This window comes from Massilia sp. GER05 (genome assembly GCF_052056005.1).
Lineage (GTDB): Bacteria > Pseudomonadota > Gammaproteobacteria > Burkholderiales > Burkholderiaceae_D > Telluria > Telluria orientalis.
Genome location: NZ_CP178858.1, coordinates 6125162 through 6182832 on the forward strand (window position 1 = coordinate 6125162; position 57671 = coordinate 6182832).

Here is a 57671-nt window from a genome sequence, read left to right on the forward strand (position 1 = left end):
CGTCATCCTGAAATGGCTGCAGGATAACTACAAGTGCGAAATCGTCACCTTCACCGCCGACCTGGGCCAGGGTGAAGAGCTGGAACCGGCGCGCGCCAAGGCGCTGAAGTTCGGCATCAAGCCGGAAAACATCTACATCGACGACGTGCGCGAAGAATTCGTGCGCGACTTCGTGTTCCCGATGTTCCGCGCCAACACCGTCTACGAAGGCGAATACCTGCTGGGCACGTCGATCGCGCGTCCGCTGATCGCCAAGCGCCTGATCGAGATCGCCAACGAAACCGGCGCCGACGCCGTGTCGCACGGCGCGACCGGCAAGGGCAACGACCAGGTGCGCTTCGAGCTGGGCGCGTACGCGCTGAAGCCGGACGTCAAGATCATCGCCCCGTGGCGCGAGTGGGACCTGCTGTCGCGTGAAAAACTGCTGAAGTATGCGGAAGACGCCGGCATCGAGATCGACATGAAGCACAAGAACGGCGGCGCGCCGTACTCGATGGACGCCAACCTGCTGCACATCTCGTTCGAAGGCCGCCACCTGGAAAACCCGAGCGCGGAAGCCGAGGAATCGATGTGGCGCTGGACCGTGTCGCCGGAAGCGGCACCGGACCAGGCCGAATACCTGGACATCGAATTCCAGAACGGCGACATCGTGGCCCTGAACGGCAAGCAGCTGACCCCGGCCGCCGTGCTGACGGAACTGAACCGCCTGGGCGGCAAGCACGGCATCGGCCGCCTGGACCTGGTGGAAAACCGCTACGTCGGCATGAAGTCGCGCGGCTGCTACGAAACCCCGGGCGGCACGATCATGCTGAAGGCGCACCGCGCCATCGAATCGATCACGCTGGACCGCGAAGTGGCGCACCTGAAGGACGACCTGATGCCGCGCTACGCCTCGCTGATCTATAACGGCTACTGGTGGGCACCGGAACGCGTCGCGCTGCAGACGCTGATCGACCACACGCAAAAGAGCGTGAACGGCTGGGTGCGCGTCAAGCTGTACAAAGGCAACGTGATCGTCGTCGCGCGCGATTCGAAGACGGATTCGCTGTTCGACCAGACCATCGCCACGTTCGACGAAGACGGCGGCGCGTACAATCAGGCCGACGCCGGCGGCTTCATCAAGCTGAACGCGCTGCGCATGCGGATCGCGGCGAACGCGCGCAAGAAGCGCGGCCAATAAGTTTTGAAGGTCGCGTAAAAGCCGCCGGTCTGCGAGGACCGGCGGCTTTTTCATTTACGTACCCTCAAGACCGTCGCCCCTGCGAAGGCAGGGGCCCAAGTTGCACGCGTTTCGGCAGCGCGTAAAAATTGGGTCCCCGCCTCCGCGGGGACGACGGCTGGGTAATAAAAAAAGCCGCCCTTCTGCTTGCGCGGAAGGACGGCAAAGGGAGGCGCACCGCTTGACCCCCGCCCCACCCCGCATTGCCCCCACGGCTGCGGCGTACGGCGGAAGCGGCCAGCGCCGGCTCACAACTCAGAAATGGAAGTTGGCGGTCAAGCTCGCCCAGCGCGGCGCGCCCGGCGTGTAGCGGTAGCCGCTCTTGTTGATCGAGGCGACGTATTCCTTGTCAAACAGGTTGTAGACGTTCAGGCGCAGGTCCAGCCAGCGGTTGACCTGGTAGTCCGCGACGGCATCCGCCACCCAGTAGCTGTCCGCGTACGCCGGCGTGCCGACCGCGCCGTCCGTCCCGCGCAGCAGCTTGCCCTGGTAGCGCACGCCGCCGCCGAGCGTCAGGCCGTGCGGCAGTTTATACGTCGTCCAGCTCGTGAAGGCCTGCTTCGGCGTGTACGACAGCGCGTTGGCGCCGCTCGCCGTGACGAGCTTGCCCGCCTCGATGCTCGTGTCCATGTACGTGTAGCCCGCGTTGATCGACCAGGCGCGCGTGATCTCACCCGTCACGGCCAGCTCGACGCCCTGCACGCGTTTTTTACCGGTCTGGTAGTACTTCAGGTCGACGGGATCCTGCTCGACCTCGTTCTTCACGTCCGTGCGGTACAGCGCCGCGTTCAGCCCGAGGCGGCGGTCGAACACTTCCCACTTGGCGCCCAGCTCCGTCGTCGTGCTGACCTGCGGGTCATAGATCGGGTTCGCCGCGCTATTCGCATTGCCCGAGAGCGCCAGGTTCGAGCCCGGCGGATTCTTCGAGCTGGCCCACAGCGCGTACACGCTGCTGTTCGCCGTCGGCTTGTACAGCGCGGACACCTTGCCGCTCACGAGGTTGTCCGACAGTTCGATATGCGTCGGCACGGGCGTGCCCACGGGGAGCGCCGGGGCCGACGTGGCCGTCGACAGCGCGATGGCGTCATACGTCGTGTCGAAGTGGTCCAGACGGGCGGACGCGTTGAAGATCCATTGGTCGCCCAGCTTGATCGTATCGAGCAGATAGCCGGATTCCGTCGCGGATTCCCCCCGCGTGCGGGCGCCGCTCGGCTGCAGGTTCAGGCCCGGGATCGGCAGCGCCGGGTCGGGGTGGTACAGGTTCGCCTGCGCCAGCGTGCCGCCGCCCACGTAGCTGCGGTTCGACTGCTTCTCGCTCGACAGGTCCAGGCCCGCGACGAGCGTGTGGCGCAAGGTGCCCGTGTCGAAATCGGCCGTCAGCGTCGTCTGGTTGGCGAGCACCGTGTTTTCCTGGTCCTTGACCGTGCGGATCGTGCGCGCCAGCGACCACGTGGACGGGTCGGCGGCGCCCGGCGCGATGACGTTCGCGGCCGAACCCGTGAAGGCGCTCAGCAGGTAGAACTGCTTCGTCTTGCCGTAGCGGCTCGTGTTCTTCAGGCGCATGCCATTGCGGAACTCGTGCTCGATGATGGCCGTCGCCATGTCGGCCGTCACCTTGTCGTAGTCGGACAGCGCGCCGTAGAAATTCTGCGGATCGACGGGCGCGGCGCCGGTGAGGAAAGGCCGCGTCGCGTCCGGGCTCCGGTAGCCGGGCAGGCCGATCGTCGGCACGCCGCCGTCCGGGCGGTTGTCCTGTTTCACGTGCAGGTAGTCGAGGTAGACGTGGGTCGGACCGTGCAGGCCGAACGCGAGCGACGGCGCGATGGCCCAGCGCTTGTCGCGCACTTCGTCGCGTGCCGGATTGCCGGCGCGCTGGTCGAGGACGTTCAGGCGGAACGCGATGCCGGACTCGCGGTCGATGACGCGGTTGATGTCGGCGGTGCCGCGCACGCGGTCGGCGCTGCCCACCGTGAGGCTGACGTCGCCGGTGTTCTTCAGCGTCGGCTGCTTCGTGTTCAGGTTGATGGAACCGGTGGGGGCGCCACGGCCCGTGTCGGTGCCGGCCGGGCCTTTCAGCACGTCGATCTGCTCGATGTTGAAGACGTCGCGCGAGATCGAGCCGATATCGCGGATGCCGTCGACGAACAGGCTGCCGGACGTATCGAAGCCGCGCATGTAGACCGCGTCGCCCGTGTTCGTGCTGCCGTTCTCGCCGAGGAAGAACGTGCCCACGCCGGGCGTGTTGCGCAACGCCTCCGTCAGCGTGGTCGCGCCCTGCTGCTCGAACAGCGCCTTCTTGATGACGATGACGGTCTGCGGGGTGTCCACCAGCTTTTCCGTGTACTTGGCCGATTGTGCATGCTCGGCCTTGTAGTCGTTCTCGCGCGCCCCGTTGACGTGGACGCGGTGCGGGCGGCCGGCGCCGGCGTCCGCATCGGCGGCGGCGTCGAGATCGGGCGCCGCGTGGCCGGCGAGCGGCAGCACGAGCATGGCCAGCGCGGCGCCCGCGCGGCGCGGCGTGGAAGGAGACAGATGCTTACGGCTGGTGATCGAGGTTCTCATCGTGGTCGTTGAATGTTGTTTTTGAATGTTTGTCGGAACGCCACGAACTGTATCAAGTTTCAACGCATAAGTAAACGCGAATCATTCTCATTTGTGTTAACAATACAGGTTTCACTCTTTTCAGCCGGACGCCGGCGCGCTACCATCGCGTCTTCGTTTTCCGCCTACGAAGCGCGCATGAGCGACACCCGCGAAAACCCCTGCCTGTCGTGCGGCGCCTGCTGCATGACCTACCGCGTCTCTTTCTACTGGGCCGACGCGGACGCGCGCGGCCTGCCGCCCGCGCTCACGGAACAGGTGAACGCGCATTTCTCGTGCATGGCCGGTACGAATGCGAAAGCGCCCCGGTGCGCCGCCCTGCGGGGCGGGCCCGACGGCAGGTACGCGTGCAGCGTGTACGAACAGCGGCCCGAGCCCTGCCGCGAAGTCCAGATCGGCGACGCCAAATGCCTGCAGGCACGCGCGCGCCACGCCCTGCCCGCCCTGGCCTGAACGGGCAATCCCCGGATTGGTGCACGCGGAGCCCTTGCCTCCGGGCAGAAATGTTACATTCACCATGTCTTCACGCCATTTGGAGCGCGCATGTTTCACAACTTGAGCATCAGGAACAAACTGGTCGCCGGCTTCGGCGCGATCGTCGCGATCATCCTGAGCCTGCTCATCCTCGCCTATGACAATTTCGCACGGCTGTCCGATGCCAATCTGTGGAACCGCCACACCCTCGAGGTGCTGCGCGAACTCGACACCATCGCGACGTCGGTGCTGCAGATCCAGTCGTCCACACGCGGCTACCTGTTGACGGGCAACGAGAACCTGGTGACGCCGATCCGCAACGAATACGCGACGGCGCGCGCGCACGTGAAGCGCGCGCAGGCGATCACCACCGACAACGCCCAGCAGCAGGACCGCCTGCGCCGCCTGGACAAGCTGCTCGTCACGTGGATGGACCAGGTGGTCACCCCGCAGATCGAACGGCGCCGGACCACCGGCGCGGCCGTGACGGCGCAGACCGAGGCCGGGGTACTGGCCGGCACGGGTTCCGTGGCCAGCGTGCGCGAGGTGCTGGACGACGTCGAAGCCGAGGAAAACCGCCTGCTGGTCCAGCGCCAGAAGGACACCGACGAACTACGCCAGACCATGAAGACGCTGCTGACCGGGGGCGCCGTCATCTGCGTGGTGCTGGCGGTCCTCATTTCGACGCTGCTCGTGCGCGCCGTCTCGCGGCCGCTGCACAGCCTGATGAGTGCTGCCGGCCAGATCGCCGGCGGCGTGCACGGCGCCCGCGCCGAGGTGCTGTCGCGCGACGACCTGGGCCAGGTGGCACTGGAATTCAACCGCATGGCCCAGGCCATCGAAGACAGCCAGGCGAAAGAACTGGCGGCGACGAACGAACTGCGCGCCAAGGTCGACATGCTGCTGGACGTCGTCTCGCGCGCCGCCCGCGGCGACCTGACCGGCACCGTCACGATCGCCGGCAGCGACGCGATCGGCCGCCTGGGCGAAGGCCTGGGCACGATGCTGGGCAGCCTGCGCACCCTGGTCAGCAACGTGCAGCGCGCGGGCATCCAGGTGACCACGTCGGCCACGCAGATCGCCGCGTCCGCGCGCCAGCAGGAGGCGACCGGGATCGAGCAGGCGCAGACGAGCGTCGAGGTGCTGTCGACCACGCGCGAGATCTCGGCCAACACGTCGCAGCTGCTGCGCACGATGGAAGAAGCGGGCGAAGTCGCCGATTACACGACGGCCGCCACCGCGGAGGCGCAGGACAACCTGAAGCGCATGGACCAGTCGATGCAGCAGATGGTCGCGGCCACCGACGCCATCACCGCCAAGCTCGCGACCCTGTCGGAAAAGGCCAGCAACATCAACAGCGTGCTGACCACGATCACCAAGGTCGCGGACCAGACCAACATCCTGTCGCTGAACGCCGCGATCGAGGCCGAGAAGGCCGGCGAGGCGGGCCGCGGCTTCGCTGTCGTCGCCGCCGAGATCCGGCGCCTGGCCGACCAGACGTCCGTGTCCACGTGGGACATCGAGCAGATGCTGAAGGAGATGCTGTCCGCCGTGTCGGCCAGCGTCATGGGCATGGACAAGTTTACCGAGGACATCCGCCGCAGCGTGGGCGAGGCGCGCCACGTGGCCGAGCAGCTGTCCGGCATGACGGAGCAGGTGCGCAAGCTGGCGCCCCGCTTCGACCTCGTGCTGCAGGGGATGCAGTCGCAGGCCGTGGGCGCGTCGCAGATCACGGCGACGATGACGCAGCTGTCCGACGCCAGCCAGCAGACCGTCGACTCGCTGAAAGCCACGAGCGAGGCCGTGCACCAGCTGCAGTACGCCGCCACCGACCTGCAGCAGTCCGTCGCCACGTTCTCCGTGAATACCGCATGAAGGCGATGGTGTTCCACATCGGCCGCGAACGCTACGCCTTGCCGCTGGCGAGCGTGCTGCGCGTGCTGCCGGCGGCGCGCCTGAAGGCGCTGCCGGGCGCGCCGCATTTCGTGCCCGGCCTGCTGGACCTGCACGGCGCGGCGATCCCCGTGATCGACCTCTCGCGCCTGGCCGGCACGCCGCCGGACGCCGTGCGCTACGACACCCGCATCCTGCTCGTCGAGATCATTGCTGCCGGGCGCCGGCGCCGCCTGGGTTTGAAGGCCGAGCGCGTGATCGGCGTGGCGGCCCTCGACGGCGAACTGGCCGACGCGGGCGTCGCGAGCGCGCCGTGGCTCGGCCAGGTCGCGCCCGGCGCCGACGGCATGCTGCAGCTGCTCGCCCCGGACCGCCTGCTCGCGCCCGAGGTCGAGGCCCTGCTGTTCGGAGCAGGCACGTGAATCTCACGCTGCGCCTGCGTGCCGCCACGGGTCTCGACCTGGGCGTCGCCGCGGTCGAACGGGCCGTGCGCGAGCGCATGCGCGCCACGGGTGCCGGCATCGACTACGATCCGCAGCCGGGCACGCCCGAATTCGACGCGCTCGTCGACCTCGTCGTCGTGCCGGAGTCCTGGATCCTGCGCGACCCCGCCGTGTTCGAGACCGCGCTGCGCTTCGTGCAGACGCGCCTCCTGACGCGGCCCGGGCGGCAGGTCCGCGTGCTGTCGCTGCCCTGCGCCGGCGGCGAGGAACCGTATTCGCTCGCGATGCTGCTGGCGCACGCCGGCATCGAACCCGAACACTGCCGCATCGACGCGTTCGACCTGTCGCGCGCCGCGATCGCCCGCGCCCGCGCCGGCAGGTACACCCGCAACGCGTTCCGCGGCGACGACCAGGGCCTGCGCGCGCGCTTCTTCACGGAGGACGGCGACGAGCACGTGATCGGCGCGGCGCCGCGCGCCTACGTCGCGTTCGTCCAGGCGAACCTGTTCGACGTCGACCCGGCCGTCACGGGCACCTACGACCTCGTGTTCTGCCGCAACCTGCTGATCTACTTCGACCTGGCCACGCAGGAGCGGGCGGCCGCGCGCCTCGCCGCGCTGCTGGCCGACGACGGCCTGCTGCTGGCCGGTTATGCCGAAGCGCCCGCGCTGTGCCGCGCCGGCTTCGCGCCGCGCACGCCGCACGACACGTTCGCATTGCGCAAGCATGGCCGGCGCGCGGCCGACGTCCTGCGCGCGCCGCCCCGCCCCGCCGCGCGCCCGGCACCGCGTCCGCCCGCGCCCCCGCGCGACCTGCTGGCCGAAGCGAAGGCCCACGCCGACGCCGGCCGGCTGGCGCATGCGGAAGACGCGTGCCGCGCGCTGCTCGCCGTGCGCGCGGACGATGCCGAAGCGTGGTTCCTGCTCGGACTCACGGCCGAATGCACGGGCCGGCCGCAGGGTGCGCAAGACTGCTGGCGGCGCTGCGTCTACCTCGATCCCGACCATTACGAAGCGTTGTGCGGGCTGGCGCTGCTCGCCGAACAGCGCGGCGACCTCGCCCAGGGTGGGAGCCTGCGCGCGCGCGCCGCGCGCGTGCATGCGCGGCGCGGGAGGCAGCACGCATGAAGCACCTGCCGGTCCGCGCGTGGGACGAGGTGGCCTGCTGGCGCGGCATCGGCGTCGCGGGCGACCTCAGCTGCCCCGAGCTGGCAACCCATGTCCATTGCCGCAACTGCCCCGTGTACGCGGGCGCCGCCCAGCACAACCTGCAGCGTCCCGTCGACGCCGACTACCGCGATGCCTGGGCGCGCGAGCTGGCCCGTCCCGAACCGCCGCCGGCGCGCACGGACGCCGCCGCGCTGGCATTCCGCGTCGGCCGCGAGTGGCTGGCCGTGGCCATGGCCCTCGCCGTCGAAGTCGCCCCGCCGGCGCCGGCGCACCGCCTGCCGCACCGCGGCCGCGGCGCCCTGCTCGGCATCGTCAACGTCGGCGGCCGCCTGCTGCCGGCCGTGTCGCTCGCGCGCCTGCTGAACGTGGACACGGACGACGTCCCGCCGCCGCCGGGCCGCCACGCGTTCGCGCGCCTGCTCGTGCTGGCCCTCGGCCCCCACCGCTACGCGCTGCCGGTCGACGAAGTCCACGGCGTGATGCGCCACGCGCAGGACGCCATGCGCCCGCCCGCCGCCAACGTGGGCCGCGCGCCGCCCGGCCTCGTCGCCGGCGTGTTCGCCGCCGGCGCCATCGAAGCGGGCCTGCTCGACACGGCGCGTTTGCGCGCCGAGCTGGAGGCACAGCTGCGATGAGCACGAAGGACGAGACCATGAGTGAAGACCTGAGCGGCTACTCGATGCTGGACCTGTTCCGCATGGAGACGCGCGAGCAGATGCGCGTGCTGACGGAAGGCCTGCTGCTGCTCGAACAGGGCGCGGTCGACACGGCCCGGCTGGAATCGATGATGCGCGCGGCGCATTCGGTCAAGGGCGCGGCCGCCATCGTCGGCCTGGAGCCGGCCGTGCGCCTCGCGCATGCGCTGGAAGACGTGCTGGTCGCGGCGCAGGAAGGCAAGGTCCAGCTCGACGCGAGCGGCGTGGACGTGCTGCTGGGCGCCGTCGACGTGCTGCAGCAGCTGGCGGAAGCCGATGGCGCCAACGCCCCGCGCGGCAACCGTATCGCGGCCACGGTCGCGGCCCTGGGCGCCCTGCACGGCCAGGGCAAGGCGGCGCCCGCCGCCGCCCCGCCGCCGGCGCCGGTACCCGCGCCAGTGGCCCCGCCCTCCCCGCAAGCGGGCAGCGACGAGCTGCTCACGCTGGCCGGCCAGGCACGCCTGCACGCGGGCCAGCTGCGGCCGTGGATCGCCGGGCTGCAGCGCTACAAGCGCCACCAGCGCGCCGTCTATGAGGCGCTGGGCGAACTGCAGGACGCGATCCGCGCGACGGGCGACGCGCGCCTGGCCGAACTGGCGCAGCGCGTGGCCGACCGCGCCGCGCCGCTGCGCGACACCCTGCACCGCACGATCGAGGGCGCCGAGCACTACGAACGGCAGGCGCTGACCGTCTCCACGCGCCTCGCCGACGAGGTACTGGCGCTGCGCATGTGTCCTTTCGCGGAAGGCGTGCACGCGCTGCCGCGCATGGTGCGCGACCTGGCGCGGGGCCTCGGCAAGGACGTGCGCGTGGAGATCGCGGGCGCGGACACGCTCGTCGACCGCGCCGTGCTGGCGCGCATGGAAGGACCGCTGCACCAGCTGCTGCGCAACGCGGTCGACCACGGCATGGAGCTGCCGGCGGAGCGCACCGCCGCCGGCAAGCCCGCCCACGGGACGATCCGCCTGGAAGCGCGCCACCGCGGCGGCATGCTGGCGCTGGCCGTCGCGGACGACGGCCGCGGCGTCGATCCGGAGCGCATCCGCGCGGCCGCCATGCGCCGCCAGGTGGCGGCGCCCGCGTTCGCGGCCGAGCTGTCCCAGGCGGAGCTGATGGAATTCCTGTTCCTGCCCGGCTTTTCGCTGAAGGAGAGCGCGAATGAACTGTCCGGGCGCGGCGTGGGCCTGGACGTCGTGCGCGACGCCGTGCAAGGCCTGAACGGCACCGTGCGCGCGGAATCGGCGCCGGGCGCGGGCTTTACCACCGTGATCACCTTGCCGCTCACGCAATCGATCGTGCGCGCCCTCGTCGTCGACGTCGCCGGCGAGGCTTACGCGCTGCCCATCGCGCGCATCGAAGGCGTGCGCCGTGTGCCGGCCGGCGCCGTGCGTACCCTGCACGGCCGCCAGTACGTCGACGCGCCGGACGGCAGCGGGCAGCTGGGCCTCGTCGCCGCCAGCCAGTTGCTGGAGCTGGGCGAAGCCGTGGCGGGAGCCGACCTCGTGCTGGTCGCGATCGGGACGGGGCGCGAGCGCTACGGCCTCGTCGTGGATGCAGTGCGCGGGGAACAGAGCCTGACCGTGCAGCCGCTCGAGCCGACGTTCGGCAAGCTGCGCGACATCGCGGCCGCCGCCCTGCTCGACGACGGCACGCCGGTGCTGATCCTCGACGTGCCCGACGTGCTGCACTCGATCGCGCGCCTGCTGGACGACGGCGCCGCGCTGCGCCTGGGAATCGCCGCGGAAGAGTCCCCGGCCGGCCGCGCCCGAAGGGTGCTCGTGGTGGACGATTCGCTCACGGTGCGCGAGATGCAGCGCAAGCTGCTGGCCGCGCGCGGCTACCACGTGGACGTGGCGCTGGATGGCCTGGACGGCTGGAACCAGTTGCGCGGGACCGACTACGACCTCGTGATCACGGACATCGACATGCCGCGCCTGGACGGCATCGGCCTCACGGAACGCATCCGGCGCGACCCGCGCCTGGCGCGCCTGCCGGTGATGATCGTGTCGTACAAGGACCGTCCAGAAGATCGCGCGCGCGGCCTGGAGGCCGGTGCCGATTATTACCTGGCCAAGGGCGCGTTCCACGACGCCACGTTGCTGGATGCCGTGCGCGACCTGGTCGGCGGCGCCCACGGAGACAGGACGCCATGAGGATAGGCATCGCCAACGACAGTGCCACCGCTTCCGAAGCGCTGCGCCGCGCGCTGGCGATCGGCGGCGAGCACCAGGTCGCGTGGGTGGCGCGCACGGGCGCCGACGCCGTGCGCCTGTGCCGCGACCTGCCGCCCGACCTCGTGCTGATGGACCTCGCCATGCCGGTGCTGGATGGCGTCGAGGCCACCCGCCGCATCATGCGCGAGGCGCCGTGCGCGATCCTCGTCGTCACGGCCGCGCCCCAGGACAACGTGGGCCAGGTGTTCCGCGCGCTGGGCGCCGGCGCCCTGGACGTGACGGCGACGCCCGTGCTGCTCGGCCGCCCCGGCGGCGAGGCGGCCCTGCTCGCGAAGATCCGCACCATGGCGAAGCTGATCGCGGGGGCGCCGGTGCCCATCGGCAGCGCGCCCGCCCCGGCGCCGGCCGCGCCCTCCGGCTCACCGGTGGCGCGCCTGGTCGCCATCGGCGCCTCCACCGGCGGGCCGATCGCGCTGGCGCGGCTGCTGGCACGGTGGCGCCCGCCGGTGGACACGGCCGTCGTCGTCGTGCAGCACATCGATCCCGCCTTCGCCGGCCAGCTGGCGCGCTGGCTGGGCGAGCAGGCCGGCGTGCCCGTGCGCGCCATCGCGGGTGGCGAGCCGGTCGAAGGCGGCATCGCGCAGGTGGCGGCCAGCGACGACCACCTGCGCCTCACGCCCGAACGCCGCCTCGTCTACGATGCCCATCCGCGCGACGAGGTCTACCGGCCGTCGGTCGATGTATTCTTCCACTCGGTGGCGCGGTACTGGAGCCGGAACGCCACCGGCGTCCTGCTCACGGGCATGGGTCGCGACGGCGCCGCGGGCCTGCTCGCCATGCGCCAGGCCGGCCAGGCGACGATCGCGCAGGACGAAGCCAGCTGCGCCGTGTATGGCATGCCGCGCGCGGCGGCCGAACTGGGCGCCGCGGAGAAAATTTTGCCGCTCAACAATATCCCTACCGCATTAGGGTAAAATGATGACCGACATTCATTTCAGTCCCGCCAACGATTCCCGATGTCCGCAGTCAGCCACTTCCAGGGCCGCGAACGAGACGACGCCGACTACAAGGTGCGCGTCCTGCTCGTCGACGACCAACTCATCATGATCGAAGCCGTCCGCCGCATGCTGGCGCGCCACGACGACATCGAATTCCGGTTCGTCACCGACGCGCGCGCGGCGCATGCGGCCGCGCTGCGGCACCGGCCGACCGTGATCCTGCAGGACCTCGTCATGCAGGGCGCCGACGGCTTCCAGCTGATCCAGGCGTACCAGGAGGACGAGGCGCTGCGCGACATTCCCGTGGTCGTGCTGTCCACGCGCGACGAAGCGAAGCTGAAGGCGCACGCGTTTGCCATCGGCGCGCACGACTACCTCGTCAAGCTGCCCGACGAGCTGGAACTGGTGGCCCGCATCCGCCACCATTCCGCCGGCTACATCAGCGGCCTGCAGCGCGACGCCGCCTACCGGTCCCTGAGCGCGAGCCAGGAGAACCTGGCACGCGTCAACGAGGAACTGCGCCGCCTGGCCGCGCTGGACGGCCTCACGGGCATCGCCAACCGCCGCCGTTTCGACGAAGCCGTCCACGTCGAATGGCAGCGCGGACGGCGCCAGCAATTGCCGCTGGCGCTGCTGCTGTGCGACGTCGATCATTTCAAGCTGTACAACGACCACCTGGGCCATCCGGCCGGCGACCTGTGCCTCAAGAAGGTGGCCGCCGTGCTGACCGGCCAGTTGAAGCGCCCGGCCGACCTGGCGGCGCGCTATGGCGGCGAGGAATTCGCGCTGCTGCTGCCGGACACCGACGTCGCCGGCGCCCTGCGCGTGGGCGAGGCATGCCGCGCGGGACTCCAACAGCTGGCGCTGCCGCATCCGGGGGCGCCGTGCGGGTATGTCACGATGTCGATGGGCGTGGCCTGCATCGTGCCGGGCGAGGCCGACGGCCCGGACGACTTCATCGCGCGGGCCGATGCCGCGCTGTACGACGCCAAGCGCAGCGGCCGCAACCGGGTGTCCGCGGCCGGGTGAGCCTTACACCAGCACGGGTTCCGGCTCGAGCCGCACGCCGAAGCGCGCCTCGACGTCGGCCTGGATCGCGCGTGCCAGCGCCATGATCTCGTGCCCCGTCGCGCCGCCATTGTTGACCAGCACGAGCGCCTGCTTCGGATAGACGCCCGCGCGTCCCAGGTTTTTCCCCTTCCAGCCGCAACGGTCGATCAGCCAGCCCGCGGCCAGCTTTTCGCTGCCGTCCGGCTGGGCGTGGTGCACGAGGTCCGGCCACGTGGCCAGCAGGCGCGCGCAGTGCTCGCGCGGCACGACCGGATTCTTGAAGAAGCTGCCCGCGTTGCCGATCTCGGCCGGATCGGGCAGCTTGCGGCGCCGGATCGCGATCACGGCATCCGCCACCGCGCGCGCGGTCGGCGCGGCGGTGTCCCCCACCGCCTGCGCCAGTTCCGCATAACGCAGGTTCGGCGTCCACGCGCGCGGCAGTGCGAACGTCACGTCCAGCACGACGAGCGTGCTGCCTTCCGCGTGCTTGAACACGCTGTCGCGGTAGCCGAAGCGGCAGGCGGCGGCGTCCATGGTGCGGATCGAACCGTCCGCGAAGTCGAACACGGTCAGCGAGTGAAAACAGTCCTTGACCTCGGCACCGTACGCGCCGATGTTCTGGATCGGCGACGCGCCGACCGTGCCCGGGATCAGCGCCATGTTCTCCAGGCCGCCCAGGCCCTGCGCGATCGTCCATTCCACGAACGCATGCCAGTTCTCGCCCGCTTGCGCACGCACGAGGATGGCGTCGGCCGTCGCGCCGACGATCTCCCTGCCCTCCAGCCCCATGTGCAGCACGAGGGCATCGACCTCGTCGCGCGCGATCAGGAGGTTGCTGCCGCCGCCGAGCACGAGGCGCGGCAGCGCGGCCAGTTGCGCATCGGCGGCAACGGCCTGCAGGTGGGCCGGATCGGTCACGCGCAGGTAGCGCCGGGCGCGCGCGGGAATGCGGAACGTGTTGAAAGGAGCGAGGGAAACGTCGGTGGACAGGGGCAGGTCGGCTGGCATGGCTGGGGCGGGTAGTGTTTGGCGCATTATAGTGGTTACAATATCGCCATTCATTACTGTGCAAGGAAAAAACAAGATGCCATCGTTTGATGTGGTCTGCGAAGCAGACATGGTCGAAGTCAAGAACGCCGTCGAGCAATCCAACAAGGAAATCGGCACCCGCTTCGACTTCAAGGGCAGCTCGGCCAAGGTCGAGCAGAAGGAACGCGAGATCACTGTGTTCGGCGATTCCGACTTCCAGCTCGGCCAGGTGCGCGACGTGCTGTTGAACAAGATGACCAAGCGTAAGGTCGACGTGCGCTTCCTCGACGAAGGCAAGGTCGAGAAGATCGGCGGCGACAAGGTCAAGCAGGTCCTCAAGGTGCGCAACGGCATCGAGACGGAAGACGCGAAGAAGATCACCAAACTCATCAAGGAAAGCAAGATGAAGGTGCAGGCCTCGATCCAGGGTGAAACCGTGCGCGTCACCGGCAAGGATCGCGATACGCTGCAGGAAGCGATCGCGCTGCTGCGCAAGGACGTGAAGGATCTGCCGCTGGAATTCAACAACTTCCGCGACTGATCGCCCTCCGCCGGCACCGCACGATCGTGCGGGAAATGGTGCTCTCCGCCCGTCCGCGCGTGGGGTAAAATGCGGGCGAGCGAGCACGCCAGTCGGCGGCGTTACCTATAACAACGAGTTGAATAGCAATGAAACGTGTTGATGATTTCCGCCTGCGTTTGGGCAACAAGGAATATGTGCCCATCATGATCGGCGGAATGGGCGTGGACATTTCCACGTCGGAGCTGGCCCTGGAAGCGGCCCGTCTGGGCGGTATCGGCCACATTTCCGATGCGATGGTGCCGGACGTGTCGGACCGCAAGTTCGACACCAGCTTCGTCAAGGAAAAGACCAAGCTGTACAAGTTCAACATCAACAACATGGACAAGTCCGTCGTCCAGTTCGACCTCGACCGCCTGGCCGAGGCGACGCGCCTGCACGTGGGCGCGACCATGGCGGCGAAGAAAGGCGATGGCCTGATCTTCGTGAACTGCATGGAAAAGCTGACGATGAACGCGCCGAAGGAAACCCTGCGCACCCGCCTGTCGGCCGCGCTGGACGCGGGCATCGACGGCATCACGATGTCGGCCGGCCTGCACCTGGGCTCGTTCGAACTCATCAAGGACCATCCGCGCTTCCGCGACGCCAAGCTGGGCATCATCGTCTCGTCCGTCCGCGCCCTGCAACTGTTCCTGCGCAAGGTGTCGCGCCTGAACCGCCTGCCCGACTACGTGATCGTGGAAGGCCCGCTGGCCGGCGGCCACCTGGGCTTCGGCATGGAAGACTGGAAAGACTACGACCTGCACACGATCATGGACGAGATCCATGCGTACCTGGCCGCCGAAAAACTCGATATCCCGCTGATCGCCGCCGGCGGCATCTTCACGGGCAGCGACGCCGTGTCGTTCCTCGAAAAGGGCGCGGGCGGCGTGCAGGTGGCGACCCGCTTCACTGTCACCCGCGAATGCGGCCTGCCGGATTCCGTCAAGCAGGAATATTTCCGCGCCAGCGAAGAAGACATCATCGTCAACGGCGTCTCGCCGACGGGTTATCCGATGCGCATGCTGAAGCAGACGCCGGCGATCGGCTCGGGCATCCGTCCCGGCTGCGAATCGTATGGCTACCTGCTGGACGCGACGGGCAACTGCGCCTACATCAATTCGTACAACCGCGAGGTGCAGGCGAATCCGGGCCAGAAGAACATCCAGGTGTTCGACAAGACGTGCCTGTGCACCCACATGCGCAACTTCAATTGCTGGACCTGCGGCTCGACGACGTACCGCCTGAAGGACACGACGCACAAGCTGTCGGACGGCACCTACCAGATCCTGTCCGCCGAGCACGTGTTCAAGGATTACCTGTTCAGCGTGGACAACCAGGTCGCGCTGCCGCCGCGCCAGGAAGCGGCCGCCTGACCGCTACCATCATCGACGAAAGGCGTGCTGCGGCACGCCTTTTCTTTTGGCGGAACGGAAGTACGGCCAGGCGGTCCAACGGGTTCCATCGACACCGGGAGCCGGCATGCACGAATCCGAACCGCCCAGCCGGTGCGTCTTTCTCACCGACGAGACCGGCACCATCGAGGCCTGGAACGACGGCTCCGCCGCGGTGTTCGGTGTGGCGGCCGGGCAGGTTCTCGGCCGCCCTGTCACCACGTTGTTCACGCCGCCGGGACGCGATGCCTGGAGCGTCGGCTGGCGCGCCCTCACCGGCCATCCCGAAGGGGCAGAAGTCCACGTCGAGCTCATGTGCGCGCGGGGACGCGTATTCGAAGGCACGCTGACGCTGGCGCCGCTGGTCGACGGCGAAAGCCACTTGCGAGGGTGCGCCGTCGCCGTCGCCACGGGCCGCATGCGGGGCGGCACGGAAGCCGAACGGGTCGCACGCACGCCGCTGTCCGACATCGTGGATACCTTCCCCGGCACCTTTTACGTGCTCAACCGTGACGGCCGCTTCGTTCTCTGGAACCACAACCTGGAAAAGGTCACGGAGATGACGCCGGACGAACTGGGCGCCACGCGCGCCCTCGACCTCATCGAACTGCCCCAGCGCGCGCCGCTGGCCAACGGCATCCGCGCCGCGTTCGACGACGGCGGCGAACTGAAGCTGGAGATCGACTTCGTGTCGCGCAGCGGCCGCGAGACGCCCGTGCTGCTGAACGGAACGAAGATCCGCTGCAACGGCGGCGAATATCTGTTCGGGACGGGCGTCGACCTGGCCGAACGACGCGCGCACGAACAGCAACTGCGCCTGCGCGAACGTGCCCTGCACGCGGCCAGCAACGGCATCCTGATCACCCGGCTGGACCACGGCCAGAGCTTCATCGAATACGTGAACCCGGCCTTCGAACGCATCACCGGTTACGCGGCGGACGAAATCATCGGCACGGACCCGCGCTTCATGGCGGCACCCGGCATGGACCTGGCGGAGCGGGCCCAGCTGCGCGACGCGATCGCGGCGCGCACGGGCGCCAAGGTCGTGCTGCGCAACCTGCGCAAGAACGGCGAGCTGTTCTGGAACGACCTCTCCATCACGCCCGTGCAGGACGAGCATGGCGAAGTCACGCACTACATCGGTGTGCTCACCGACGTCACCGCGACCATGCTGCGCACGGCGCACCTGGAGCACGAGGTCAACCACGATCCGCTGACGGGCCTCGCCAACCGCAACCTGCTATGGGACCGGCTGGAGCAGGCGCTGCATCTCGCGCAGCGCCACAAGTCGCTCGTGGCCACGGTGCTGATCGACCTCGACAACTTCAAGACCATCAACGATACGTTCGGCCACGAGGCGGGCGACGTCGTGCTGAAGGTCGTCGCGCGCCGCCTGCAGGCGTCCGTGCGCGACAGCGACACGGTGGCGCGCATGTCCGGCGACGAGTTCGTGCTGATCCTCGCCAACCAGCCGTCGCTGCGTTTCACCCTGCGCATGGTCGAACGGCTGCGCCAGAGCTTCGCGATTCCCGTCGCCTTCAACAACCGCGAGATCCCCGTCGGCGCCAGCGTGGGCGTGTCGCTGTACCCGCACGACGGCGTCACGGCGGCGGAGCTCGTGCGCGCGGCCGACCTCGCGATGTACCACGGCAAGGGCAGCGGCCGCAACGACGTCCATTTCTTCTCGGCCGACATGAAGTCGACCACGGAAGCGAAGCACCGCATCGAATTGGCGCTGCGCGACGCGCTCGACCACGACGACCTGTTCCTGCTGTACCAGCCCCGCGTGGCCGTCGCGACCCGGCGCGTCGCGGGCTTCGAGGCGCTGCTGCGCTGGCGCCACCCGGACCAGGGCGTGCTGTCCCCTGCCTGCTTCCTCGCCGAGGCCGAGGAAAGCGGCGTGATCGTGCCCATCGGCCAGCGCGTGCTCGACCAGGCCTGCGCCTTCGCGGCCCGGTTGCGTGCGGCCGGGTACGTGAACGTGCCCGTGACCGTCAACGTCTCGCACCGCGAATACAGCCAGCCGGGATTTCTCGCCGGCCTGTCCGACCGGCTGACGCGCCACCGCCTGCCGCCGCGCAGCCTGCAGCTCGACCTGCGCATCGAGGCGCTGATCCGCAATCCGGCACTGGGCCAGGAACTGGCGGAACAACTCCATACGATGGGGGTCGACCTGTCCGTCGACGGGTTTGGGGCGGGCCTGTGCGACCTCGGCTATCTGCAGCAGCTGGCGGCCACCCAGGTCAAGCTGGCGCACACGACGGTCCAGACGCTGGACGACGGCGGCCGGGCCGTGGCCAAGAGCCTGATCGACATCGGGCACAACCTGAACATGGAAGTGGTGGCCGAGGCCGTGGAAACACGGCCCCAGCTGGATTTCCTCACCTCGCATGGCTGCGACCACATCCAGGGCATCTGGATCAGCGAGCCCCTCGCGGCGGAGGCGGCACAGCGCATGCTGGAAGAGCAGCAGCCCGCATAAGCGCAAAGGTGGGCACGGGGTGCCCACCACGCACACCGGTGGCCTAACCTTCGCTGGTAATCCGCCCGACCAGCGCGCCGAGCACGTCTTCCGCCATGTCGTTGGCCACCTGGCACGTCCCCGCATTCTCGTGCCCGCCACCACCGTACTCGAGCATCAACGCGCCGATATTCGTCTTCGACGTACGGTTGAGAATCGATTTGCCCGTCGCGAACACCGTATTCTGGTTCTTCAGGCCCCACAGCACGTGGATCGAGATATTCGTCTCGGGGAAGAGCGCATAGATGATGAACCGGTTGCCCGCATAGATCACGGGTTCCTCGCGCAGGTCGAGCACGACGAGGTTGCCGTGGACGTGCGCGCAGCGCCGGATCTGCTCCTTGCACAGCTCGCTGTGCTCGAAGTACAGCCGGGTACGCTCCTGCACGTCCGGCAGCTGCATGATCTGGGCGATCGTGTGGTTGCGGCAGTAATCGATCAGGTCCATCATCAGCTGGTAGTTCGAGATGCGGAAGTCGTGGAAGCGGCCCAGCCCCGTACGCGCATCCTTCAGGAAATTCAGCAGGTTCCAGCCCTGCGGATCGAGCACTTCCTCGCGCGTGAAGCGCGCGGCGTCGGCCTTGTCGACGGCATCCATCATGTCGCGCCAGGCGGCCGGGAACGCCCGCGTGGCGCCGTAGTGGTCGTAGACGACTCTTGCGGCCGAGGGCGCCTTCGGGTCGATGACGTGGTTGTCGCGCCGGCCCGTGTTGCGGAGCGTTTCCGATAAGTGATGGTCGAATGCAAGGTGCGCGCCGGCAACGTACGGCAGATTCGTCGTGATATCGCGCGCACTGATCGCGATCTTGCCATCCTGCATGTCCTTCGGGTGGACGAACAGGATCTCGTCGATCAGGTCCAGGTGCTTGAGGAGGACGGCGCAGACGAGGCCGTCGAAATCGCTGCGGGTAACGAGGCGGTAACGCTTGGGAACGGCAGACATCGGCAAACCCCTTTCATGTCGAGAACGAAGCATGGGCTGGCGCAGCCAGGACGTCGGTCATCATACCGCGCAAGATTGCTAATTAACAGTTTTTCTATACGTCATCACGGCGTCATCAACCTGTGCATTCCAGGGCCCGAAACGTGCAGGCTGTCGCAAAGCGATGGCCGGCGCTCATGCCAGCGGTTACACTCGCCGCACCTTCTGAAAAAGATAAGTTTCATGCAAACACGGCGTTCTACCCAGCAAACTTTCTCGAATACCCTGTCGGCACTGTACCGGGCCTTCGACGCGGTCGCGACGTGGGTGACGCAACTGTCGTGGTGGAAGTTCTTCCTGTTCGCCGCGCTGATGCTGGTCTCCGGCAAGATTCTGCAGGACGAATTGTTCTCCAGCAGCGAAGAAGAGATCACGCGCACGGAACACAGCGCACGCCGGCCCGAACCGACCGTCACGATCGACGACAGCGGCATCCACATCAATCCGGGCAAGAACAGCCGGCGCGGCACGATCACGATCAATCCGGAAATCGAGGCGGCCAAGGCGGAAGCGGCAGCCAAGGCCGCGGAAGCGGCACACGCGGCGGCCGAGGGCAAGGCCGACGAGGCGCAGGCGAAGGCCGACGCCGCGGAACAGGCGGCCGACGAGGCGCAACACGCGGCCGACCCCGCCGCACCCGCCGCACCCGCCGAGCCCGCGCCGCCGGCACCGCCCGCCCCGCCCAAGGCGCCGGTCACGAAGACCCTGCGCGGCGCCAACGGCGAAGAGGTCCACATCGACCTGCCGCCGCAAATCGGCGAAGAGTTGTCCAACGCCATCGAAGCGGCCGTCGACGACGCGGCCGAAGCAAAGGCACGCAGCTATCACAAGCAGGCGTCGACGTGGTTCACGAGCTTCGTCTGGCTGCTGATCCTCGCCCTGTTCGGCACGAAGGCGCTGGTGGGCGGCAAGAAGCGCGCGGAGGCCGAGATGCAGTCGGCCACGGCCGCCGCCGAGCGCGAGTCGATGCAGCGCCAGCTGTCAGAAGCGAAGATGCAGGCCATGCAGGCCCAAGTGGAGCCGCACTTCCTGTTCAATACGCTCGCTTCCGTCGAGCACCTGATCGAGACCAATCCGCCGCGCGCATCCGCCATGCAGCGGACACTCATCCAGTACCTGCGCGCCGTGCTGCCGCAGATGCGCGACAACAACCTCGTCACGAACCTGGGCCGCGAAGTCGACATGGTCAAGTCCTACCTCGACCTGCTCAAGATGCGTATGGAAGAACGCCTGACGGTCGAACTGAGCGTGCCGGACGGCCTGCGCAGCGCGGCGTTTCCCCCGATGATGCTGCAATCGATGGTCGAGAATGCGATCAAGCACGGCCTCGAATGCAAGCCCGAGGGCGGCCACCTGGCCGTCAGGGCGGAAGTGGTCGACAGCAAGCTGCGCGTGACGGTCGCGGACGACGGCGTCGGCTTCGGCGTCATGCCCAGCAAGGGCACCGGCCTCGGGCTGTCGAACATCCGCGAGCGTTTGAAATTGCTGCACGGCGAGGCGGGCCAGCTGCACATCGCGGCCAACAGCCCGACCGGGGTCATCGCCACCATCGAGGTCCCGTACCAGCTTGCACCGAAGTAAGCATTTCGGGTATTGCCTGTACCGACGATTCGTTGAATAATCGACACTCCTTCACTGCCTGCCCCCGACCATGCCTACCGCTATCATTGCCGACGACGAAAGACTGATGCGCGACCTGCTGCGCACCCGATTGTCCCAGGTGTGGCCGGATCTCGAGATCATCGGCGAAGCGAAGAACGGCGACGAGGCCGTGCAGCTCGTCGACGACCTGAAGCCCGACCTGACCTTCCTCGACATCCGCATGCCGGGCAAGACGGGCATGGAAGCGGCGCGCGACATCGGCGACGCCAGCCAGGTCGTGTTCGTCACCGCATACGACCAGTACGCCGTGGAAGCGTTCGAGCGGGGCGCCATCGACTACGTGCTGAAACCGCCCGAGCCCGAGCGCCTCAAGATCACCGTCGAGCGCCTGAAGGAACGCCTGGCGACGCCCGCGCAGGCGGCCACCGCGTCCGTCAACGTCAGCGACACGGTGACCGCGATGCTGTCCCAGCTCGCCGAAAAGATCGCGGCGCCGAAGCCGAAATACCTGCAATGGATCCAGGCCAGCATCGGCCAGGACCTGCGCATGATCCCGGTCGAGGAAATCCTGTTTTTCCGTTCCGACGAAAAATATACCTGCGTTCAAACGGAGAAATTCGAAGCACTGATCCGCAAGCCGGTGCGCGACCTGGCCGAAGAACTCGATCCGTCGCTGTTCTGGCAGATCCACCGCGCCACGCTCGTGAACGTCAACGCCATCGAAGGCGTGACGCGCGACATCCGTGGCCGCCACTTGGTGCTGATCAAGGGCCGCTCGGAAAAACTGGAAGTCAGCCGCAGCTTCCTGCACCTCTTCAAGCAGATGTAAGTCAAGCCAGCAGTTTGCACGGCGGGTAAGGTAGATGCCAGACCCGCACAGCGGGTTGTTTTCTATCAAGCAAGTTGAATGAAACGCCCGCGCCGCCCCCGCGCTTCCGGCAGGACCGCAACCTGGCTTCTGGCCGGGTTCGCGGCCGGCTATTGGCTGGGCCGGCGCTTCCGACAGGAGCTTGAAACCGTGCAGGCCAGCCGCCAGATCGTCAACCACGTCAGCGAAGCCATCATTTCCGCCGACCAGTCGAACACCATCGTCATGGCCAATCCGGCCGCGGCAGCCCTGTTCGGCACGAGCGTCGAGCAGATGGTGGGGAGTCCGCTGGGACGCTACATCGAGTCGCCGAATGCGGACGTCGACGAACCCGTGGACTATTTCCGCCCCGGCAGCGGCCGCGCAGGCCGCCGCGCCACCGACTACACGGTCATGGGCCTGCGCGGGGATGGTGAACGCTTCCCCATCGAGGGTTCCATTTCACGCACCAACGGCAACGCACCGTTCTACACGGTCGTCATGCGCGACGTCAGCGACCGCCGCCGCGTGCAGGAAAAACTCACGCGCTCGCACGACCAGCTGCGCCAGCTGTCCGCCGCGCTGCAGACCATCCGCGAGGAAGAGCGCACCCACATCGCGCGCGAACTGCACGACGACCTCGGCCAGCTGCTCGCATCGCTGCGCATGGACCTCACCCTGCTGCAACACGCCGACGGCACGCCCAGCGAAAGCCTGCGGCTGATGCGCGGCATGGAAGACAATCTGCTGACCGCGATCACGTCGCTGCGCCGCATCGCCACCAACCTGCGTCCGCGCGCGCTCGACGAAGGCGGCCTGTATTTCGCGCTGCAGGGCCTGCGCGACGATTTCATCGAACGCTACGCGATCCCCACCACCCTGCTGGCCGACGAGGCCGAGCTGCGCCTGGACGACACGGCCAGCACGGCCATCTTCCGCATCGTGCAGGAAGCGCTGACGAACATCGCCCGCCATGCGCAGGCCACCCGCGTCATGATGAATCTGTTCCGGCTGAACAGCGACCTGCTCATCACGATCCGCGACGATGGCCGCGGGATCCGTCCGGAAGACATGGAAAAGGCGGAATCCCTGGGCCTGATCGGCATGCGCGAACGGGTCTGGGCGATGAAGGGCGAGATCTCGATCGGCGCCGACGAGCCGCACGGCACCCGTATCGACATCGTGCTGCCGCTGCACGATCACCTCGTGTAACCCTGTCGTCACACATTGATGACAACAGAAGTGAAAGTAAGCGTGGTAATTTCGCAACATTTCACTGTGTCATCAAATCGACATATCGCTTCGATAAGATGCCTGCCAATCAAGCAATAGACCACATTGTTTGAATCGTCCGACATCTTATTGGAGAATCCTGAATGCAAGTCAAACGCCTGGCCGCAGCCGTGGTCGCCCTCACCCCCCTGTTCGCCGCCGCCCAGACCAACGTGACCCTGTACGGTGTCGTCGACGCCGCCATCGAGTCCGGCGACGCCGGCAATCCGGACGGCCGCCACACCAACGTCCAGTCGGGCAACCAGTCGGGCAGCCGCTTCGGCTTCCGCGGTTCGGAAGACCTGGGCAACGGCCTGAAGGCCATCTTCAACCTGGAAGCGGGCGTTGCCGTCGACACCGGCGCGCAGGATTCCTCCGGCCTGTTCCAGCGCCGCGCCGTCGTCGGCCTGGAAGGCGCCTTCGGTACCCTGACGCTGGGCCGCGAATACTCGCCGATCGCCGTCGTGGCCGGCGCCTCCGACGAATTCGGCCAGGGCTTCTACGGCACCAACCTGTCGGCCTTCGGTTCGGGCAAGGTAACCCGCCGCCTGGCCAACTCGGTCAACTACAAGAGCGCGTCGTTCAACGGCTTCGACCTGCTGGCCACGTATTCCGCCGGCGAAAAAACCACGGGTCCGTCGGGCGACCTGAAAGGCATCGGTGCCGAATACAAGATGGGCGGCCTGTACCTGGGCGCCGCCTACCACACGCTGAAGCGCGTTTCGTCGGGCAACGACAAGGAATACGGCGCGGGCGCCGCCTACACGTTCGCCGACGTCGGCGGCCTGGAGATCAAGGCCAACTACCTGTCGGCCGATCCGGACGGCGCGAACAACAAGTTCAAGCAGTACAACCTGGGCGCCGGCTACCCGTTCGGCCCGAGCAAGGTCTACGTGAACCTGCAGCAGAACAAGCTGGAAAACGGCGCCAAGGGCAATGCCTGGGCACTGGCCTACAGCTATTCGCTGTCGAAGCGCACGAACCTGTACGCGTCGTACGCCAACATGAACAACAACGGCCTGGCCACCTTCGGCCTGAACTCGGGTTCGAACAACCTGACCCCGGCCGCGACGTCGCTGGGTGGCGATCCGTCGGTGTTCACCGTCGGCATGCGTCACTCGTTCTAAGTACGCCGTCATTCGCGTGGGCACCCGTGCCCACGCGTCATTTCAGCCGGCAGGTCAACATCCAGTAATACGTCAGGCGCTCGATGCGGATCTCCCTCACCTCGCCGCCCAGCCGCTTGCGCAGCGCGCTGTCGGCCGGATAATTCTTCGGCAACTCGAACCGCTCGCCGTCCGGCGCCGCGACGATTTCATACGTATTGCCTTGCGCATCCGTGCGCGCGATCGTCGTGCTGCTGCCCTCGACGTAGGCGTCGTCCAGCAGGATCAGGGAAACGTCGTGGCCGAGCCGCGCGCGCAGCTGGGCCAGCAGCGCATCCTGCTCGTCGCGCTTCAGGTGCGACCACCAGAAACCGATGAACACGCAAGTAAACGTACCCAGGTCCTCGGGCAGATCGAGGCCGTCCACCTTGCGGAACGCGACCTTGCCCTCCGGGAAGCGGCGCGTCTGGGCCCGGGCGAGCATGGCGTCGAGGATATCGGTGGCCAGCACCTTGTCGGCGTTCGCCGCGATCACTTCCGTCCAGTAGCCGGTGCCGCAGGCCAGTTCCAGCACGGTCTGCCCGCGCACCAGTTGCGCGATGCGTTCGCGTACCTTCGATAAGTCGTTGGCGCGTTCCGCCCGCGACAGCGCGGCGTCGGCCGCCTGCGTGCTGCTCGCGTAGTAACGCGCGACGGGGTCATTCTGTCGATTCATGGTATTAAAGCTCGTAATTTTCACTGGTGCCGCGCATGGCGGACTCGACCATCTTGCGGTTGAGCGTGGGGGCCAGCAGCTCGATGAACGTATAAATATAGCTGCGCAGATAGGCGCCCTGCTTGACGGCCACGCGCGATATGTTCATGCCGAACAGATGGCCCACGGGAATCGCGCGCAGGTTGCGGTCGCGTTCCTGGTCGAAGGCCATGCCGGCGATGATGCCGATCCCCATGCCCAACTCCACGTACGTCTTGATGACGTCGGCGTCGATCGCTTCCAGCAGGACGTCCGGCTTGAGGTTGCGCAGTTCGAACGCATGGTCGATCTTGCTACGGCCCGCGAAGGCGGCGTCGTACGTGATCAGCGGGTAGCCCGCGATCTCTTCCAGCGAGATCGCCTTCGATTTCGTCAGCGGGTGCTCGTGCGGCACGACGAGGACGTGTTCCCATTGATAACACGGCAAGGTGATCAGCCCGTCGACCGCCGCGATCGATTCCGTCGCGATGGCGAGGTCGGCCTGGTCGTTCTTGACCATGTCGGCGATCTGGCGCGGGTTGCCTTGCAATAAAGACAACCTGACTTTCGGGAAGCGCTGCATGAACGCCTGCACGACCTTCGGCAGCATGTAGCGCGCCTGCGTGTGCGTGGTGGCGATGGTGAAGCTGCCGCTGTCCTGGGCGGCGTATTCCTTGCCGATGCGCTTGAGGCTGTCGATCTCCTGCATGATCAGCTCGACCGATTGCAGGACGAGGCGGCCCGGTTCCGTCAGGCCGCGGATGCGCTTGCCGTGACGGGTGAAGATGTCGACCCCGAGCTCCTCTTCCAGCTCGATGATGGCTTTCGACACCCCGGGTTGCGACGTGAACAACGCCTTGGCGGCGTCGGTCAGGTTGTAGTTCTGGCGGACCGCTTCGCGCACGAAACGTAGTTGGTGTAGGTTCATTGCCCTTATCTTGTCAATCTGATGCCGCATTTTACAAGGATGCTTATACCGCAGGCTCATATAAGCAAATAAATTCTCCGTCGTTTGGAATATAGCTGGATTTTATTAATATTCGGGATAGTTTGGGTCAGGATTGGCCCGCCCCCTTAGGAATCTTGCCCATGTACCGTTACGACCAATACGACCATCTCATCGTACGTGAACGCATCGCCCAGTACCGCGACCAGGTACGGCGCCGTCTCGCCGACGAGCTGACCGAAGAAGAATTCCTGCCGCTGCGCTTGCAGAACGGCCTGTACATGCAGCGTCATGCCTACATGCTGCGCATCGCCGTGCCGTACGGCCTGCTGTCGACGGCGCAGATGCGCATGTTCGCCCACATCGCCCGCAAGTACGACCGCGGCTATGGCCACTTCACGACGCGCCAGAACATCCAGTTCAACTGGATCGAGCTGGAACAGACCCCGGACATCCTGACCGACCTGGCCTCGGTCGAAATGCACGCGATCCAGACGTCGGGCAATTGCATCCGTAACACGACGACGGACGAATTCGCCGGTGTCGCCGCCGACGAGATCGTCGATGCGCGCCCGTACGCGGAAATCATCCGCCAGTGGAGCACGTTCCACCCCGAGTTCATCGCCCTGCCCCGCAAGTTCAAGATCGCGATCAATGGCGCCGTGGAAGACCGCGCCGCGATCGCCGTCCACGACATCGGCCTGACCGCCGTGCGCAACGACGCCGGTGAAGTCGGCTTCAAGTTCATGGTGGGGGGTGGTCTCGGCCGTACGCCGATCCTGGGCAGCGTGATCAACGACTTCGTGCCCTGGCAGCACCTGCTGACGTACACGGAAGCGATCATGCGCGTGTACAACCAGTTCGGCCGCCGCGACAACAAGTACAAGGCCCGCATCAAGATTCTGGTAAAAGCCGTGGGCGCCGAGGAATTCGCGCGCATGGTCGAGGCGGAATTCGCCGACCTGAAGGATGGCCCGGAAACGCTGACCCGCGAGGAAGTCGAACGCGTGGCGCAATGGTTCAATCCGAAGCCCTACCTGACCCTGCCCAGCATCGATCCCCGTGCGGAGCATGCCGACAACAAGGCGTTCGCCAACTGGCTGCAGCGCAACGTCAAGCCGCACAAGGTGCCGGGCTATGCGTCCGTCGTGCTGTCGCTGAAGAAAACCGGCGTGCCGCCGGGCGACGCGACCGCCGAGCAGATGGATTTCGTGGCCGACCTGGCCGACAAGTACAGCTTCGGCGAACTGCGCGTGACGCACGAGCAGAACCTCGTGCTGGCCGACGTCGAGCAGGCCAAGCTGTTCGAGATCTGGCAGCAGGCGAAGGCCCGCGGCCTCGCGACGCCGAACATCGGCCTGTTGACCGACATGATCTCGTGCCCGGGCGGCGACTACTGCTCGCTGGCGAACGCGAAGTCGATCCCGATCGCGGCCGCCATCGCCGAGCGTTTCGACAACCTGGACTTCCAGCACGACATCGGCGACATCGAACTGAACATCTCGGGCTGCATCAACGCCTGCGGCCACCACCACGTGGGCCACATCGGCGTGCTGGGCGTGGACAAGGACGGTTCCGAGTGGTATCAGGTATCGATCGGCGGCGCACAGGGTAACGAGTCGGCCATCGGCAAGATCATCGGCCCGTCGTTCTCCGCACCGCAGATGCCGGAAGTCATCGGCCGCCTGCTCGAGGTTTATGTGAAGAATCGCGTCGAGGGCGAACGCTTCGTCGACGTGGCGCAGCGCCTCGGTGTCGCGCCGTTCAAGGAACATGTGTATGCCACGCCGATCCCGGCCGGCGCATTGGTTGGGGAAGACGAATATGCCTAATTTCGAATTGCACTCGCACAAGCAGATCATCAAGCACCGCGAGGTGGTGGATGACGATTGGAGCGTCCTGAAACTCGTCGAAGACGGCACCCCGGAAACCGTTGAAGTCCCGGCCGGCAAGATCATTGTCCCGGTCAAGGTCTGGCTGGCGCAGCGCGAGCAGCTGCTGGGCCGCGCGGAGCGTCGGGAACTGGGCATCTGGTTCGCATCGGACGAGCTGGCCACGACGGTCAAGGACGACCTCGACAAGTTCGCCGTCGTCGCCGTCGACTTCCCGAAATTCAGCGACGGCCGCGGCTACTCGATCGCCTACAACCTGCGCAAGCGCCTGGGCTACCAGGGCGAGCTGCGCGCGATCGGCGACGTGCTGCGCGACCAGCTGTTCCAGATGGTCCGCTGCGGCTTCAATGCCTATGCGACGCGCCAGGACCGCAACATCCATGACGCACTGAAAGGCCTGACGGTATTCTCGGAAACGTACCAGGCGGCGGTCGACAACCCGCTGCCGCTGTTCCGCCGCCACGAGCGCGGCGCGTTGCCCGAACACAGCGACGTCGGCGCCGGCATCTGACGATCAAACAAGGAAACCCATGAGCGACCTGAACGCGCGGGTGAATGAAACCCGCGGCATCCTGGAGCGCATTGCGCGCGATTTTTCGCCTGCCGTGTTCGCTTCCAGCCTGGCGGCCGAGGACATGGTCCTCACCGACCTGATCTTGAAGGCCGGCCTGCCGATCACCATCTTCTCGCTGGAGACCGGCCGCCTGCACAAGGAAACCCTGGCCATGATCGACAAGGTCAAGGCCCACTACGGCTACGACATCGTCGTGATGCGTCCGAAGCAGGAACTGGTCGACGAGTACGTGAGCAAAAACGGCCTGAACGCGTTCTACGACAGCGTCGAGATGCGCAAGGGCTGCTGCTACGTGCGCAAGGTCGAACCGCTGGGCCGCGCGCTCGCCGGCAACAAGGCATGGATCACGGGCCAGCGCCGCGCGCAGTCGACGACGCGCAGCGACCTGCCGGTGCAGGAAGACGATACGGCGCACGGCCTGGCCAAGTTCAATCCGTTGGCCGACTGGAGCGAAGAGGACGTGTGGGAATACATCCGCGCCAATAACGTGCCGTACAACGACCTGCACGATCGCGGCTACCCGTCGATCGGCTGCGAACCCTGCACCCGCGCGATCCAGCCGGGCGAGGACGTGCGCGCCGGCCGCTGGTGGTGGGAAAACGCCGACTCCAAGGAATGCGGATTGCACCTCGTGGACGGCAAGCTCATTCGAATCAAATCCGTAGCCCCGGCCTAATTGGCCAATCAAGACATCACAGGCTCAGCAAAATGACGACTTTTAGTGACACCCCGCTCGCCCTCAGCGACGTGAATGCGCGCCACCTGGACGCGCTCGAATCCGAAGCCATCCACATCCTGCGCGAAGTCGCGGCGGAATGCTCGAACCCCGCGCTGCTGTTCTCGGGCGGCAAGGACTCCGTCGTGCTGCTGCGCCTGGCCGAGAAGGCGTTCCGTCCGGGTAAATTCCCGTTCCCGCTCGTCCACATCGACACGGGCCACAACTTCGACGAAGTGATCCAGTTCCGCGACGCGCGCGTGGCCGAACTGGGCGAGCGCCTGATCGTCGGTTCCGTCGAGGACTCGATCAAGAAAGGTACCGTCCGCCTGCGCAACCCGCAGACGGATTCGCGCAACGCGGCCCAGGCCGTCACGCTGCTGGAAACGATCGCCGAATACGGCTTCGACGCCTGCATCGGCGGCGCCCGCCGCGACGAAGAAAAGGCGCGCGCGAAAGAGCGTATCTTCTCGTTCCGCGACGAATTCGGCCAGTGGGACCCGAAGGCCCAGCGTCCGGAACTGTGGGACCTGTATAACACCCGCGTCCACCCGGGCGAGAACATGCGCGTGTTCCCTATCTCGAACTGGACCGAGCTCGACGTCTGGCAATACATCGCCCGCGAAAAGCTGGCCCTGCCGCCGATCTATTTCGCGCACGAGCGCCAGGTGATCCCGCGTAACGGCCTGCTGGTGCCGCTGACGCCCCTGACGCCGGCCCGCGACGGCGAGGAAGTCGAGACCCGCGTCGTCCGTTTCCGCACCGTGGGCGACATCTCGTGCACGTGCCCGGTTGCATCGGATGCGTCGACCGTCGACGCCATCATCGCCGAAACGGCGATCACCCAGATCACCGAGCGCGGTGCGACCCGCATGGACGACCAGACGTCGGAAGCCTCGATGGAAAAGCGCAAGAAACAAGGATATTTCTGATGAACGCCCTGAACGACAACCTGAACCACGATAACGACCAAAGCGGCCAGGCCGGTCTGCTGCGCTTCATCACCGCCGGCTCCGTCGACGACGGCAAGAGCACGCTGATCGGCCGCCTGCTGTTCGACAGCAAGGGCATCTTCGCCGACCAGCTGGCCGCCGTGTCGCGCTCCAAGCACAAGCGCACCGTGGGCGACACGATCGACCTGTCGCTGCTGACGGACGGCCTGGAAGCCGAGCGCGAGCAAGGCATCACGATCGACGTCGCGTACCGCTATTTCGCCACGCCGAAGCGCAAGTTCATCATCGCCGACACGCCGGGCCACGAGCAGTACACCCGCAACATGGTGACGGGCGCGTCGACCGCGGACGCCGTCATCATCCTCGTCGACGTGTCGAAGGTGAAGCTGGGCGATGACGGCTCGGTGGAGCTGCTGGTGCAGACGAAGCGCCACTCGACCATCGCCAAGCTGCTCCAGATCGAGCACGTGATCGTCGCCGTCAACAAGATGGACCTCGTGAACTACGACCGCACCGTGTACGACCGCATCGTCGCGGAATACACGAAGTTCGCGGACACGCTGGGCCTGAAGGACATCACGGCGATCCCGCTGTCGGCACTCGCGGGCGACAACGTCGTCGAGCGCGGCGACAACATGACCTGGTACGAAGGCCCGACCTTGATCGAACTGCTGGAAGGCCTGTCGGTCTACGACGAGACGCACGCCGCCCCGTTCCGCTTCCCGGTGCAGCTGGTCGCGCGCCACAACGGCCACGAAGCCAACGACCTGCGCGGCTACATGGGGCGCATCGAGTCGGGCAAGGTTGCCGTGGGCGACAAGCTCGTCGTGCAGCCGTCCGGCCACAGCGCGACCGTGAAGGAAATTCTGACGTTCGACGGCCCGCTGCAGCAAGCGGTCGCCGGCCAGTCGGTCACCATCACGTTGAACGAGCACGTGGACATCTCGCGCGGCGACGTGCTGGCCCCGGCCGAGCAACCGGCCACCTTGCTGAAGCAGGTGCAAGCGGATGTGTGCTGGATGTCCGACGAGCCCCTGGACGTGCGCCGCAAGTACTGGATCAAGCATGGCACGCGCCAGACGATGGCCAAGGTGAAGGCGATCGATTCCGTCCTGGACGTCAACACGCAGACGCGCCGCGCCGTCGACAACCCGGCCGCAGGCCTGAAGCTGAACGACATCGCGCGGATCGAACTGACCGTGCAGCAGCCGCTGGCCGCCGACGCCTACGATGCGATCCGCGCAACGGGTGCCTTCATCCTCATCGATGAAGTTACCCATCAAACGGTCGCAGCAGGTATGATCCGTATTTAAGCAGTGGGACCTCGATAAACCTACTGCGCGTCGGATTTTCGTCCTGCGATGCTCGCCGTACCGTTAGTACGGCTGCGCTTCTCGGACGAAACTCCTTCCGCTCGCTACGGTTTCTCGAGGCCCTGATGCGATGTAAAAGTCTTAATAACACCTTTAGTACCAAGGGATCGTATGGCTGGGCTGGGAAAAGTTTATCTGGTTGGAGCCGGTCCCGGCGCTGCTGATCTCATCACCGTTCGCGGAGCGCGCCTGCTCGGGGAGGCGGAGGTCGTGCTGTACGACGCCCTCGTCACTCCCGAGATGCTGGCCCTGTGCAGGCAGGCCGAGCTGATTCCGGTCGGCAAGCGCTCCGGTCAGCGCTCCACGGCGCAAACCGTCATCAATGAAAAACTCGTCGATGCCGCACAGCGCTACCAGCGCGTCGTGCGCCTGAAGGGCGGTGATCCGATGCTGTTCGGCCGCGCCGACGAAGAACTCCGCGCCCTCGAGGAAGCGGGCATCGAGGTCGAAGTCGTCCCCGGCATCACTACGGCCGTCGCCGCCGCCGCGGCCACGCTGCAGCCGCTGACCAAGCGCGGCGTGGCGCGCAGCGTCGCGTTCTTCACGTCCAGCACGGCCCCGGACGAGCCGGATCATCCTGCGCTGCCGGAAACCGATACCCTCGTCCAGTACATGGGCGGCCGCGAAGCCGCGGCCACGGCGGAACGCCTGCTGGCCGAAGGCCGCCGGCCGGACCTGCCCGTCGTCGTCGTGGAAAACTGCAGCCGCGCGGACCAGCGCGTGCGCCGCCTGACACTGGCCGACCTGGCGCACGGTCTCGAGGTGGCGCACGGTCCCGTGCTCGTCATGATCGGCGAGGCGATGGGACACCGGCCGCACCAGACCATCTGATGCGTGCCGTCGTCCCCCGGACTTGCCGTCCGCCTTGGCGGGCGGGCCCCCCCCCAAGGTTTACGCGCTATCGTAATGCATGCAAAATGGGGCTCCCGCCTCCGCGGCAACGACGCTTGGGTGGCTTACTCCGCCCGCGCCTCCAGCTCGGCCTCGAGCCGCTGCGCGGCCGCATGCGTATCCACCGCGATGCGGTTCAGGCGCGCCAGCGCCGCCGCCAGCCGCGTCCCGCACTCTCCCCCGCATTCGCGCACATGCCAGACCGCGAGGTCGCAGCGCATGCGCGCCAGTTCCGCGCGCAGGCCGGCCAGCATGCGCCGTAATGCGCCATCCGCATCGGATGCCGGACCGCCTGGTGCTCCGGCGCCCGTCAGATGGTCCTGCATGCCGGCGATGCGCGCGTGCATGCGCTGCAGGCGGCCGGCGATGCGGTCGAGGCGGCGGGCGCAGCGCAGTTCCACCCATGCACGCGGCATGGGAGGCAGCTGAGGCAGGACCGCGCGCAGGCGGGCGAACAGGGCGGTGAGCTTGGCGGACATCGAAGCAGTGTGGCGCTCCCCTCGCCGATCGCCATGATGCGCGACAAACTTACGTCGACTCAGCCCCAGTGCAGGTAGTCGATGCCGTTCTGGATGCTGCCGATGACCTGCACCTGGTTTTCCGTGCTCTCGCTGAATCCGACGAGGACGTCGGCGCGCGACGTCGAATGCAGGGCATCCGTCCAGAACGCGTAGCCGGCGGCGTCCGGCGCGCGGTGCAGCACGTTCTGGTACAGGGCTTCCACGAATTGCGCATCGCTCACGTGGGTGCCGTACAGCTTGCCGAACTCGGCGCTGCCGATGAAGCCGGAGGCGGCCTGCGCCAGCGGCGTGCCCTTGTCCAGCGCATCGATCCAGAAGCCGAGGCCGGTCTTGTCCGGCGTGCGGCCCAGCGCGGCCTGGTACAGGCGGTACGCTTCGCCCGCATTGCCGTTCACGTCCAGCGCCACCATGCCGTCGCCGAACTGGAGGCGCTCGACGCCCGTCAGCGTCGCGTGGTTGCCGACGGCATCCTTCACGGACACGACACCGTTGTCCGCCACGACGGTCGCCCCGGCGCGCGCGGTCGTGTAGGCGAGCGTGTCGACGCCGGCGGTTCCCGTCACCTTGCTGTCGCCCGCCACGGCCGGCAGCACGTGGGCATTGCCGTTGAATGCGACGTTGGCCATCTTCTGCGCCCCCGAACCCGACAGGGTGCCGCCGGCCGGCGCCACGTAATCGATGCCGTTCCCGATGCTGGTGGCGACCTGGGCCTTGTTCTCGGCGCTCTCGCTGAAACCGGTGAGGACGTCCGCGCGCGACGTCGAATGCAGCGCGTCCGTCCAGAATGCGTAGCCGGCGGCGTCCGGCGCGCGGTGCAGCACGTTCTGGTACAGGGCATCCACGAACTGCGCGTCGCTCACGTTGCTGCCGTACAGCTTGGCGAACTCGGCGCTGCCGATGAAACCGGAGGCGGCCTGCGCCAGCGGCGTGCCCTTGTCCAGCGCGTCGATCCAGAAGCCGAGGCCCGTCTTGTCCGGCGTGCGCGCAAACGCGGCCTGGTACAGGCGGTATGCCGCGCCCGCGCTGCCGTTCACGTCCAGCGCCACCACGCCGTCGCTGAACTGGACGCGCTCGACGCCCGCCAGCGTCGCGTGGTTGCCGACGGCGTCCGTCACGGACACCGCGCCGTCGGCGGCGACGATGGTCGCCCCGGCGCGCGCGGTCGTGTACACGAGCGTGTCGACGCCGGACGTCCCCGTCACCTTGCTCTCGCCCGCCACGGCCGCCAGCACGTGCGTACTGTTGGTCATGGCGACGCTGGCCACTTTCGACAGCGCCGCTAACGTGCCGGCGGCCGGAGGACTCGCCACGGGCGCAGGTGCAGGTGCCGGTGCAGGTGCAGGTGCAGGTGCAGGTGCAGGTGCAGGTGCAGGCGCAGGTGCCGGTGCAGGGGCCGGCGCGGGCACGTCCTGGACGCCGGCCGTGGGCACGCCCGCGGGCGCCGCGGCCGGGGCGACGCCCGGCAGCACGCGCATCTCGACACTGGCCGTGCCGGACGCACCCGTATCGATCCACGCGCCGGCAAAGCCGCCGCCGGCCAGCGCCGTCACGTCCGCGCTGGCCTGGTCGCCGCTGCGCAGCTGGCTGATGCCGAATTCCTGGTTGTCGATGGCGTTGCCGTCCCCGTCGAACCGGCGGCCGAAAATGCCATTGCCGTCGCCGTCCGCGCCCTGCCACGCGACGAGGAAGGATCCGTCGGACAGGGCCGCGACGTCGGCATCGTCATGCCCGCCGCCCGACGCCACGTTGGCCTGCGTGACGGCGCCCACGGCATGGCCGGCGGCGTCGAAGCGCTGGAAGAAGATGTCGCTGTTCGCGAAGCCCCACGGGTCGTTGACATAGCTGTCCCACGCGACGACGAAGCCGCCGCCCGCGAGCGCCGCCACGTGCGGCAGCGGCGCGGCCGTCGTCGTACTGGCCGCGTAGCCGTCGCCGCTCGCGACGAACACGGACGCCGGTGCGCGGCTCAACGCGGCGTAGACGTTGCCGTCGTTGATCTCCCCCCACGACACGACGTAGCCGCCATCCGCGAGCGCGGCCAGCGCCGGGCTGTAGGCCGAACCGAGGGCGTTGTAAACCTGCTGCGCGCCGGCGGGGGTGCCGTCCGCGGCGGCCTGCTGCACGTGCACGGCGGCGCCGCTGCGCCAGCCGACGGCGAACGAGCCGTCGGCGAGCGTCGCCACGGCCGGCATGGCGGCATCGCCGGACGCCCCCGTGTCGAGCACGTGCCCGGCGCCCGCGCTGCCGCCGGCGTCGACGACGCGATACGCGATCTTGTTCGCGCCGCCGTCGTTCAGCGTGTACGCGACGACGAAGCGCCCGCCGGCCAGCGCGGCGACGGCCGGCTGGCCTTCGGCGCCGGCATCGCCATTCGGCGTGAGCGCGAACGCGGCGCCCAGCGGATTGCCCGCCGCGTCGCGCAGCTGCGCCCACAGGCCCGCGCCCTGGCCCTGCCAGACGGCGACGACGCCGCCGCCCGCCAGGGTGGCCAGCGCCGGGGCGGAGGTCCACGCGTCCAGCGCGGCGCCGGCTTTCGATTCGTTGGCGAAGCCGGGCAGGCCGTCCGTCGCGCCGTCTTCCACCGCATACGTGAGGACCTGCGTGACGCCCGTGTTCGGGAGCGGGCTGCCGTTGGCGTCGACCTGGTAGCGGTCGTAGTAGTGCACGGTCACCGCGGCCGACAGGCCGCCGGCCGGCAACTGGCTCGCGTCGGCGACCACCAGCCGGGCAGCCGTGTCGACGGCGGGGTTGTAGCTGATGCCGAACAGGCCCGCTTGCGACTGGCTCTCGATCACCCAGCGGCCGCCCGTCAGGTCGCCCGTGTCGATCCCGGCCACGACGTCGACGATGTCGCCCGCGTGCGCGGTCGTGAACACGATGCCGCCGCCGCCGACGATGCCCACGGGCTGGCTGTCCGGGAACACGGTGTCCTCGGCCGTGACGACGCTGCCGTCCGCCAGCTTGTAGTGGACGCCGAACGTGTCCGGCGTCGTTCCGTCGCCGGCCAGGCGGTCCTGGAACCGCCACAGCGTGCCGGCCGTGGCCACGTACGCGCCCTGGCCGTCGACCGGCATCGCGTAGGCGAGCCACGTCCGGCCGTAGTCCTGGCTGTACTGCATGTCGCCGCGGGCGAATGCCTGGCCCAGGCTGCTGGCCGCGTCGAAGGCGACGGCGGTGACGGCGGAAGCCGGGACGCCGGCATAGCTCCAGGCCGTGCTGGCCTGGCCCGGACGGACGTAGTGGGAGGTCGTGGGAGTGGTCATGGCGTCGGTATCGATGGCGGGTGGCTGGGAGCGTCGCTACCCCAGTCGCATATGATTCCCTATGGAAAACTTAAATTCAATGAGGAAATTGCTTTTCGAGAGTAAAGACGCGTGTAAACCAACGGAACATGTCTACTGATGCAATCGAATTGCCAAGGATAGATTCAACGGTGACAACACAGATGTCGAACCCGCCAGCTTGCCGAATCGGCCATGCCCGTGAGCAGTTATAATCTTTGGAGCAACAGTCTGGCATTCCCCCGCACCTGCTTCCCAGCGCCCTTTGCGAGCCGTCCTGTTCATGGCTTCACACGATTTACCGATACACCTGAAGGATCAACATGCGTTTTCTGAATCGCTGTACCGCATTCCTGCGGCACGAGCGCGCACCCGTGCTCATGTCGATGCTCGTCCCTGTCCTGTTCGGCCTGCTATCCGTGTGGCTGGGCCAAGATGAAAACTGGGACCTGCGCAATTACCACTGGTACAACCCCTACGCCTTGTTCAACGACCGGCTGCACGTCGACATGGCGGCCGGGAATTGGCAAAGCTATTTCAATCCGGCGATCGACGTCCCCTATTACCTGCTGAACCAGTGGCTGCCGGGCCGGGCCGTCGGGTTCGTGATGGGGTTCGTCCATGGACTCAACTTCATCCTGCTGCTGACGCTCGCGCGCCTCATGCTGCCCCGGGACAAGGCCGACAACCGCCTGTGCATCCTGTTGGCCCTCGCGGGCATGTGCGGCCCCAGCTTCCTGTCGCAGGTCGGCAATACGATGGGCGACAACCTGAGCGCCCTGTTCATCCTGGCCTCGCTGTGCATCGTCATGCGCGGCTGGGACCGGTTGCAGGCCCTGTCGAACGGCGCCGTCGCCACGCTGCTGCTGGCGGGCCTCGTGATGGGACTGGGCGCCGGGCTGAAGCTCACCAATGCGTCGTATGCGCTGGCGCTGTGCGTCGCGCTGCTGGCGGTGCCCGCCACGTTCGGACGCGGGATCGCGGCGGCGTTCACGTACGGGTGCGGCACGCTGGCCGGTGTCGCGATCGCGGCCGGGCCGTGGTGGTGGCGGATGTGGAAGACGTTCGGCAATCCGCTGTTCCCGCAATTTAACAGCATCTTCAAGAGCCCCCTGGCGCAGCAGGTCGCCGTCATGGACACCGATCACCTGCCGCACGGCGCGCTGGAAGCCCTGTTCTGGCCGTTCGTGTTCAGCCGCCAATTCGCCCGCGTCTCGGAACTGCCGTTCAAGCAGGCGATCGTGCCGCTGCTGTACGCGCTGGCCCTCGCGTTCGTCGCGCGCTGGCTGTACGACACGGTGCGCGGCGGCGCGCCGGCCGAGCGCCTGGCGCCGCGTGCGCGCTTCCTGCTGCTGTTCGGGCTCGTCGGCTATCTTGTATGGCTGAAGCTGTTCAGCATCTACCGCTACCTGGTGCCCATCGAATTGCTGGGACCGCTGATGGTGTGGGTGCTGGTCCCGCGCCTGACCGGGCCGCGCGTCGGCCCGTACCTGGCCGGCGCCATGCTGCTGTTCACGTCGCTCTACGTCTATCCGTTCATCACGTGGGGGCACGCGGGCTGGGCCGAAAAGAGTTTCAGCGCGCAGCTGCCGCCGATGGAACATCCGGAGTCGACGCTCGTCTTCACCGCGCACGGCGATCCGCCGATGGGTTGGGTCTCGACCTTCGTGCCGCGCGAGGTGCGCGTCATTTCGCTCGGCGCCGGCTTCCCCGAGTCGCCCGCCTACCTCGAGCGAATCCAGTCCGTGATCGCGAGCCGCCCCGGTCCGCATTACGCGATGCTGGCCGCCGATCCCCGCGACCAGGTCGAGAAGGACGAGGCCGTGGTCAAGGCGGCCACGCAGAACCTGGCCCGCTATGGCTTGACGCTCGACCCCGCCGGCTGCAAGCGTTATCCGGCGGCGATCGGCACGACCCCGTCGCCGGTCCTGATGTGTCCGGTGACGGTCAACAAGTAAGACTCAGGCGGCGTCCGCCCCGGCACAGTAGGCGGCCATCGCCGCCAGCACGCCGGGGTCCTCGCCGACGGCGGGGACGGTGCGGAACGTCACCTGCGGATGGGTGGCGCGCAGTTGCTCCAGCAGCAGCGGCAGGTCGCGCAGCAGGTGGCCGCCCTGCCCCAGGAACACGGGGACGATGGTGATGTCGCGCGCGCCGAGCGCCACCTGGGCGCCCACTTCGTCCGGCAGGCTCGGCGTCATCAGTTCGAGGAACGCCAGCGACACCGCGCAATCCGGGCGCTGCGCCGCGGTGAGGTCGCGCAGGCGCTGGAACGGCGCGGCCCAGGCGGCGGCACGGGCGCCGTGGGCGAACAATACGAGTGCTTTTTCCATCAGTGTCTCTCCACCCAGCGCAGGGCCCCGATCGCCAGCAGCAGGAACAGCAAGCTGGGCGCGGCGGCCGTCACGAAGGCCGGCCAGGTCGACAACATGCCCACGTGCGAAAACAACGAGTTAATCAACAGGAAGCTCACGCCGATCATGATGCCGATGAAGATCTTCAGGCTCACGCCGCCGCTGCGCGTGTGCAGGTAGCCGAACGGCAGCGCGAGCGCCATCAGCACGAAGATCGACAGCGGGTCGAACAGCTTCTTCCAGAATGCGATCTTGAAGCGCTCCGTCTCCTGGCGGTTCTCCGCCAGGTGGCGCGTGTACACGGCCAGCTCGTTCGCGGACATCCGCTCCGGATCGGAGCGCGACACCGACAGGATCTTGGGCGTGATCTCGGACACGAGGTCCAGGCTCGCGACCTTGCGCGTGGAGACGGACGCCGTGTCCTGGCCGTACGTGCTCTGGATGGTCTGGCCGGCAGGAATCGGCGTGCCTGGCGCGGGCAGTTCGCGGCTATTCGAAAACAGGGTCTCGGTGACGTCGTTCAGGCGCCAGGTGCTGTTGCCGCTGAACGTGGCGCTGGCGGCCGTGATCAGGGAGCGCATGCGCATGCTGTTGTCGAACTCGTACAGGCGCAGGTCGATCAGTTTCCCGTCCGGGCGGATCTGGCGCGCGTTGAAGAAACGCGACCCCGTCACGGGCCCCTTCACGCCGCCCGCATGGATCGTGTCCTTGGTCCACATGCCTGAGCGGAATTCGGCCGACACCGTCGCGCCCTTCGCGGACAGGCGCACGCGTTCCGCGATCGGCGCCGTGCGCGGCGTGATCAATTCGCCGAACAGGAACGTGACGACGACGAACAGCACGCCGATCTTCGCCAGCATGATGCCGGCCTGCTGCGTCGACATCGACGACGCCCGCATGATCGTGAATTCCGAACTCTGCGCGAACTGCGCCATCGTGTAGATGGTGCCGATCAGCGCGGCGACCGGCATCACCTCGTACACGTGGCCGGGCAGCAGGAGCAGCACGTACAGGATCGCGTGCTGCATCATGTAGCCGCCCTTGCCCACCGACGGCAGTTCCTGGGTCAGGTCCATGAAGGCGATGAGGCCCAGGAACGCCACGAGCACGAAGGCGACGGCCTGCGCGATGTTGACGAAGAAGTAGCGCTGCAGGATCTTCATTGCGCGCCCTCCTGCGTCACCGCACCGCCGCGCAGCAGGCGGCGCCGCTTGAAGGCGCCCAGCAGGGCGAGCGGATGCCACGGATGGTTGACGTTCAGGCGCCATGCGAACAGCCCGGCCACGACCACGAGCGCGAACAGGTGCAGCGGCCACCACGCCACGCCGAAGTTCATCTTGCCCTGCTTGACGCTGGCTTCGAACAGTTTCGACAGATTGCTGTACGTGAAAAAGATCAGCAGCGCGAGGATCAGGTTGGCGGAGCTGCCGGCGCGCGGATTGACGAAGCCGAGGGGGATCGCCAGCAGCATCAGCACGAGGCAGGAGATCGGTGCCGACACCCGGTACAGCAGTTCGGCGTTCGTGTAGCGGTTGTCCGGCAGCGCCAGCAGCGCCGGCGTGGACAAGGCGTCGGCCGGCGTCTCGGTGCCGATCACGGGCGCCTGGCTGGAGACGCGCATGCGGTAGCGCTCGAACTCCATCGACTGGAAATCGGCGCGTCCCGGCCGGCCCAGGTAGCGGCGGCCGTTCTTCAGCACGAGGTATTGCCCGCCCTTGCCGTCCGGCTCGATCACGCCTTCCTTGGCGACGACGATGGAATTGCCGTCGGCGTCGACGGAATTCACGAACACGTTCTGCACGACGGTCGCGCCGCTCGTGCTGCCTTCGACGAAGAACACGCGGTTCGTGGACGGCGATTCGCGGAACTGGCCGGGCGACACGCGCTTGAGGTCTTCGCGCTTTTCGAAACGCTCGACGAATTCCGCACTCTTCATCTTCGCCCACGGTGTCGCGACGAACGACAGCGCGGCGACGATCGCCACCATGGGCAGGCCGAACACGAGCACCGGCGGCACCCACCGCATCAGCGACTGGCCGGACGCGAACCACACGACCATTTCCGAGTCGCGATAGCTGCGCGTCACGGTGGCGATGACCGCGATAAAGCTGGTAAGAATGATGATTGTTGGCAGATAATTCAGCACCGAAAAGCCGATCAGCGCCAGCACGTCGCCCGAGGCGACCTTGCCGCCGGCGGCCTTGCCGAGGATGGAGATCAGGGTCCAGGTGACGAAGATCGTAAACAGGACCGTGAAGGTGGCACCGGCCACGCTGGCCAATTCACGCTGTAGGGCGCGTTGGAAAATCATTCGATAGTTATAATTGCTGGTTGGAAGGAACCCCGGGAACCGTCACAAGCGGGCGCCATTTGGAAGGTTCCTCGGACAGCACGCGCGTCAAAAACTCGAAACGGAGAATCAAATGGACTTTAGCATAAAAGCATTCGACACAAAAAACACGCTGGCCGCAGCCAAATCGGGCTGTGTGGCAGTCGCGGTGTTCGAAAACAAGAAACTGTCGGAGGCGGCGAAAGCCCTCGATCTGAACGGCGCGATCAGCGCCGCCGTCAAGTCGGGTGACATCTCCGGCAAGCCCGGCTCCACCCTGCTGCTGCGCGGCGTGGCCGGCGTGACCCCTGCCCGCGTGCTGCTGGTCGGCATGGGTGCCGACGAAGCCGTGAGCGAAAAAAGCTTTGCCAGTGCCGTGACCGCTGCCCTGAAAACCTTCGCTTCGCTGGGCGCGCAGGATGCCATTATCGCATTCCCGCTGGAGAATGTGAAAGCCCGCGACCTGAACTGGGCGCTGCGCAGCATCGTCATCGCCGCGAACGAAGCGGAATTCCGCACCGACGCGCAAAAGAGCAAGAAGGATCCGGCACCCACCGGCGTGCGCAAGCTCGCCATCGCCGTCCCGGCCGCGACGCCGCAGATCAAGGCCGTGCTGGCGCAGGCGCAGGCCGTCGCCAACGGCATGAACCTGACGAAGGAACTGGGCAACCTGTCGCCGAACGTGTGCACCCCGACCTACCTCGCGAACACGGCGAAGAAGCTGGCGGGCGACTACGGCTTCGACATCGAAGTCCTGGACCGCAAGCAGCTCGAAGCCCTCAAGATGGGCAGCTTCCTGTCCGTCACGCGCGGCAGCGAAGAGCCGCCGAAGTTCATCGTCCTGAAGCACAACGGCGGCAAGAAGAACGACGCGCCGGTGGTCCTCGTCGGCAAGGGCATCACGTTCGACACGGGCGGCATCTCGCTGAAGCCGGGCCCGAACATGGACGAGATGAAGTACGACATGTGCGGCGCCGGTTCGGTGCTGGGCACCTTCCGCGCCATCGGCGAGATGGGCCTGAAGCTGAACGTCGTCGGCATCGTGGCCGCGTGCGAGAACATGCCGTCGGGCCGCGCCACCAAGCCGGGCGACATCGTCACCGCGATGAACGGCACCACCATCGAGATCCTGAATACGGACGCCGAGGGCCGCCTGATCCTGTGCGACGCCCTGACCTACGCCGAGCGCTTCAAGCCGGCCGCCGTCGTCGACATCGCCACCTTGACGGGCGCCGTGATCGTCTCGCTGGGGCACCACACGTCGGGCGTGTTCACGCGCCACGACGACGCCCACGACGCGCTCGCCCAGGAACTGCTGGACGCCGGCAGGCAGGCGGGCGACCCGGCCTGGCGCCTGCCGATCGGCGAGCAGTACAACGAGCAGCTGAAGTCGAACTTCGCCGACCTGGCCAACATCGGCACGCCGGGCGGCGCATCGATCACGGCGGCCTGCTTCCTGGAGAACTTCACGCGCAACTACACGTGGGCGCACCTGGACATCGCCGGCACGGCATGGAAATCGGGCGCGGCCAAGGGTGCGACCGGCCGTCCGGTGCCGCTGCTCACCACGTTCCTGCTGAACCGCGTGTAAGCGTTTTTCCGCGCCATGCACAACGGACGCCCGCGGGCGTCCGTTTTTTATCCGGGCATCAGAACACGACGTTGCCGGGCGCCGACTCCCCCGCCGCGGCGCGCGGCAGCGCGGGCCGCATCAGCACGGTCAGGGTCGACTGGTAGGCGACGCCGTTGCCGTCGTACGGATTGACGTAGCCGCCGCCCCCGGCGCTGACGATGATGTTGCCGATCAGCCGGTCGGTGTCGAAGAACGAAGTGGCATGCGCGTCGGCGACTTCGCGCGCGCTGCCGGTGCCGTCGCGCGCGCAGTCGATCGTCAGGGGACTCCTGCTGCGCTCGACCGTGACCCGTCCCGGCGCCACGACGAACCAGCGCCCCGCCGCGTTGGACAGCACGCAGCCCACGCCCGTCACCTCGCGGTGGCCGAGAATGGTATGGACTTCCAGCTGCTGCGTCGGCGCCACGGCGGGCGCCGTCACGCAGCCGGCCGTGACGATGCACAGCGCAAGCGCGCAGGCGGTACGAAAAAGAATCAGGGACATGTCTTCACCGGTCATGCATACAGAGCATACCCATCCGTTTACGGCGGCAATCGGGAAGACATGAGGCGAAGCGCATCCCGGGATTGCCGGGATGGCGGAGTCAAGCTGCGGCCGGCACCGGGTCGATGGGCGCGAAGCGCGGCATGCGCTTCCCGTCCACGTCGACCAGTCCGAAAAATGCATCCCGCGGGCGGACCCAGGTCTTGCCGTCCTGCCCGCGATACACGACCACGGCCGTGTGGTCTGCCTCGAGGACAGCCTCGCAGACCACGTCGTACACACCGCCCTTGTAGTGGCGGTAGCGCATCAGGCCTTTTCTTCGGCCGTGGCGCGATTCCTCTTCTTGAGGTTCTGGATGACCTTGACGATGCCTTCGATGCCGGCGTTGTCATCCAGTTCGCTGAACGCGTCCAGCACCTCGTTGAGGACGCGATTGCGCACGCTCGCCTCGTCGGCCTGCATCTTCTGCGGCTGGTTGTCGGACGGCGCGAATTTCTGCGGCGCTTCCGCCGCAGCCTTCTGTCCGTGTGCCAGCGCGGCCTGCCAGATCAGCCAGCGGCGTTGGGTTTCGTACACGAGGTACTCTTCCGGCTTGTCTTCACGACGCCGGACAATGTGGCCATCGCGTTGGGCCCATGCTTCAAATGCTTGGCGCATTGTTGTCCTTTACAAAGCTGTGTGCAAATCCTGCTCTCGGATCCGCGATCGTTACACACCTGCCTAAGCCGGCCGCTCGACCGACCACGGCAACCATCTGATCAATGCAACGAATTGCTAATGAATACTTGGTTCCAGAGCAATATGCCAATAGTACAACCAAAGTTGGCCTACTGCAATTTTTTTCTTTCGAGAAGGAGACAATACGTAAATGTCCCGTCTCTTGCTGTGATTGTTACATCTTGTCACAGTTCGGCCCAACTTTCCAGCGTCGTTACGATTTTTTACTCCACGGACAATAATTTTACGACATCTTTGTTGCAATCGAAACAAATAATGACGATCGTGTCATGGCTTCACAGGCCAAGTTATGTTGCAAGAATGACTCAAAGACACGATACTGCCCGGATTGTGCCGGACGGTCCGGCCTCCGTACCAAGATAGCCCATGAAAATCGCAACCTGGAACGTGAACTCGCTGAAAGTGCGCCTGCCGCACCTGCTCCAGTGGCTCGCCGCCAACCCCGTCGACGTCCTCTGCATCCAGGAGACCAAGCTCACCGACGACAAATTCCCCGTCGCCGCGATCAACGAGGCCGGCTATGAAGTCGTGTTCAGCGGCCAGAAGACGTACAACGGCGTGGCGATCCTGTCGCGCCTCCCCATCGCCGACGTCGTGCGCAACAACCCGCATTACCAGGACGAGCAGCAGCGCCTGATCGCCGCCACCATCGGCGGCGTGCGTTTCATCTGCGCCTACGTGCCGAACGGCCAGGCCGTCGGCTCCGACAAATACGCCTACAAGATGGGCTGGCTGGCCGCGCTGCGCACCTGGGTCGGCGCAGAGCTCGAGATCCACGACCAGTTCGCGATCCTGGGCGACTACAACATCGCGCCCGAAGACCGCGACGTGCACGATCCGGCACTGTGGGCCGGCCAGATCCACTGCTCCGACCTGGAACGCGAGCAGCTGCGCGAACTGTGCGGCCTCGGTCTCGTCGACGCGTTCCGCCTGTTCGAACAGCCCGAAAAGCAGTACAGCTGGTGGGACTACCGCCAGATGGCGTTCCGCCGCAACCGCGGCCTGCGCATCGACCACATCCTGCTGTCGCAGGCGCTCGCCAAGCGCTGCGAGGCGTGCGTCATCGACCGCGAACCGCGCAAGTGGGAGCAGCCGTCCGATCACACGCCGGTGATCGCGACGCTCGCTTGATACGGCCCACCCTACCAAACGTCTTGCAGCAGACCTGCAATCGCTTTCGCATCCACCGGCCGCGCGAACAGATAGCCCTGGGCATACCGGCACCCGTGCCGGCGCAGCAGCGCCAGCTGCGCCTCGTTCTCGACGCCCTCCGCCACGACGTCCATGCCGAGGCTCCCCGCGAGCGCCATGATGGCCGCGACGATGGCCTGGTCCTCGCTGCTCGTCTCGAGGTCGCGCACGAAGGCACGATCGATCTTGATCTTGCGGACCGGGAAGCGCTTCAGGTACGCCAGGCTCGAATAGCCGGTGCCGAAGTCGTCGATCGACAGGCGGATGCCCATGCGGTAGATCTGGCCCAGCGTCTCCAGCGTCTGGCCGCCGTGCTGCATCAGCGCCGTCTCCGTGATCTCGAATTCCAGCAGGCCCGGCTCGATGCCGGTGTCGTCGACGATGGCGCGGATCGACTGGATCAGGCCCCGGTGCATGAACTGGCGCGCGGACAGGTTCACCGCGAGCGGCAGCGCCGGCAGCCCGGCCCGCTGCCACGCCATCGCCTGTTCGCAGGCGCGCCGGATCACCCATTCGCCGACCGGCACGATCAGGCCGTTCTCTTCCAGGATCGGGATGAAGTCGTCGGGCGCCACGAGGCCCTGCTCCGGATGGCGCCAGCGCAGCAGCACTTCCAGGCCGTGCACGCGGCCGTCCTGCACGCCCACGATCGGCTGGTAGAACAGCACGAACTCCTCGCGCAGCAGCGCGCCGCGCAGGCGCGTCTCCATCTCGAAATGGCGCGCGGCCGCCGCGTTCATCGGCTCCGCGTAATACTGGTAATTGTTGCGGCCCGCCGCCTTGGCGTAGTACATCGCGGCGTCGGCCTTGCGCATCAGGCCCGCCGCGTCGTCGCCGTCGTCCGGGTACAGGCAGATTCCGATCGACGGCGAGATGTGCAGGCTGTGGCCTTCGAATTCGACGGGCGTCGCCAGCGCCGCGATGATCTTGTCGCCCACGAGGCCGCACTCCTCGGCCGCGCGCACGTCCGGCACCAGCACGACGAATTCGTCGCCGCCCAGGCGCGCGACGGTGTCGCTGGCGCGTACGACGCGGCACAGGCGCTGCGCCACTTCCTTCAGCAGGTGGTCGCCCGCCAGGTGGCCGAGCGAGTCGTTGATGGTCTTGAAGCGGTCCAGGTCGATGAACAGCAAGGCCAGCTTCATGCCGTCGCGCCGCGCCGCCAGCAGCGCGCGGTCCAGGCGGTCGGACAACAGCGCGCGGTTCGGCAGGCCCGTGAGCGCGTCGTGATACGCCATGTGGTGCACGCGCGCCTCGGCCTGGCGCCGCTCGACGATCTCGGCCTGCAGCTCCGCCGTGCGTTCCTGCACGCGCACTTCGAGCTCGTCGCGCGCGCGGCGCAGCGCGTCCGCCGCCTCGCGCTGGGCGGTGACGTCGTCGATCAGCCAGACGCTGCGCCCGCCCCGGTCCGCCATGTCGAACGGGCGGCCCGACAGCCGCGCCCAGAAGCGCTTGCCGTCGCGCCGCACCAGTTCGTACTCGGCCATGTGCACGCGGCCCGCCTCGAAATCGCGCCGCGTCTGCTCGCGCGCGGCGATCCAGCCCGCGTCGTCGGGATACAGCTCGCGCACCGGCAGTCCCTCGATGCTGCCGCCCCGGTGGCCGAACAATTCTTCCATCTTGCGGTTGCAGTGCAAGGTCCGGCCCTTCTCGACGACGGCGATGCCCAGCACGGCGTTGTCGAGGATCGCCTGGTTCTCCAGCAGCGCGTTGCGCAGCGATTCCTCGGCCGCCTTCTGGCCGGTGCGGTCCTCGATCATCCAGATCATCGTGCCGGTGCCCAGTTCCTCGGGATTGACGGCGTAGCCGATCATGTTCACCCACATCCGCGTGCCGTCGCGGCGCACCATCGTCGTTTCGGTCTTGAACGAACCGCCCTGCCCCAGCACGCCGTATGCGGTGCGGCCCATGGCGTCGAACGCGGCATCGTCGGTGTACAGCACGCGCGTCGAACGGCCCAGCACCTCGCCGGGGGCATAGCCGAACATCGAGCCGAAACAGTGGTTGTAGCGCGTGATGGTGCGGGCGCGCGTGAAGAAGATCCCGATCGTGGCATTGGTCATGATCGACTGGATCTCGGTGAGCGCCTGGCGCGCGTCCGTGACGTCCTCCACGATCCACACGGTGCCCGCCTCGCGCGCGCTCATGTCGACGGCCTTGGCGCGGATGCGGCACCAGATCGCGCTGCCGTCGCGCCGTCGCAGCGGCACCTCGCTCTTTTCGAACAGGCTGCCGGTCGTCAGCACGAGGACGGCTTCGCCGATGAACGCGTCGTACTGGGCACGCGAGGCGAACACCTGCGCCGGGCTGTGGTTGATGAGTTCTTCCGGCGCGTAGCCCAGCATCTCCGCCATGCGCGGATTGCACGACTTGACCAGGTCCGGCAAGGTGACGGCAATGCCGACGGGCGCATGCTCGACGACGGCCGCCTGTTCCAGCAGGCGCCCGCGCAGCGCGGCCTGGCCGTCGCCGAACGTGAGCACGTCGCCGAAGACGAAGGTGGCACCCTCCGGGGACAGTGGCTTCGCGCGTACCTCGACGGGCCGTCCGGTGGTGCCGTGTTCGATCAAACCGTCCCAGCGGCGTTCGCCGGACTGCGACAGGCGGATCTCGACCGCCATCGCCGCCGCCGTACGCGGGCAGAACAGCGACACCAGCGGCCGCCCCACCACGTCGCCGCCGGCCAGTTCGACCAGCGCCGCGTTCGCCGCCCAGATGGTGCCTTCTCCATCGCAGGCGCAGGCCGGCGCGGCGATCAATGCCAATGCGTCGGCCACCAAGGCCGCTGTGCTCGTTCCCCGATCCATCCCTATGTCCAGTACGCCTGCTAACGTGGCGCCTTGTCGATTTTTGAATGGATGATAGCTGAAAATCAACGTAATTTAACGTTATGGAAAGATGAAATTCAGCGTGTGATGCGGCGCAGCAACGGTCTCAGAACGCGTCACCCGGCACGCGTACCCAGCCTTCCATCAAAACGCGCGCGCTGCGGCTCATCACGGCCTTCGTGACGACCCAGTCGCCGTCCTCCTGGCGCGCCTCGGCGCCCACGCGCAAGGTGCCGGACGGATGGCCGAATCGCACCGCTTCGTGCGCCCTTCCGCCCGCGGCGAGACTCACGAGCGTGCCGGGGATCGCGGCCGCCGTGCCGATGGCGACGGCCGCCGTGCCCATCATCGCATGGTGCAGCTTGCCCATCGACAGGGCGCGCACGAGCAGGTCGATGTCGCCCGCCCCGACCTGCTTCCCGCTCGACGCGACATAGGCCGCCGGCGGCGCGACGAAGGCCACCTTCGGCGTGTGCTGGCGGCGCGCGGCTTCCTCGACGTGCGCGATCAAGCCCATGCGCATGGCGCCGTAGGCACGGATCGTCTCGAACATGGCCAGCGCCTTCGGGTCGCCGTTGATCGCATCCTGCAGCTCCGTGCCCGTGTAGCCGATGTCGGCGGCGTTCACGAAGACGGTCGGGATGCCGGCGTTGATCAGCGTGGCCTTGAGCGTCCCGACACCGGGCACCTCGAGGTCGTCGACGAGATTCCCGGTCGGGAACATCGCGCTGCCGCCCTCCCCTTCTTCGGCCGCCGGGTCCATGAATTCGAGTTGGACCTCGGCCGCCGGGAACGTGACGCCGTCGAGCTCGAAGTCGCCCGTCTCCTGCACCTGCCCGTCCGCGATGGGCACGTGGGCGACGATCGTCTTGCCGATGTTGGCCTGCCAGATGCGTACGACGACGGTCCCGTTGTCCGGGATGCGCGCGGGATCGATGAAGCCGTTGGCGATCGCGTAGGGGCCGATCGCGGCCGACAGGTTGCCGCAGTTGCCGCTCCAGTCGACGAACGGCTTGTCGATCGCGACCTGGCCGAACAGGTAGTCCACGTCGTGGCCGGAACGGGTGCCCGGCGCGACGATCACGGTCTTGCTCGTGCTCGACGTGGCGCCGCCCATGCCGTCGATGTGCTTCGCGTACGGGTCGGGGCTGCCGATCACGCGCAGCAGGAAGTTGTCGCGCGCCTCGCCGGGGACTTGCGCCGCCTCCGGCAGGTCCTGGAGGCGGAAGAACACGCCTTTGCTGGTGCCGCCGCGCATGTAGACGGCGGGAACTTTGATTTGAGGTACGTGAGTCATATGTGTTGTCCCTGACACGTCGTCCCCGCGCAGGCGGGGACCCAAGTTCTGCATGCGCCGTCGAGACGCCTGCAAATTGGGCCCCTGCCTTCGCAGGGGCGACGGTTTTATGCTGCCACTTTGGAAGACGCGAGGAAGTCCTGCGCAAACCGCTGCAGCACCCCACCCGCCTCGTAGATCGACACTTCCTCGGCCGTATCGAGACGGCAGATCACCGGCACCTCGACCGATTCGCCGCTGCGGCGATGGATGACCAGCGTGAGGGTCGCGCGCGGCGTGCGCTCGCCCACGACGTCGAACGTCTCCGTACCGTCGATCCCGAGGGTGAGGCGCGTGGTGCCCGGCTGGAATTCCAGCGGCAGCACGCCCATGCCGACGAGGTTCGTGCGGTGGATGCGTTCGAAGCCTTCGGCCACGATGGCTTCCACACCCGCCAGCCGCACGCCCTTCGCGGCCCAGTCGCGCGACGAGCCCTGGCCATAGTCGGCACCCGCGATCACGATCAGCGGCTGCTTGCGCTCCATGTACGTCTCGATCGCTTCCCACATGCGGGTTACGGTACCTTCCGGCTCGATGCGCGCGAGCGACCCGGCACGCGCGCTGCCGTCCGGGTTGCGCACCATCTCGTTCTTCAGCGTCGGGTTCGCGAACGTGGCGCGCTGCGCCGTCAGGTGGTCGCCGCGGTGCGTCGCGTACGAATTGAAGTCTTCTTCCGGCAGGCCCATCTTCGCGAGGTATTCGCCCGCGGCGCTGTCCGGCATGATCGCGTTCGACGGCGACAAATGGTCCGTCGTGATGTTGTCGCCCAGGACCGCCAGCGGACGCATGCCGGTCAAGGTGCGCGCGCCGGCGAGCGCGCCTTCCCAGTACGGCGGACGGCGGATGTAGGTGCTCATCGGGCGCCAGTCGTACAGCGGCGCCACGGCATCGTCGCCGCCTTCGCGGCGCGCGAACATGATGTCGTAGACCTTGCGGAACTGCTGCGGCTTCACCGATTGCTCGACGACGGCGTCGATCTCCGCATCGCTCGGCCAGATGTCCGCGAGGCGCACCGGATTGCCGTCGGCATCGATACCCAGCACGTCCTTCTCGATGTCGAAGCGGATCGTGCCCGCGATGGCGTACGCGACGACGAGCGCCGGCGACGCGAGGAACGCCTGCTTCGCATACGGGTGGATGCGGCCGTCGAAATTGCGGTTGCCCGACAGGACCGCGGTCGCGTACAGGTCGCGCTCGACGATCTCCCGCTGGATCGCCGGGTCCAGCGCACCGGACATGCCGTTGCAGGTAGTGCACGCGAAGGCGACCACGCCGAAGCCCAGTTTCTCCAGCTCCGGCAGCAGGCCCGCCTCTTCCAGGTACAGCGGCACGGCCTTGGAACCCGGCGCCAGCGACGACTTCACCCACGGCTTGCGCGCGAGCCCGCGCGCGTTCGCGTTGCGCGCGATGAGACCCGCGGCCACCATGTTGCGCGGGTTGTTCGTGTTCGTGCAGCTCGTGATGGCGGCGATGATGACGGCGCCGTCCGGCATCTTGCCCGGCTCGTTCTCGACCGTGCCCGTGATGCCGTGCTGCGCCAGCTCCGACGTCGCCACGCGCTTGTGCGGGTTCGACGGGCCGGCGATGTTGCGCACGACCGTCGACAAATCGAAATGGAGTGTCCGCTCGTACTGCGCGTTCGAAAGGGTGTCCGCCCACAGGCCCGTTTCCTTCGCATACAGCTCGACCAGTTTCACGAGGTCGTCGTCGCGGCCCGTCAGCTTGAGGTATTTGATGGTCTGCTCGTCGATGGCGAACATCGCCGCGGTCGCGCCGTATTCCGGGGCCATGTTGGAAATCGTCGCGCGGTCGCCCAGGGTGAGATTCGCGGCGCCCTCGCCATGGAACTCGAGGTAGGCCGAGACGACCTTCGACTTGCGCAGGAATTCCGTCAGCGCCAGCACGATGTCGGTCGCGGTGATTCCCGGTTGCGGCTTGCCGGTCAGCTCGACGCCGACGATATCCGGCAGGCGCATGTACGACGCGCGGCCCAGCATGACGCTCTCCGCTTCCAGGCCGCCGACGCCGATCGCGATGACGCCCAGCGCATCGACCATCGGCGTGTGCGAGTCCGTGCCGACGAGGGTGTCGGGGAATGCCACGCCATCCTTCACCTGCACGACGGGGCTCATGCGCTCCAGGTTGATCTGGTGGAGGATGCCGTTCCCCGGCGGGATCACGTCGACGTTCTCGAACGCCTTGCGGGTCCATTCGATGAAGTCGAAGCGGTCTTCGTTGCGGCGGTCCTCGATCGCGCGGTTCTTCGCGAACGCGTCCGGATCGAAGCCGCCGCATTCGACGGCAAGCGAGTGGTCGACGACGAGCTGCGTCGGCACGACCGGATTCACGAGGGCCGGATTGCCGCCCTCCTGCGCGATGGCGTCGCGCAGGCCGGCCAGGTCGACGAGCGCCGTCTGGCCGAGGATGTCGTGGCACACGACGCGCGCGGGGAACCACGGGAAATCGAGATCGCGCTTGCGCTCGACGATCTGCTTCAGCGACGGCACCAGCGCCATCGGTTCGCAGCGGCGCACGAGGTTTTCGGCCAGCACGCGCGAGGTGTACGGCAGGGTGTCCCAGGCGCCGGGCTGGATCTCCTCGACGGCGGCGCGCGCGTCGAAGTAATGGAGATTGGTGCCGTGCAGGGGCTTGCGATATTGGCTGTTCATTTTGCGACTCCGTAGTCCGCGGCCCTTGCATTGTCTTCCCCGCGAAGACGGGGATCCAATTTCAGTCGGCCGGTACGCGACGTGATTGGGTTCCCGCCTGCGCGGGAACGACGGCTTTAGGGCCGCAGGTATGTTTACTTGCGTTCGGCCAGCGGCACGAAGGTCAGGTCTTCCGGCCCGACATAGTTCGCGCTCGGGCGGATGATCTTGTTGTCGATGCGCTGCTCGATGATGTGCGCGGACCAGCCGGACGTGCGCGAGATGACGAACAGCGGCGTGAACATCGCGGTCGGCACGCCCATCATGTGGTACGAGACGGCCGAGAACCAGTCGAGGTTCGGGAACATCTTTTTCACTTCCCACATAACGGTTTCGAGGCGCTCGGCGATGTCGAACATCTTCATCGAGCCGGCGCTTTGCGACAGCGTGCGCGCCACTTCCTTGATCACCTTGTTGCGCGGGTCGGAGATCGTATAGACCGGGTGGCCGAAGCCGATGACGACTTCCTTGTTCGCCACGCGGTTGCGGATGTCCGCTTCCGCCTCGTCCGCGTTCTCGTAGCGCTTCTGGATGTCGAGCGCGACTTCGTTGGCGCCGCCGTGCTTCGGACCGCGCAGCGCGCCGATCGCGCCCGTGATCGCGGAATAGATGTCGGAACCGGTGCCGGCGATGACGCGGCCGGTGAACGTCGACGCGTTGAACTCGTGTTCCGCATACAGGATCAAGGAAGTGTGCATCGCCTTGACCCACTCGTCGGACGGCTTGAAGCCGTGCAGCAGGTGCAGGAAGTGGCCGCCGATCGAATCGTCATCGGTCTCCACGTCGATGCGCTTGCCGTTATGGCTGTAGTGGTACCAGTACAGCAGCATCGAGCCGAACGACGCCATCAGGCGGTCGGCGATGTCGCGCGCGCCAGCGCTGTTGTGGTCGTCCTTTTCCGGCAGCACGCAGCCCAGCACCGACGCGCCCGTGCGCATCACGTCCATCGGATGCGCGCCGGCCGGCAGCGCCTCCAGCGCGGCCTTCACGGCATGCGGCAGGCCGCGCAGCGATTTCAGCTTGGCCTTGTAGCCGCGCAGTTCCGCCTCGTTCGGCAGCTTGCCGTGCACGAGCAGGTAGGCGATTTCCTCGAATTCGCTGTTGCCCGCCACGTCCAGGATGTCGTAGCCGCGGTAGTGCAGGTCGTTGCCGGAGCGGCCGACGGAGCACAGCGCGGTATTGCCGGCGGCGACGCCGGACAGCGCGACGGATTTCTTCGGTTTGAAGGTGGGCGTATCGGTCTTCATGTCAGTCATTTCTTCGTCTCCTGTGTCGTTTTATTTTGTGCGAACAGCGCGTCGAGCTTCTGTTCGTAGCTGTGGTAATCGATGCGCTCGTACAGTTCGGCGCGGGTCTGCATGGTGTCGACGACGTTCTTCTGCGTGCCGTCGCGGCGGATGGCTTCGTAGACGTTTTCCGCGGCCTTGTTCATCGCGCGGAACGCGGACAGCGGGTACAGCACGATGTCGACATCGGCGCCGCGCAGCTCGTCCACGCTGAACAGCGGCGTCGAACCGAATTCCGTGATGTTCGCAAGGATCGGCACCTTGACCGCCTGCTTGAATTGCGCGTACATCTCCAGGCTCGTGATGGCTTCCGGGAAGATCATGTCGGCGCCCGCCTCCACGCACGCGACCGCGCGCTCGACGGCTTTATCCAGGCCCTCGACGGCCAGCGCGTCCGTGCGCGCCATGATGACGAAGTTGTCGTCCGTGCGCGCGTCGACGGCGGCCTTCACGCGGTCGACCATCTCGCCCTGGCTGACGATCTCCTTGCCCGGACGGTGGCCGCAGCGCTTGGCGCCGACCTGGTCCTCGATGTGGCAGGCGCCCGCGCCGGCCTTGATCAGCGAGCGTACACTCCTGGCGACGTTGAAGGCGGACGCGCCGAAGCCCGTGTCGATGTCGACGAGCAGCGGCAGGTCGCACACGTCGGTGATGCGGCGCACGTCGATCAGCACGTCTTCGAGACCGGAGATGCCGAGGTCCGGCAGGCCCAGCGATCCGGCCGCGACACCGCCGCCCGACAGGTAGATCGCGCGGTAGCCGGCCCGCCTGGCCAGCAGCGCGTGATTGGCGTTGATGGCGCCGATGACCTGCAGCGGATGTTCTTCCTGGACGGCCTGGCGGAATTTGGCGCCGGCGGATTGTTGGCTCATGTCTACCCTTTCGTGATGCGGTCTGTGATGGTGGTCCATGGGTTTGCAAGGACCGTGCCAACGGCGATTTCCAGGATATTCAAGGACTTGGGCACGCCGTCCCGCCAGTTCATGTTTCACGGCGTTTCAGAATGAAACATCGTTGACACGCCGAAGAAAATTGAACAGACTGCGCGCGACCCTATCCACAACGACAAGGACAACCATGTTCGAACGCTCATCCAGGCTGTGCGCCGCGCTGCTGGCCGGCCTGTCCATCACCACGCTCGCCCATGGCGCCGGCCCGGACAGCCGCGCCGACGCCGTGAAGATCATCGCCGACATGCGCCGCATCGTCACCCCGCAAGGCATCGAGCAGACGCGGGCCGTGCGCATCGGCGGCATCGATCAGTGGATCAGCGTGCGCGGCACGGACCGGCGCAATCCGGTGCTGCTGTTCCTGCACGGCGGCCCGGGCTTCGTCGCGATGCCGACCAGCTGGTACTTCCAGCGCGGCTGGGAAGAATACTTCACGGTCGTGCAGTGGGACCAGCGCGGCGCCGGCAAGACGTATGCCGCCAACGATCCGGCGAAGGTCGCGCCCACGATGACGCGCGCGCAAATGCTGGCGGACGCCGAGGAGATGGTGGCCTGGCTGCGCAAGGAATTCGGCAAGGACCGCATCTTCGTGCTGGGCCATTCGTGGGGCTCGTCGCTGGGCATCCAGCTGGCGCAGCGCCATCCGGACTGGCTGCACGCGTATATCGGCATCGGCCAGATCACGGACGGCATGGAGAGCGAACGCCGCGGCTGGCAGTACACGATGGATGCGGCGAAGCGCGAGGGCAACCGGCAGGCGATCCGCGAACTGGAATCGATCTCGCCGTACGCCGCGCCAGGCAAGCCGCTCGTGCTGAAGGATCTGTACCTGCAGCGCAAATGGCTCGCCCGCTACGGCGGCGCCGTGTACGGCCGGAACGGGTCCGACGCCGAATCCGCGGCCGCGAAGCTGGCGCCGGAATACACGGATGCGGACCTGAAGACCATGTGGGACGGCACGGAATTCTCGTCCAGCCGCATGCTGACGGACGTGCTCGCGCAGGACTTCAGCGTCTACACGAAGTTCGACTGCCCCATCGTCATCTTCAACGGCCGCCACGACTACAACGTATCGGCATCGGCCACGGCGGAATGGTTCGAAAAGGTGAAGGCGCCGGCCAAGCAGCTCGTGTGGTTCGAGGATTCGGCGCACGAGATCTTCAACGAGGAGCCGGGCAAGACACTCGTGTCGCTCGTGAAGTATGCGCGACCGTTCGCGGAAAAGGCCGGCGACGTGGCGCCGTAAACGCAACAACCCGCACGCGGGCGCGTGCGGGTTGCATGGATCGGGGTTCGATCAGTGTGCCGATGCGGTGGAGGCACCGATACCGGTTTCCGAACGCACTTCCTGCGCTTCGAAACCAGCTTTGTCGATGGCGGCACGCTGGCTCTTGTCGGTGACCGAGAACAGCCACACGCCGACGAAGCCGACGGTCATCGAGAACAGTGCCGGCGACGTGTACGGGAAGATCTCGTGCGTATTGTGGAAGACGTCGACCCACACGGACTTCGACAGCAGCGTCAGGATGACGGCGGTAGCCAGGCCCAGGAAGCCGCCCACGGTCGCGCCGCGGGTGGTGCACTTGCTCCACAGGACGGACATGAACAGCACCGGGAAGTTGGCCGAGGCCGCGATCGCGAAGGCCAGCGAGACCATGAAGGCCACGTTGATCTTCTCGAACACGATACCCAGCAGCACCGCGGCAATGCCCAGGAAGACCGTCGTGATCCGCGACACGCGCAGTTCGCTGCCCGGGGCCGGCTGGCCCTTCTTGACCACGGTGGCGTACAGGTCGTGCGACACGGCCGAGGCGCCGGACAGCGTCAGGCCGGCCACGACGGCCAGGATCGTTGCGAACGCGACGGCCGAGATGAAGCCGAGGAACACGTCGCCGCCAACGGCGTTGGCAAGGTGCACGGCCGCCATGTTGTTACCGCCCAGCAGCTTGCCGGCAGCGTCCTTGAACGCCGGGTTCGTACCGACCAGCACGATCGCGCCGAAGCCGATGATGAAGGTCAGGATGTAGAAGTAGCCGATCCAGGTGGTGGCCCACAGCACCGATTTACGTGCCTCCTTGGCGCTCGGAACGGTGAAGAAACGCATCAGGATGTGCGGCAGGCCGGCCGTACCGAACATCAGCGCCATGCCGAACGAGATGCCGGAGATCGGATCCTTGATGAAGCCGCCCGGGCCCATGATCGCATCCTTCTTGCTGTGCACTTCGACGGCCTTGGCGAACAGCGCTTCCGGGCTGAAGTTGTACAGGGCCAGCACGGAGAACGCCATGAACGTGGCGCCGCCCAGCAGCATCACGGCCTTGATGATCTGCACCCAGGTCGTCGCGGTCATGCCGCCGAACAGCACGTAGACCATCATCAGCGCGCCCACGATCACGACGGCGATCCAGTAATCCAGGCCGAACAGCAGCTTGATCAGCTGGCCGGCACCGACCATCTGCGCGATCAGGTAGAACAGCACGGTGACGAGCGTGCCCGAGGCCGCGAACATGCGGACCGGCTTCTGCGCGAAGCGGTAGGCGGCCACGTCGGCGAACGTGAAGCGGCCCAGGTTGCGCAGGCGCTCGGCCATCAGGAACGTGATGACGGGCCAGCCGACGAGGAAGCCGATCGCATAGATCAGGCCGTCGAAGCCGTTCGCGAACACGGCGGCGGAAATGCCGAGGAACGATGCGGCCGACATGTAGTCGCCGGCGATCGCCAGGCCGTTCTGGAAGCCGGTGATGCCGCCGCCGGCCGTGTAGAAGTCGGAGGCGGAACGGGTGCGCTTGGCGGCCCACTTCGTGATGAACAGGGTGAAGATCACGAACCCGACGAACATGATGATCGCGGTCCAGTTGGTGGGCTGTTTCTGTGCCTGGCCCAGGTCGGGCGCGGCGATGACGGCGCCGGTGGCGGCCAGCAGCGCCGCGGCGGCGGCGCTCTTCATGAGGGTCGTGTTCTTCATGCGCGCACCTTTTCCTTGCCCGAAGCGGCGTTACGCTGGATGGCGTCGGTCAGCGCGTCGAATTCGCTGTTGGCGCGGCGCACGTAGACGCCGGTGACCGCGACGGTGAACAGGATCACGAACAGACCCAGCGGCACGCCCCAGGACATGACGCCGGCGCCGATCTTCGAGGCCATGAACTCCTTGTCGAACGCGTTCAGCAGCGTGAAGCCGTAATACACGATCATCACGGCCCAGGTCAGCAACCAGCCGTAGCTGGAGCGCGATTTGACGAGCTTTTGGTAATTCGGGTCTGCTTTGACCCGCTGGACGATGTCATCTTCCACTTTTGTCTCCAATCTTCTAGTAATGCGCCGCTCAGGTTGACGGGCTGGTATCGATCCTAAGTGGGCCGCCTTACCCGATTCTTACGGCTCGCCGAAATGTTTGCGCCCAACCGTTTCAGCGTGAAACCGCGTTGAAACATGCGTTGCACATTCATGTACACTTGCAACATGAGTTACCCGACCCGTCCCGCGCCCGCGCCGGACCAGGGCCCCGGCAAGCCCGTCATCTGGACGGTCTCCGTGTCGCGCCTGTCCGACCTGTTCCGCCACATCACGCCCGAATACGACCACCTGGCCCAGATCGAACCGCTGCACCTGGGCTTCGACGAGGCCGCGCGCCACATCCGCGAACGCATGGCGACGGAACACTGCGACGTCGTCATCGCGGCCGGCTCCAATGCCGCCTACCTGAAAGGACGCGTGTCGGTGCCGGTCGTCGTCGCGACGGCGAGCGGCTTCGACGTCATGCAGGCCCTGTCCCGCGCACGCCGCATGTCGGCGCGCATCGGCCTCGTCCACTACCAGCGTCCCGTGGCGGAACTGGCCGAGTTCGCGGCCACGTTCGGCCTCGCCGTCGAACAGCGCACGTACGTCACGGAGGACGACGCGCGCGCCAGCATCGCCGAGCTGAAGTCG

General features: G+C 66.9%; 46 protein-coding genes and 1 pseudogene (2 of these 47 running past the window's edge). 27 read left to right on the plus strand and 20 right to left on the minus strand.

The annotated features are described in order from the left end of the window. Window positions 1-1180: the 3' portion of an argininosuccinate synthase gene (locus ACL58G_RS27075; protein ID WP_413387452.1), read on the plus strand. It extends 53 nt beyond the left edge of the window; 1180 of the gene's 1233 nt are visible here — the last part of the coding sequence; the start codon falls outside the window, past its left edge; its stop codon occupies window positions 1178-1180. 294 nt (window positions 1181-1474) lie between these two features. On the opposite strand, the gene ACL58G_RS27080 is transcribed toward ACL58G_RS27075, so the two are convergent. Then, a complete protein-coding gene (locus tag ACL58G_RS27080) occupies window positions 1475-3781 on the minus strand; it encodes a catecholate siderophore receptor Fiu (protein WP_440963751.1) in 2307 nt (768 codons plus the stop codon). 177 nt (window positions 3782-3958) lie between these two features. Between ACL58G_RS27080 and ACL58G_RS27085 the strand changes: the two genes are divergently transcribed. The 8 genes from ACL58G_RS27085 (at window position 3959) to ACL58G_RS27120 (ending at window position 12695) form a co-directional block, all read left to right on the plus strand. Further along, window positions 3959-4273 (plus strand): YkgJ family cysteine cluster protein, encoded by a 315-nt coding sequence (locus ACL58G_RS27085; RefSeq protein ID WP_440963752.1) that lies wholly within the window; start codon window positions 3959-3961, stop codon window positions 4271-4273. A gap of 90 nt (window positions 4274-4363) precedes the next feature. Further along, window positions 4364-6169: a methyl-accepting chemotaxis protein gene (locus tag ACL58G_RS27090; protein WP_413387448.1), complete on the plus strand. Its 1806-nt coding sequence runs from the start codon at window positions 4364-4366 to the stop codon at window positions 6167-6169. Then, window positions 6166-6609 carry a chemotaxis protein CheW gene (locus ACL58G_RS27095; protein ID WP_413387446.1) on the plus strand — a complete coding sequence of 148 codons (444 nt, stop codon included), beginning with the start codon at window positions 6166-6168 and terminating at the stop codon, window positions 6607-6609. The genes ACL58G_RS27090 and ACL58G_RS27095 overlap by 4 nt, the downstream gene beginning before the upstream one ends. Then, a complete protein-coding gene (locus tag ACL58G_RS27100) occupies window positions 6606-7757 on the plus strand; it encodes a CheR family methyltransferase (RefSeq protein WP_440963753.1) in 1152 nt (383 codons plus the stop codon). Before ACL58G_RS27095 ends, ACL58G_RS27100 begins: the two co-directional genes overlap by 4 nt. After that, window positions 7754-8434 carry a chemotaxis protein CheW gene (locus ACL58G_RS27105; RefSeq protein ID WP_440963754.1) on the plus strand — a complete coding sequence of 227 codons (681 nt, stop codon included), beginning with the start codon at window positions 7754-7756 and terminating at the stop codon, window positions 8432-8434. Before ACL58G_RS27100 ends, ACL58G_RS27105 begins: the two co-directional genes overlap by 4 nt. A gap of 17 nt (window positions 8435-8451) precedes the next feature. After that, window positions 8452-10647 (plus strand): hybrid sensor histidine kinase/response regulator, encoded by a 2196-nt coding sequence (locus ACL58G_RS27110; protein WP_440963755.1) that lies wholly within the window; start codon window positions 8452-8454, stop codon window positions 10645-10647. Then, the gene (gene cheB, locus ACL58G_RS27115) at window positions 10644-11642 is read left to right on the plus strand and encodes a chemotaxis-specific protein-glutamate methyltransferase CheB (protein WP_440963756.1); all 999 of its coding nucleotides are present in this window, start codon (window positions 10644-10646) and stop codon (window positions 11640-11642) included. Before ACL58G_RS27110 ends, cheB begins: the two co-directional genes overlap by 4 nt. A 42-nt stretch (window positions 11643-11684) precedes the next feature. Beyond that, complete coding sequence (locus ACL58G_RS27120) at window positions 11685-12695, plus strand: GGDEF domain-containing response regulator (RefSeq protein ID WP_440963757.1); 1011 nt, start codon at window positions 11685-11687, stop codon at window positions 12693-12695. A gap of 3 nt (window positions 12696-12698) precedes the next feature. On the opposite strand, the gene murB is transcribed toward ACL58G_RS27120, so the two are convergent. Continuing rightward, the gene (gene murB, locus ACL58G_RS27125; protein WP_440963758.1) at window positions 12699-13724 is read right to left on the minus strand and encodes a UDP-N-acetylmuramate dehydrogenase; all 1026 of its coding nucleotides are present in this window, start codon (window positions 13722-13724) and stop codon (window positions 12699-12701) included. Between the two features lie 76 nt (window positions 13725-13800). On the opposite strand from murB, the gene ACL58G_RS27130 reads away from it, so the two are divergent. From ACL58G_RS27130 to ACL58G_RS27140, 3 genes are all read left to right on the plus strand, one after another. Then, a complete protein-coding gene (locus ACL58G_RS27130; RefSeq protein WP_056127174.1) occupies window positions 13801-14286 on the plus strand; it encodes a YajQ family cyclic di-GMP-binding protein in 486 nt (161 codons plus the stop codon). Window positions 14287-14414: 128 nt separating this feature from the next. Beyond that, window positions 14415-15680 carry a nitronate monooxygenase gene (locus tag ACL58G_RS27135; protein ID WP_413387441.1) on the plus strand — a complete coding sequence of 422 codons (1266 nt, stop codon included), beginning with the start codon at window positions 14415-14417 and terminating at the stop codon, window positions 15678-15680. A gap of 106 nt (window positions 15681-15786) precedes the next feature. Beyond that, entirely contained in the window at window positions 15787-18180 is a 2394-nt protein-coding gene (locus tag ACL58G_RS27140) for a sensor domain-containing protein (protein ID WP_413387440.1), read from the plus strand. Between the two features lie 43 nt (window positions 18181-18223). Here the strand turns inward: ACL58G_RS27140 and ACL58G_RS27145 are convergent, their stop codons facing one another. Then, entirely contained in the window at window positions 18224-19162 is a 939-nt protein-coding gene (locus ACL58G_RS27145; protein ID WP_440963759.1) for an exopolyphosphatase, read from the minus strand. A 222-nt stretch (window positions 19163-19384) separates the two neighbouring features. On the opposite strand from ACL58G_RS27145, the gene ACL58G_RS27150 reads away from it, so the two are divergent. The 4 genes from ACL58G_RS27150 to ACL58G_RS27165 all read left to right on the plus strand — a co-directional run bounded on the left by ACL58G_RS27150 (window position 19385) and on the right by ACL58G_RS27165 (window position 24049). Beyond that, window positions 19385-20782: a sensor histidine kinase gene (locus ACL58G_RS27150; protein WP_413387438.1), complete on the plus strand. Its 1398-nt coding sequence runs from the start codon at window positions 19385-19387 to the stop codon at window positions 20780-20782. Window positions 20783-20852: 70 nt separating this feature from the next. Next, the gene (locus tag ACL58G_RS27155) at window positions 20853-21632 is read left to right on the plus strand and encodes a LytR/AlgR family response regulator transcription factor (RefSeq protein WP_413340583.1); all 780 of its coding nucleotides are present in this window, start codon (window positions 20853-20855) and stop codon (window positions 21630-21632) included. A gap of 78 nt (window positions 21633-21710) precedes the next feature. Next, entirely contained in the window at window positions 21711-22862 is a 1152-nt protein-coding gene (locus ACL58G_RS27160; RefSeq protein WP_440963760.1) for a PAS domain-containing sensor histidine kinase, read from the plus strand. Between the two features lie 164 nt (window positions 22863-23026). Beyond that, window positions 23027-24049, plus strand: coding sequence for a porin (locus ACL58G_RS27165; protein WP_371762845.1), 1023 nt, complete (start codon window positions 23027-23029; stop codon window positions 24047-24049). Between the two features lie 37 nt (window positions 24050-24086). Here the strand turns inward: ACL58G_RS27165 and ACL58G_RS27170 are convergent, their stop codons facing one another. Beyond that, the gene (locus ACL58G_RS27170) at window positions 24087-24743 is read right to left on the minus strand and encodes a class I SAM-dependent methyltransferase (RefSeq protein WP_440963761.1); all 657 of its coding nucleotides are present in this window, start codon (window positions 24741-24743) and stop codon (window positions 24087-24089) included. A gap of 4 nt (window positions 24744-24747) precedes the next feature. Continuing rightward, entirely contained in the window at window positions 24748-25689 is a 942-nt protein-coding gene (locus ACL58G_RS27175) for a CysB family HTH-type transcriptional regulator (protein ID WP_413387435.1), read from the minus strand. Window positions 25690-25850: 161 nt separating this feature from the next. Between ACL58G_RS27175 and ACL58G_RS27180 the strand changes: the two genes are divergently transcribed. From ACL58G_RS27180 to cobA, 6 genes and pseudogenes are all read left to right on the plus strand, one after another. Next, on the plus strand, window positions 25851-27539 hold the full coding sequence (locus ACL58G_RS27180; protein WP_440963762.1) for a nitrite/sulfite reductase: 1689 nt from the start codon (window positions 25851-25853) through the stop codon (window positions 27537-27539). Then, a complete protein-coding gene (locus tag ACL58G_RS27185) occupies window positions 27532-28110 on the plus strand; it encodes a DUF934 domain-containing protein (protein WP_413387433.1) in 579 nt (192 codons plus the stop codon). The genes ACL58G_RS27180 and ACL58G_RS27185 overlap by 8 nt, the downstream gene beginning before the upstream one ends. Further along, window positions 28079-28849 (plus strand): annotated as a pseudogene (locus tag ACL58G_RS27190) (phosphoadenylyl-sulfate reductase); the annotation flags it as partial. The gene ACL58G_RS27185 and the pseudogene ACL58G_RS27190, both read left to right, overlap by 32 nt. 32 nt (window positions 28850-28881) lie before the next feature. Next, window positions 28882-29820 (plus strand): sulfate adenylyltransferase subunit CysD, encoded by a 939-nt coding sequence (cysD, locus tag ACL58G_RS27195; protein WP_413387432.1) that lies wholly within the window; start codon window positions 28882-28884, stop codon window positions 29818-29820. Beyond that, window positions 29820-31154, plus strand: coding sequence for a sulfate adenylyltransferase subunit 1 (locus tag ACL58G_RS27200; RefSeq protein ID WP_440963763.1), 1335 nt, complete (start codon window positions 29820-29822; stop codon window positions 31152-31154). Before cysD ends, ACL58G_RS27200 begins: the two co-directional genes overlap by 1 nt. A gap of 171 nt (window positions 31155-31325) precedes the next feature. Next, window positions 31326-32045, plus strand: coding sequence for a uroporphyrinogen-III C-methyltransferase (cobA, locus tag ACL58G_RS27205; protein WP_413387430.1), 720 nt, complete (start codon window positions 31326-31328; stop codon window positions 32043-32045). Between the two features lie 125 nt (window positions 32046-32170). Here cobA and ACL58G_RS27210 read toward each other — a convergent pair whose 3' ends face one another. After that, on the minus strand, window positions 32171-32584 hold the full coding sequence (locus ACL58G_RS27210; protein ID WP_440963764.1) for a hypothetical protein: 414 nt from the start codon (window positions 32582-32584) through the stop codon (window positions 32171-32173). Between the two features lie 59 nt (window positions 32585-32643). Further along, complete coding sequence (locus ACL58G_RS27215) at window positions 32644-35889, minus strand: DUF4214 domain-containing protein (RefSeq protein WP_440963765.1); 3246 nt, start codon at window positions 35887-35889, stop codon at window positions 32644-32646. Between the two features lie 341 nt (window positions 35890-36230). Between ACL58G_RS27215 and ACL58G_RS27220 the strand changes: the two genes are divergently transcribed. After that, the gene (locus tag ACL58G_RS27220) at window positions 36231-37865 is read left to right on the plus strand and encodes a hypothetical protein (RefSeq protein ID WP_440963766.1); all 1635 of its coding nucleotides are present in this window, start codon (window positions 36231-36233) and stop codon (window positions 37863-37865) included. 3 nt (window positions 37866-37868) lie between these two features. On the opposite strand, the gene ACL58G_RS27225 is transcribed toward ACL58G_RS27220, so the two are convergent. Genes ACL58G_RS27225 through lptF form a run of 3 tightly spaced genes read right to left on the minus strand, consistent with a single transcriptional unit; the run spans window position 37869 to window position 40572 of the window. Then, window positions 37869-38240: a sirohydrochlorin chelatase gene (locus tag ACL58G_RS27225; RefSeq protein WP_413341072.1), complete on the minus strand. Its 372-nt coding sequence runs from the start codon at window positions 38238-38240 to the stop codon at window positions 37869-37871. Next, window positions 38240-39424 (minus strand): LPS export ABC transporter permease LptG, encoded by a 1185-nt coding sequence (gene lptG / locus ACL58G_RS27230; protein ID WP_440963767.1) that lies wholly within the window; start codon window positions 39422-39424, stop codon window positions 38240-38242. The genes ACL58G_RS27225 and lptG overlap by 1 nt, the downstream gene beginning before the upstream one ends. Then, window positions 39421-40572 carry an LPS export ABC transporter permease LptF gene (gene lptF / locus ACL58G_RS27235; RefSeq protein ID WP_413387424.1) on the minus strand — a complete coding sequence of 384 codons (1152 nt, stop codon included), beginning with the start codon at window positions 40570-40572 and terminating at the stop codon, window positions 39421-39423. The genes lptG and lptF overlap by 4 nt, the downstream gene beginning before the upstream one ends. A 112-nt stretch (window positions 40573-40684) precedes the next feature. Here lptF and ACL58G_RS27240 point away from each other — a divergent pair, with 112 nt between their 5' ends. Further along, on the plus strand, window positions 40685-42181 hold the full coding sequence (locus ACL58G_RS27240) for a leucyl aminopeptidase (RefSeq protein ID WP_440963768.1): 1497 nt from the start codon (window positions 40685-40687) through the stop codon (window positions 42179-42181). A gap of 58 nt (window positions 42182-42239) precedes the next feature. Here the strand turns inward: ACL58G_RS27240 and ACL58G_RS27245 are convergent, their stop codons facing one another. The 3 genes from ACL58G_RS27245 to ACL58G_RS27255 form a co-directional block, all read right to left on the minus strand. Beyond that, window positions 42240-42707: a hypothetical protein gene (locus ACL58G_RS27245; RefSeq protein ID WP_440963769.1), complete on the minus strand. Its 468-nt coding sequence runs from the start codon at window positions 42705-42707 to the stop codon at window positions 42240-42242. Window positions 42708-42807: 100 nt separating this feature from the next. After that, a complete protein-coding gene (locus ACL58G_RS27250) occupies window positions 42808-43014 on the minus strand; it encodes a DUF1653 domain-containing protein (protein ID WP_413341063.1) in 207 nt (68 codons plus the stop codon). After that, on the minus strand, window positions 43014-43364 hold the full coding sequence (locus ACL58G_RS27255) for a hypothetical protein (RefSeq protein ID WP_413387421.1): 351 nt from the start codon (window positions 43362-43364) through the stop codon (window positions 43014-43016). The genes ACL58G_RS27250 and ACL58G_RS27255 overlap by 1 nt, the downstream gene beginning before the upstream one ends. 447 nt (window positions 43365-43811) lie before the next feature. Here ACL58G_RS27255 and xth point away from each other — a divergent pair, with 447 nt between their 5' ends. Next, window positions 43812-44576, plus strand: coding sequence for an exodeoxyribonuclease III (gene xth / locus ACL58G_RS27260; RefSeq protein ID WP_413387420.1), 765 nt, complete (start codon window positions 43812-43814; stop codon window positions 44574-44576). Between the two features lie 11 nt (window positions 44577-44587). Here xth and ACL58G_RS27265 read toward each other — a convergent pair whose 3' ends face one another. From ACL58G_RS27265 to prpB, 5 genes are all read right to left on the minus strand, one after another. Further along, window positions 44588-47443 carry a sensor domain-containing protein gene (locus tag ACL58G_RS27265; protein WP_440963770.1) on the minus strand — a complete coding sequence of 952 codons (2856 nt, stop codon included), beginning with the start codon at window positions 47441-47443 and terminating at the stop codon, window positions 44588-44590. 127 nt (window positions 47444-47570) lie between these two features. Beyond that, a complete protein-coding gene (prpF, locus tag ACL58G_RS27270) occupies window positions 47571-48761 on the minus strand; it encodes a 2-methylaconitate cis-trans isomerase PrpF (RefSeq protein WP_440963771.1) in 1191 nt (396 codons plus the stop codon). A gap of 107 nt (window positions 48762-48868) precedes the next feature. Beyond that, complete coding sequence (gene acnD / locus ACL58G_RS27275; protein ID WP_440963772.1) at window positions 48869-51469, minus strand: Fe/S-dependent 2-methylisocitrate dehydratase AcnD; 2601 nt, start codon at window positions 51467-51469, stop codon at window positions 48869-48871. A 134-nt stretch (window positions 51470-51603) separates the two neighbouring features. Next, window positions 51604-52755 (minus strand): bifunctional 2-methylcitrate synthase/citrate synthase, encoded by a 1152-nt coding sequence (gene prpC, locus ACL58G_RS27280; RefSeq protein WP_440968139.1) that lies wholly within the window; start codon window positions 52753-52755, stop codon window positions 51604-51606. 5 nt (window positions 52756-52760) lie between these two features. Beyond that, window positions 52761-53666, minus strand: a complete 906-nt coding sequence (gene prpB, locus ACL58G_RS27285; RefSeq protein ID WP_413387415.1) for a methylisocitrate lyase — start codon at window positions 53664-53666, stop codon at window positions 52761-52763. 205 nt (window positions 53667-53871) lie between these two features. Here prpB and ACL58G_RS27290 point away from each other — a divergent pair, with 205 nt between their 5' ends. Beyond that, window positions 53872-54990, plus strand: a complete 1119-nt coding sequence (locus ACL58G_RS27290) for an alpha/beta hydrolase (protein ID WP_440963773.1) — start codon at window positions 53872-53874, stop codon at window positions 54988-54990. Between the two features lie 51 nt (window positions 54991-55041). On the opposite strand, the gene ACL58G_RS27295 is transcribed toward ACL58G_RS27290, so the two are convergent. Together ACL58G_RS27295 and ACL58G_RS27300 are read right to left on the minus strand one after the other, a co-directional pair. Next, window positions 55042-56709, minus strand: a complete 1668-nt coding sequence (locus tag ACL58G_RS27295) for a cation acetate symporter (protein ID WP_413340669.1) — start codon at window positions 56707-56709, stop codon at window positions 55042-55044. Next, the gene (locus tag ACL58G_RS27300) at window positions 56706-57035 is read right to left on the minus strand and encodes a DUF485 domain-containing protein (RefSeq protein ID WP_440963774.1); all 330 of its coding nucleotides are present in this window, start codon (window positions 57033-57035) and stop codon (window positions 56706-56708) included. The genes ACL58G_RS27295 and ACL58G_RS27300 overlap by 4 nt, the downstream gene beginning before the upstream one ends. Before the next feature lie 168 nt (window positions 57036-57203). Here ACL58G_RS27300 and prpR point away from each other — a divergent pair, with 168 nt between their 5' ends. Next, window positions 57204-57671 carry the start of a propionate catabolism operon regulatory protein PrpR gene (prpR, locus tag ACL58G_RS27305; RefSeq protein WP_440963775.1) on the plus strand. 1155 nt of this gene lie beyond the right edge of the window, so only the first 468 of its 1623 coding nucleotides appear in the window; the start codon lies at window positions 57204-57206; its stop codon lies off the right edge, out of view.

Coding starts and splice junctions, on each gene's coding strand:
- ACL58G_RS27245 (WP_440963769.1), bottom strand. CDS start 42,707: ATGTCCCTGATTCTTTTTCGTACCGCCTGCGCGCTTGCGCTGTGCATC.
- cysD (WP_413387432.1), top strand. CDS start 28,882: ATGACGACTTTTAGTGACACCCCGCTCGCCCTCAGCGACGTGAATGCG.
- ACL58G_RS27155 (WP_413340583.1), top strand. CDS start 20,853: ATGCCTACCGCTATCATTGCCGACGACGAAAGACTGATGCGCGACCTG.
- xth (WP_413387420.1), top strand. CDS start 43,812: ATGAAAATCGCAACCTGGAACGTGAACTCGCTGAAAGTGCGCCTGCCG.
- ACL58G_RS27250 (WP_413341063.1), bottom strand. CDS start 43,014: ATGCGCTACCGCCACTACAAGGGCGGTGTGTACGACGTGGTCTGCGAG.
- ACL58G_RS27080 (WP_440963751.1), bottom strand. CDS start 3,781: ATGAGAACCTCGATCACCAGCCGTAAGCATCTGTCTCCTTCCACGCCG.
- ACL58G_RS27105 (WP_440963754.1), top strand. CDS start 7,754: ATGAAGCACCTGCCGGTCCGCGCGTGGGACGAGGTGGCCTGCTGGCGC.
- ACL58G_RS27170 (WP_440963761.1), bottom strand. CDS start 24,743: ATGAATCGACAGAATGACCCCGTCGCGCGTTACTACGCGAGCAGCACG.
- ACL58G_RS27210 (WP_440963764.1), bottom strand. CDS start 32,584: ATGTCCGCCAAGCTCACCGCCCTGTTCGCCCGCCTGCGCGCGGTCCTG.
- ACL58G_RS27130 (WP_056127174.1), top strand. CDS start 13,801: ATGCCATCGTTTGATGTGGTCTGCGAAGCAGACATGGTCGAAGTCAAG.
- lptF (WP_413387424.1), bottom strand. CDS start 40,572: ATGATTTTCCAACGCGCCCTACAGCGTGAATTGGCCAGCGTGGCCGGT.
- ACL58G_RS27165 (WP_371762845.1), top strand. CDS start 23,027: ATGCAAGTCAAACGCCTGGCCGCAGCCGTGGTCGCCCTCACCCCCCTG.
- ACL58G_RS27145 (WP_440963759.1), bottom strand. CDS start 19,162: ATGTCTGCCGTTCCCAAGCGTTACCGCCTCGTTACCCGCAGCGATTTC.
- ACL58G_RS27150 (WP_413387438.1), top strand. CDS start 19,385: ATGCAAACACGGCGTTCTACCCAGCAAACTTTCTCGAATACCCTGTCG.
- ACL58G_RS27090 (WP_413387448.1), top strand. CDS start 4,364: ATGTTTCACAACTTGAGCATCAGGAACAAACTGGTCGCCGGCTTCGGC.
- ACL58G_RS27135 (WP_413387441.1), top strand. CDS start 14,415: ATGAAACGTGTTGATGATTTCCGCCTGCGTTTGGGCAACAAGGAATAT.
- ACL58G_RS27265 (WP_440963770.1), bottom strand. CDS start 47,443: ATGGATCGGGGAACGAGCACAGCGGCCTTGGTGGCCGACGCATTGGCA.
- ACL58G_RS27295 (WP_413340669.1), bottom strand. CDS start 56,709: ATGAAGAACACGACCCTCATGAAGAGCGCCGCCGCCGCGGCGCTGCTG.
- ACL58G_RS27180 (WP_440963762.1), top strand. CDS start 25,851: ATGTACCGTTACGACCAATACGACCATCTCATCGTACGTGAACGCATC.
- ACL58G_RS27160 (WP_440963760.1), top strand. CDS start 21,711: ATGAAACGCCCGCGCCGCCCCCGCGCTTCCGGCAGGACCGCAACCTGG.
- ACL58G_RS27185 (WP_413387433.1), top strand. CDS start 27,532: ATGCCTAATTTCGAATTGCACTCGCACAAGCAGATCATCAAGCACCGC.
- ACL58G_RS27225 (WP_413341072.1), bottom strand. CDS start 38,240: ATGGAAAAAGCACTCGTATTGTTCGCCCACGGCGCCCGTGCCGCCGCC.
- prpF (WP_440963771.1), bottom strand. CDS start 48,761: ATGACTCACGTACCTCAAATCAAAGTTCCCGCCGTCTACATGCGCGGC.
- acnD (WP_440963772.1), bottom strand. CDS start 51,469: ATGAACAGCCAATATCGCAAGCCCCTGCACGGCACCAATCTCCATTAC.
- prpC (WP_440968139.1), bottom strand. CDS start 52,755: ATGAAGACCGATACGCCCACCTTCAAACCGAAGAAATCCGTCGCGCTG.
- ACL58G_RS27215 (WP_440963765.1), bottom strand. CDS start 35,889: ATGACCACTCCCACGACCTCCCACTACGTCCGTCCGGGCCAGGCCAGC.
- ACL58G_RS27175 (WP_413387435.1), bottom strand. CDS start 25,689: ATGAACCTACACCAACTACGTTTCGTGCGCGAAGCGGTCCGCCAGAAC.
- ACL58G_RS27120 (WP_440963757.1), top strand. CDS start 11,685: ATGTCCGCAGTCAGCCACTTCCAGGGCCGCGAACGAGACGACGCCGAC.
- ACL58G_RS27140 (WP_413387440.1), top strand. CDS start 15,787: ATGCACGAATCCGAACCGCCCAGCCGGTGCGTCTTTCTCACCGACGAG.
- ACL58G_RS27290 (WP_440963773.1), top strand. CDS start 53,872: ATGTTCGAACGCTCATCCAGGCTGTGCGCCGCGCTGCTGGCCGGCCTG.
- ACL58G_RS27085 (WP_440963752.1), top strand. CDS start 3,959: ATGAGCGACACCCGCGAAAACCCCTGCCTGTCGTGCGGCGCCTGCTGC.
- ACL58G_RS27110 (WP_440963755.1), top strand. CDS start 8,452: ATGAGTGAAGACCTGAGCGGCTACTCGATGCTGGACCTGTTCCGCATG.
- ACL58G_RS27200 (WP_440963763.1), top strand. CDS start 29,820: ATGAACGCCCTGAACGACAACCTGAACCACGATAACGACCAAAGCGGC.
- ACL58G_RS27220 (WP_440963766.1), top strand. CDS start 36,231: ATGCGTTTTCTGAATCGCTGTACCGCATTCCTGCGGCACGAGCGCGCA.
- ACL58G_RS27255 (WP_413387421.1), bottom strand. CDS start 43,364: ATGCGCCAAGCATTTGAAGCATGGGCCCAACGCGATGGCCACATTGTC.
- ACL58G_RS27095 (WP_413387446.1), top strand. CDS start 6,166: ATGAAGGCGATGGTGTTCCACATCGGCCGCGAACGCTACGCCTTGCCG.
- prpB (WP_413387415.1), bottom strand. CDS start 53,666: ATGAGCCAACAATCCGCCGGCGCCAAATTCCGCCAGGCCGTCCAGGAA.
- ACL58G_RS27240 (WP_440963768.1), top strand. CDS start 40,685: ATGGACTTTAGCATAAAAGCATTCGACACAAAAAACACGCTGGCCGCA.
- murB (WP_440963758.1), bottom strand. CDS start 13,724: ATGCCAGCCGACCTGCCCCTGTCCACCGACGTTTCCCTCGCTCCTTTC.
- cheB (WP_440963756.1), top strand. CDS start 10,644: ATGAGGATAGGCATCGCCAACGACAGTGCCACCGCTTCCGAAGCGCTG.
- cobA (WP_413387430.1), top strand. CDS start 31,326: ATGGCTGGGCTGGGAAAAGTTTATCTGGTTGGAGCCGGTCCCGGCGCT.
- lptG (WP_440963767.1), bottom strand. CDS start 39,424: ATGAAGATCCTGCAGCGCTACTTCTTCGTCAACATCGCGCAGGCCGTC.